Here is a 57,671-nt window from a genome sequence, read left to right on the forward strand (position 1 = left end):
TAACCTTAAAGAAATATAATTTATTGATTCAAAAAAGTAAAACCGCCATCACTTTCGTGATGACGATTCAATATTCTTAGTTTTTCAGTGGCCTCGAATTAAACTGATAAGTTTTTTATTGCATTATATATATTAGTATGATTTTTAAATCATATTTAAACTTAATGTTGAGAATAAATAAAATAATTATTGGTTAGATTAAAATTAAGAGTGTTAATATATTTTATTTATACAATATAGAAAAGTTATAATAAATTGTTTAAATTAATTCTGGAAAGGGGAGAAAGCTTTGTCACATAAAAATAATAAAAATAGTAAGGATAATAAGAAGGTAAAACAAAAAACAAAAAAAGAACTAGCAAATATGAAAGTTGAAACTGCTAATGAAATAGGATATTCAAAAGAATCTAGAAAATTAGGTAAAGACAAGGAAAGAAAAGAAGAATAAAACAATGCTATTGTTAAGAGTGGATTTTTTAGTTATTCATTTTTAATAAATAAAAAGACAGTAATATTTATGAACATTACTGTCTTTTTATTATTAGAGCATGCCTTTTTTATTAAGCAAGTCTTTATAATTATATTTTTTAATTAATAAATTCTAAATTATATTATAGCATGTATAGAAAAAAGTTTATTTATTGTATAATTATTAAAATAATATATGAAATTTTATATAATTTAAAAATAACATGTATTTTGTTAAAATACACTTGACTTTATACCGCAAACATTGTAGCATAATATAAAAGAAATAATAAGGAATAAATTTTTAAATAAATAATGGGGGGATTTTCTTGCAGATGATATATAAAAGTACAAGAGGAGAGAAAGGAATAACAGCTTCTCAAGCAATAGTAAAAGGAATTGCAGAGGATGGAGGATTATATGTGCCTATAAAATTTCCTCAAATTGATAAACCTTTTTCTGAACTTATTAATTATGATTATAAACGATTAGCCGTATATATATTAAAAAAATATTTTTCTGATTTTACGGAAGAGGAAATTAAATATTGTGTAGATAATGCATATGACAATAAATTTGATAGTAAATTTATATCTCCATTAGTGAAGGTAGGCGAAGAGTTTTTTTTAGAGCTTTATCATGGACCTACACTAGCATTTAAAGATATGGCACTATCAATACTACCCTATTTATCTAAAGTTGCTTGCAAAAAGTTAAATATTAAAGAAGAAATAATAATACTTACTGCGACTTCTGGAGATACTGGAAAAGCCGCTTTAGAGGGATTTGCTAATGTAGACGGTACAAAAATTATGGTATTTTTCCCAGAAGAAGGAGTAAGTGCAATTCAAAAGAGGCAAATGGTTACGCAAGAAGGAGAAAATACTTGTGTTATAGGTATAAATGGTAATTTTGATGATGCACAAAGAGCTGTTAAAGAAATTTTTAATGATAAAGCTTTTAATAAATTATTAAAAGATAAAGGTTATATTCTTTCTTCAGCTAATTCTATAAATATTGGAAGACTTGTTCCACAGATAGTTTATTATGTATATTCATATTTACTCTTATTAAAAAATGAGGAAATTAAAGAAGGGGAAACTATAAATATAACTGTACCTACAGGTAATTTTGGTAATATATTAGCTGCATTTTATGCAAAAAAAATGGGACTTCCTATAAATAAATTAATCTGTGCATCAAATGAAAATAATGTGTTGTATGACTTTTTTGAGGGAGGCATATATAACAAAAATAGAGAATTCAAAGTAACAAGTTCACCTTCTATGGATATTTTAGTATCTTCTAATTTAGAAAGACTTTTATATTATATAAGTAATGAAAACGAAGAGTTAATAAATTCTATTATGAAAAAGCTTAATAGTATAGGAGAATATAGTATAAATGATGATATGAAAAATACATTAAATGATTTTTACTCAGGCTTTGCTACAGATGAAGAAACTTATAAAACTATAAAAGATATTTTTAAAAAGGAATCTTATTTAATTGATACCCATACAGCTGTAGCATATAAAGTATATAAAGATTATAAAAATAGCACTAAAGATAATAGAAAAACAATAATAGCCTCTACAGCAAGTCCATTTAAGTTTACTAGAGATGTTTGTAAGGCATTAAATATATATGATAACAAAATGGATGATTTTAAATTAGTATATAAGCTTTCTTCTTTTGCGGACATAGATATTCCTAACTCTATTAAAGATATAGAAAATAGAGAGATAATTCATAATAATTTATGTAATAAGGAAGAAATAAAATCTGAAGTTAAAAAATTTCTTAAAGTATAGGTGATTAATATGTTAGAAATTATAGTACCAGCGACAAGTGCAAATTTTGGACCAGGCTTTGATGCATTAGGTATAGCTTTAAATTTATATAATAAGTTCTATATAGAAGAAATAGAACAAGGACTAATAATTGAAGGTTGCGAAGAAAAGTATAAGGGAAAAGATAATTTAGTATATAAAGCTATGGAGGAATGTTTTAAAATAACGGGATATAAAGTTAATGGTATAAAGATAAAAATAGAAGCGAATATTCCACCATCTAGAGGGCTTGGTAGTAGTGCTTCTTGTATAGTAGCAGGAGTAATGGCAGCTAATGAAATTAGTGGAAGTAAGTTGAATAAAGAAGAAATATTGAATTTAGCAACAAAAATAGAAGGACATCCAGATAATATAACTCCTGCATTGTTTGGTGGGATGACTGTATCAATATATGAAAATAAAAAAGTATTATATAATAATATATTTGTACCAGAAAATGTTGGATTTTCTGCCTTAATACCAGAGTTTAAATTATCAACAGAAAAAGCAAGAGAAGTTTTACCTAAAGAAATTTCTTATAAAGATGCAGTATTTAATATTAGTAGAGTATCTATGTTAATATCTGCATTATCTAATGGTAATTTGAAACTTTTAAAAGTTGCTTGTGAAGATAAACTTCATCAACAATATCGAGGTAAATTAATAGAAGAATTCAATAATATAATTGAAATTTGCAATAAACTAAATTGCTTAGGAGTATTTTTAAGCGGTGCAGGCCCAACTATTATGACATTAGTAGAAGAAAAGAATTTAGAATTCTATAATAATATACAAGCTGAATTATTCGCTTTAAATAATCACTGGGAAGTAAAAAATCTAAAAATGGATAGTTTAGGAGCTAGAATAAAAAAATTATAATATGAATCTATGTGAAATGAGGGGAAAACTATGAGAAATATAGTAGTAGCTAAATTTGGAGGAAGTTCGCTAGCAGATAGCAATCAATTTCATAAGGTTAGAGATATAGTAATGGATGATAAAAAGAGAAGATATATAATACCATCAGCACCTGGAAAGAGATATAAAGAAGATCAAAAGATAACAGACTTATTATATCTATGTAATGCTCATGCTGAGCAGAATATACCTTTTGGTGATGTGTTTTCAATTATAAGAAAAAGATATATGCAATTAGTAAAAGATTTAAATGTTGATATTTGTATAGAAGAAGAACTTAATGATATAGAGAAAAAAATAAAAAATGGAGCCTCGGCAGATTATACTGCAAGTCGTGGAGAATATTTAAATGGATTAATATTAGCAAACTTTCTAGATTTTGAATTTGTTGATCCTGCTGAAATAATATTTTTTAAAGAAAATGGATTGTTTGATGAAGAAAAAACACAACTTGCTATAGAACAGAGATTATCTAAAATAGAGAGAGCAGTTATACCAGGTTTTTATGGTTCAATAAAAAATGGAGAAATAAAAACTTTTTCTAGAGGAGGATCAGATATAACAGGAGCTATAATAGCTAGTGGTGTTAATGCTGATTTATATGAAAACTGGACTGATGTATCAGGATTTTTGATGACTGATCCTAGAATTGTAGATAATCCTAAAAATATAGAAAAAATTACTTATAGAGAATTAAGAGAGTTGTCTTATATGGGAGCTACTGTGCTCCATGAAGAAGCAATTTTTCCTGTAAGAAAAGCAGGAATACCAATAAATATTAAAAACACTAACAAACCAGAAGATAAAGGGACTTTTATAATAAATGATATTGGACCTGCAAGTTATGAAGGCACTATTACTGGGGTTGCAGGTAAAAAAGATTTTACAGTTATAACCATAGAAAAAAGTATGATGAATGTGGAACAGGGATATTGCAGAAGAGTTTTATCTGTACTTGAGGATAATGATGTTTCTTTTGAACATATGCCATCAGGTGTGGATACAGTATCTTTGGTTATTTCACAAGGGGAGCTGGATGGCAAATTAGAAACTATAATTAAAGAGATAGATATAAGATGCAATCCGGATGCCATAGAAGTACATCCAGATATGGCTTTAATAGCTATAGTTGGCAGAGGTATGATGAGAACTGTAGGTATATCAGCCAAGGTATTTAAAGCTCTAGCTTTGGAAGAAGTAAATGTTAGAATGATTAGCCAAGGGTCAAGTGAGATAACAATAATTGTTGGAGTAGAGAATAATCAATTTGAAAAGGCAATTAAGGCTATATATAGTGTATTTGAAAATTAAAAATATATTAAGTAAGAGGGATGAAAATGAAAAAGATAAAGATAGGTTTATTGGGCTTAGGAAATGTAGGAAAAGGTGTTTGGAAAATACTAAATATGAATAGAGAAGAGCTTCAAAAAAGATCAGGTTATGATATTGAAGTGAGTAAAATACTAGTAAAGGATATTAATAAAGATAGAAATATAGATGTACCAAAAGAAATGTTAACTACTAATTTTCAGGATATATTAAATGATGATAGTATAGAGATTATAGTAGAAGTAATAGGTGGAATAGAACCAGCTGTAGATTATATGATAAGTGCTATGAAAAGCAAGAAGCATATAGTTACAGCAAATAAAATGGCTATAGCTACAAATGGAAATGTTCTTTTAAAAACTGCTAAAGAAGAAGGAGTAATGTTTTATTATGAAGCCAGTGTAGGAGGAGGAATACCAATTATACATGGTTTAAAAGAAAGTCTTACAGCAAATAAAATTGAAGAAGTTATAGGAATAATAAATGGAACTACAAATTATATTTTAACAAAGATGACACTTGAGGGATTAAGTTTTCAAGATGCATTAAAGGAAGCACAGGAAAAAGGATACGCAGAAGCAGATCCAACGGCTGATGTAGAAGCTTTTGATGCTATGTATAAATTATGTATTTTATCATCTTTAGCATTTGATACTATGGTTAACATTAATTCAATTCATAGAGAAGGAATTACAAATATTAAATCTATAGATATAGAGTATGCAAAAGAATTTGGATATGTAATAAAACTGTTAGCTATAGTAAAAGAAAGAAATGGAGAATTAGAATTAAGGGTACATCCAACTATGATACCATCCACACATCCACTTGCCAATGTAAATGACTCTTTTAATGCTGTTTTCATAAAAGGAAATGCAGTAGGAGATTTAATGCTATACGGAAGAGGAGCAGGAGAACTACCTACAGGAAGTGCTGTTGTAGGTGATATAGTATCTATTTTAAGAAATAAAGAAAATCTAGGTATTAATTTTAATTCTAAAAGTATTGATGAAAATGACAATATAAAAGATATGAAGCTTGTACAATCAGAATATTATGTAAGGATAACTGTTAAAGATAAACCAGGAGTTTTAGGAGAAATATCAACTATATTTGGTAAAAATAATGTAAGTATACTTTCTGTTATACAGAAAGGTAAGAGAGAAGAGCAAGTTACTTTAGTATTTGTTACTCATAGTACTTTAGAAGGAAATATTAATAAATCAATAGATATGATAAAAGCTTTAGATGATGTAGAGAAAATAGAAAATATAATAAGAATAGAAAATTTATAATAATAGTATGGGGATGTCTCAAAATTTTACTTTGGAACAACCCCATATTTTTTATTATAAATAATTGCAAATAATTCACGACGTATATAATAAGGTAAATTATTGTTATTTTTCCAATAAGGAGGTATGCGAAAAAATGAATATATCATCAGTTTCATCTAACAGTTTTATAAAATTACCAATGAATAATTGTGATAAACAAACTAAATTACTTGCAAAGCAAAAAATGCATCTACAAAATGAAATAAAGAAAATAAATGAGAGCAATGAAGATGGACAGACTAAGAAAGTTAAAATTCAGGAAATACAAAAGCAAATGCAGGAACTTGATAAAGAAATACAAAAACAACGGATGGAAGAAATGAAAAAGCAAATGCAGGAGTCATCTTCAAATAATAAGGAAAGTAGTGTTGAAAAAGATGAAGATGGACAAAATAACAAAGGACTAGTTACATCAACTCATTTTTTATCTGCGGTATCAGATTATTCATCATTAAAAACAATGGGAAAAGTTAGAAATAATCTTTTAAATGAAGCTCGTACAGAAAAACGCCCTGAAGTTTTAGAAAAAATCATGGAAAAGATAGAAAAAGTAGAAGAAAAGATGTATGAAAAAGCAGGTAATATACGAGATAGCTTAAGAAAAACAGTTGAAGAATCTAATGAAGGATCTAATAATGAGGAGAAAAGTGAAGAGAATAATAAGTCTATTGAGGAAAAAATTCAAGGAAATACAAACTTAAATTCAGGTGTGGAAAATAGTGGTAGTATACATAGTGATAAGTCAAAAAATAAGAAGTCTACAAGATTAACACAAGGGAATAGAACTAAGGTAGAGCATAAAGAAGATATAAGAATAGATGTTAAGGTTTAAAGAGAAAAGCTCTACATAAAAAATTTCATCTTTTTAAAATATGGAAAAATGTAATACCTTAAAAGGACATAATTAAAAAAATAATCATACAATATATTGGGTGTTATAAAGATTAAATAATATATAAAGGGTGAGATTTTTGAAAATTGGAATAATATCTGATACGCATATAACAAAACATAGTGAAGATATAAATAAAATTATTGATAAATACTTTAAAGAAGTAGATATGATAATTCATGTAGGAGATTTTAATTCAATAGATGTTATAAATAATATAAAGAAAAAAAAGAAATTTGTGGGTGTATATGGAAATAATGATAGTAGTAGTGTGAAACAATACTTGAATGAAAAAGAAATAATAAGTGTAGAAGGCTATAAAATAGGATTATTCCATGGACATGGAGATAAGAAGAATGTAATAGATAGAGCATATGAGAAATTTAAGGATAACAAAGTAGATATAATAATATTTGGACATAGTCATCAACCTATAATAAAAACAAAAAATAAAATATTGATGTTAAATCCTGGTTCACCAAGAAGAAAATTTAAAGAGAGATGGTACTCTTATATGCAATTAGAATTAGGAAAAAAGAAAATTGAAGCGCGAATAATATTATTTAACTAATAAATAAAGTATTTATAAGTGAACAGGTAAGTTAATTTACATAGACTGTTCACTTATAAATTATATTTGTATTATAGAGGTTTTATGAACATTTGAGTCCAATAACAAATACCATTTTTATTTTTTGCTAAACCTACTCCTATTTGAGTAAAATTAGGACTTAGAATATTACTTCTGTGACCAGGAGAGTTCATCCATGCATTAACAACTTCTACAGGAGTTCTTTGACCCATTGCAATGTTTTCTCCAGCAGCGGAAAATCTAAGTCCAAAAGATTCCATCATATTAAAGGGAGAACCATAAGTCGGTGAAGTATGAGAAAAATAATTTTTATTTATCATATCTGTACATTTATATCTTGCAACTCTGGATAATTCCCAGTTTTCTTTTAAAGCAGGTAAGCCGTGCTTGCTTCTTTCTATATTAACCAATCTTACTACTTCACTTTCTAAGGCCTTTATATCCTGCATATTTGGAATAGATATTTTTTGTCCTGGATATATTAAATTAGGATTCTTTAATGAAGGATTTGCTCCTATCAACTCACTTAATCCAACTTGATTTTTAACGGCTATTTTCCATAAACTATCTCCAGATTGTACAGTGTAGGTTAGCGGAGCAGCATATACTGTACTTGTAATTAATAAAGCACTTAGTATAGATGCTAATGTTCTTTTAATCATAATAAAATCACCTCATATTTATTCTTAATAAATATTAATATTTTATGTTAAGAATCTTATAGTTTTTTATTATAAAATTTCATTTTTATATATAAATTACCATAATAAATTTAAAGAATTTTTGTATTATTTAGATAATTTATATAGTTTGATATTCTATTTAGCTGTTAATTCAAATAAGCATTACATTATATTGCGCTTAAATGAGTATTAATTACTAAATAATAAATTAAATAGAGTAGCACATTTGTATTTTGCATTTTAAATATGTATAATAATCATTTATCTAAACGTTGACAAAGGAAAAATAATCATATATAATACACTTAACCGGTTTACTAAACCGGTTAAGTAGAAAGAGGTGAAAAATATTAATGAATAATATTTGCGTATTAGGCAGCATTAATATGGATATAGTACTAAGAGTAGAAAGAATGGTAAAGACTGGAGAAACCGTACTTGCAAAAGATTTTAAAAAAATCCCGGGTGGAAAAGGAGCAAATCAAGCAGTTGCAGCCAGAAGACTGGGAGCAAATGTATATATGATAGGAAAAGTAGGTAAAGATGATAATGGAAGTGTACTGTTAAAAGCCCTTGAAAACGATGACATAAATGTAGATTATACTTTGATAGATAACAAAGAGCCAACAGGAATGGCAGTTATTACAGTTGATGATAAGGGGAATAATTCCATAATCGTAGTCTCAGGAGCAAATATGAATATTAAAGAAGAGGAAATAACTAAGGTAGAACATATTATAAAAAATTCTAAGGCAATAATAGCTCAATTTGAGACACCAGTAAATATTACTACAGAAGCTTTCAAGATAGCTAAGAATTATGGAGTTATAACCATACTTAATCCAGCACCAGCAAAGGAAATTGAAGAGGAACTTTTAAAATATACAGATATAATTGTACCAAATGAAACAGAAGCTTATGAACTTACAAAAATAAAGATAGAAAATGAAGAAGAAATAAAAAAAGCTGCAAGGATTTTTATAGAAAAAGGCGTAAAATTTGTGATAATTACTTTAGGCGAAAAGGGAGCGGCTTTAGTTTCAAAAAATGATTTTTGCATAATACCAGCTCATAAAGTTAAAGCAATAGATACTACTGCAGCTGGTGATAGTTTTATAGGAGCAATAGCAAATAGATTAGGTAGTTATGATAAAGTTGATTTTCAGACTTTAAAAAAAGCTATACAATTTGGAAATAAGGTATCTTCTATAACAGTACAGAGACAAGGAGCCCAACCTTCATTACCTTATCTTAAAGAAGTAATAGAAGTTTATAGGGAGGAATAGCATATGAAGAAAATGGGATTATTAAATAGTAATATAACTTCTGTAATATCAAGAATGGGACATACAGATTCTTTAGCTATAGGAGACTGTGGACTTCCTATTCCAGAAGAAACAGAAAGAATTGACTTAGCACTTATAAAGGATATTCCAACTTTTATAGATACATTAAAGTGTGTGTTGATGGAATTACAGGTGGAAGAGGTAGAAATAGCTAAGGAAACTTTAGAAGTAAGTCCAAAGCTTTATGAAGAAATAAAAAAGGAATTAGGAAATGTAAAAATTACTCTTATAAGTCATGAGGAATTAAAGGAAAAATTAAAAGATTGCAAGGCTGTTATAAGAACAGGAGAACAGACTCCTTATGCAAATATAATATTGAAATCTGGAGTAATTTTTTAAGGAGGAAAGAATATGGGAGAAAAAAAACCTCTTTTAGAAATGATAAATATATCTAAATCTTTTCCAGGAGTTAAGGCGCTTGAAAATGTAAATTTAAAAGCTTATGGTGGACAGGTTTTGGCACTTTTAGGGGAAAATGGAGCTGGAAAATCTACATTAATGAAAATATTAAGTGGAGTATATAAAAAAGATGAAGGTAAAGTTTTAATTGATGGTAGAGAAGTAGAAGTATATGGAATAAAAGATGCTGAAAAGTTAGGTGTTTCTATTATACATCAAGAATTAAGTTTACTACCTAATTTAAGCATATATGAGAATATATTTTTAGGTAATGAAAAATATAATGGGATTTTTAGAAAGTTGGATAAAAAATATATGAAAGAAAAGAGTCATGAACTTTTATCTAAAATTGGATTTAATGTTAAATCAGATACCTTAGTTAAAGATCTAACTGTAGGTGAAATGCAAATGATAGAAATAATAAAGGCAGTATCTAAGAATTCAAAAATAATAATAATGGATGAGCCTACTACTGCTTTGACAGACGTAGAAACTAATAAGCTGTTTGAAGTTATAGAAAAATTAAAATCCGATGGCATTGCAATTATATATATATCACATAGATTGGATGAAATATTTAAAATATGTGATAGCGTTACTGTGCTAAGAGATGGAAAATATGTAGGTGAAGCTTTGGTAAAAGATGTTACTAAAGATGAGCTAATAGCTATGATGGTAGGAAGAAAGTTAGAGGAACAATTTCCATATAGAGAGGAAGAAAAGGGAGAAGCTTTATTAAAAGTAGAAAATTTATGCTATAAAAATAAAGTTAAGAATGTATCCTTTCAAGTTAAAGCAGGAGAAATATTAGGAATAGCAGGACTTATGGGATCTGGAAGAACTGAAACAGTTAAAACTATATTTGGAGAATATAAAAAGTCGTTAGGTGACATTTATGTAGAAGGTAAAAAAGTTAATATAAAATCACCTAAGGATGCTATAAAATATGGTATTGCGTATTTATCTGAAGATAGAAAAAAAGAAGGTCTTATACTTAATATGTCTGTGAGAGAAAATATGAGTCTTTGTAGTTTAAAAAAATATGAAAGTTCATTGAAAAGTATAAATAAAAAAGCGGAATTAGAAGAAGTTAATGATTATATAAAGAAGCTTTCAGTAAAAACTCCATCAGCTTCTCAATTAATTAAAAATTTAAGTGGAGGAAATCAACAAAAAGCAATAATTGCAAAATGGATAATGATTTCTCCTAAAATTTTAATTATAGATGAACCTACTAGAGGTATTGATGTTGGAGCTAAGAAGGAAATATATGAAGTTTTAAATGAACTCAAAAAGATGGGTAAAGCTGTAATAATGATTTCATCAGATATGCCAGAAATTTTGGGGGTAAGTGATAGAATTTTAGTTATGAGTGAAGGCAGATTATCCGGAGAATTATCTAGAGAAGAAGCTACTCAAGAAAGCGTAATGAAATATGCTGTAAATGATAACAATTAAACTAATTGTTAATTAGTGAAAAGGAGAAAGGAAAATGAGCAAAGATATAAAGAATATACTTTTGAAATATAAATCCTTATTTGGATTGGTGCTATTATGTTTGATTATATCAATTATCACACCAAGATTTTTAAATGTTATAAATATAATGAATGTACTTACTCAAGTTTCAGTAAATGCAATACTTGCTATAGGGATGTCTTTTGTAATTCTTACAGGTGGAATTGATCTTTCTGTAGGATCAACTCTTGCTATATCAGGTGCAGTTGCTGCTACTTTAGTTAAATCAAATGGTAACATGTTACTATCATTGATAGTAGCATTAATAATTGGTGCATTAATAGGGCTTTTGAATGGAATAATAGTATCGAAAGGAAAAATCCAGGCTTTTATAGTTACATTAGCTACTATGACTATATTTAGAGGAGCTACATTAGTTTATACCAAAGGAACTCCTGTCTCAGGACTTTCAGATAATTTTATGCTTATTGGAAACAAGAAAATAGCGGGAATAATACCTATGCCGGCATTAATAACTTTAATTGTTCTTTTACTTGCTTGGTATGTATTAAATCAAACTAGATATGGTAGATATGTATATGCTCTTGGAGGAAATGAGGATTCTGCAAGACTTTCAGGAATAAGTACAGATAAGATTAAAACAATTGTGTATGTAATTTGTGGTGTTACAGCAGCTTTAAGTGGAGTTATTGTCACAAGCAGAGTAGGGTCAGCTTCACCAAATGCAGGTACTGGATTTGAATTAGATGCAATAGCAGCAGTAGTGCTTGGGGGAACAAGCCTCTCAGGAGGGGAAGGAACAGTAATTGGAACAATAATAGGTGCTATGATAATAGGAGTTTTAAATAATGGTTTAAATCTTATGAATGTATCACCTTATTATCAACTTATTGTTAAAGGATTAGTTATTTTACTTGCTATACTTCTTGATAAGAAAAATAAATAGTCACTAAATAATAAAACTTTATAATAAAGGGAGGAGAACTTTCATGAAAAGTAAAAAAATCAAAATGGTTTCTCTAGCTTTAACAGGAATGCTTTTAGTTGGAGGATTAACTGGATGTGGAAAGACAGAACAAAATAAAAAAATAGGTATGGTAATTTCTACATTAAACAATCCATTCTTTGTTTCAATGAAAGATGGAGCTACTAAAAAAGCTAAAGAATTAGGTTATGATTTAGTAGTTGTGGATTCACAAAATGATGCGGCAAAAGAAAGATCTAATGTAGAAGATTTAGTGCAACAAGGAGTAGGGACAATCATTGTTAATCCAACAGATAGCGATGCTGTAGCTAATGCAATAAAGGTTGCAAATGAAAATAAGATACCAGTACTTACTGTAGATAGAAAAGCAAATAAAGGAGATGTAATATCTCATATAGCTTCAGACAATGTTAAAGGCGGAAATATGGCAGCAGATTTTATTATTAAGAAATTAGGAGGTAAAGCAAATATTGTTGAACTTCAAGGTATACCAGGAGCGTCCGCTACAAGGGATAGAGGAAAGGGATTCCATGAAGGCGTGGATGGAAAAGCTGGAGTAAAGGTGGTAGCAAGTCAGCCAGCAGATTTTGATAGACAAAAGGGATTGAATGTAATGGAAAATATAATTCAGGCTACACCAAACTTTGATGCAGTATTTGCACATAATGATGAAATGGCTCTAGGAGCTGTAAAGGCATTAAAGGGTAAAAAAGCTATAATTGTTGGTTTTGATGGTAATGCAGATGCAATAAAATCAGTACAAAAAGGTGAAATGACAGCTACAGTTGCACAGCAACCTGACTTAATGGGAAGTTTAGCAGTAGAAAATGCTGTAAAGGTTATAAAAGGAGAAAAGGTAGAAAAAGAAATACCAGTTGATTTAAAACTTATAGAGAAATAAGATTTTTATAAAATCCAGGATTATAATCCTGGATTTTATAAAATGTTTAAATATGATATTATATAAATGTTTAATAACTATAATTTAAACTTAGAGGTATATTTATGAGAAAGTTTACGATGATGGATATTGCTAAAAAAGCTAATGTATCTAAAACTACAGTTTCAATGGTAATTAATAATAGAGATGGTAATATAAGTGATGAAACTAGACAAAAAATTTTAGCAATAGCTAAGGAATTAAATTATATTCCTAATTCAGTAGCTAGAAGCTTAAGTACTAAGAAGTCTGAAACTATAGGAATTATATTACCAGATATAACAAATCCTTTTTTTTCTGAAATGGCTAGAGCTATTGAAGATGGAGCAAATAATTTAGGATATAATGTAATATTTTGTAATACTGATAATGAAGAAACAAAAGAAGAGAAATATACGAGATTACTTATAAGTAAATTAGTAGATGGAGTTATTTTTATATCTGGAGGAGAAAGCACTAAGTCTATAAATATTTTAGTAAACAATAATGTTCCTTTTGTAGTTGTAGATAGACCAATAAATGATAACAAAGACTACTATGGCATATATTGTTTAAATAGAGAAGGAGTAAAAAAAGGAATAAAGTATTTGATAAATAAAAATAGAAAAAAAATTGCATTTGTAATAGGACCACAAGAATTAGAAAATGCAAAAGAAAGATTTCGTGGTTATAAAGAAGTTATGGAAGAATATGATCTTTATAATGAATCTTTAGTATTTGAAGGGAACTTTACAACAGAAGGTGGGATGAAAGCTACAGAAGAAATTGTAGAATCTATACCAGATGTGGAAGCTATATTTTATAGTAATGATATGATGGCCTATGGAGGAATAAAATTTCTTCTTAGAAATGGATATAAAATTCCACAGGATATAGGAGTGATTGGATTCGATAATATAGGAATATCCAAATTTTTTGAACCAGAACTTACTACTATATCTCAGCCTATTTATCATATGGGAAGTGAAGCTTGTAGGGTACTTATTGACTTAATAAATGGTAAAAAAATTAATCAAAATAGAATATATTTTGATACGGAACTTATTATAAGAAATACAGTATAAAATATTATATAAATGTTATGATAATAGTAAAAATAATTATTTTAATATAGTTGACATTGCATAAATATTATGATAGCATAATCTAAAAATATTAATTAAGTAAAGCTTTGAAGAGAACTAGTAGATTTGCCACTGTCTTTTACAGAGAACTCCTGTAAGCTGAGAGGGAGAAAAGAAGGGTATTTTGAATACATCTCTGAGCTTCGCACCAAACCCTTGTTAAAAAGGTAGTAGGCTGTTGACGGATTTCTGCACACGTTATAGTGCTAGAGTATAAGCAATTATTTGCCGTACTTGAAGAGGTTAATATGGTGACATATTAATGAACTAAGGTGGTAACACGAGATATACTCTCGTCCTTTATAATTTTATAAAGGACGGGAGTTTTTTATTTTATAAAATTGTTTAATTGATGCTAATAATTAAAAAAGTGTATCACACTTTAATTAATAGGAGGTATAAATAATGGTAGATATTAAAGAACAAATTAAAATTATAGCAAAGGGCGCAGATACAATAATTGAAATAAATGAACTTGAGAATAAGTTAATAAAAGCGCATAAAGAGGGAAAGCAACTTACGGTTAAATTAGGACTTGATCCAACTGCACCTGACATACATTTAGGGCATGCAGTTGTACTAAGAAAAATAAGACAAATTCAAGATTTAGGGCATAAGGCAGTTATCATAATTGGAGATTTTACAGGGAGAATTGGAGACCCAACAGGAAAATCTAAAACAAGGAAGCCTTTAACAGAAGAGCAGGTTTTAAGTAATGCAAAAACCTATCAAGATCAAATATTTAAAATTTTAGATAAAGATAAAACAGAACTAAAGTTTAATAGTGAATGGCTTTCAAAACTTAATTTTAGAGATGTAATAGAGTTATGTTCTAAATATACAGTAGCTAGAATGCTAGAAAGGGAAGATTTTAAAAATAGATTTAGTCTTCACCAAAGCATAGGAATTCATGAATTTTTTTATCCATTAATGCAAGCATATGATTCTATTGCTATTAATGCAGATATAGAATTTGGAGGAACTGACCAACGTTTCAATATATTGATGGGAAGAACACTACAAAAGGATTACGGATTAGAGAGTCAAATAGCTATATTTATGCCAATTCTTGAGGGAATTGATGGAGTAGATAAAATGAGTAAAAGTCTTGGAAATTATATTGGAATTTATGAAGAACCACAAGAGATGTTTGTTAAAGTTATGCAAATTCCAGATAATATGATAATTAAGTATTTCAACCTTTGTACAGATATACATCCAGATGAAATAAATAGAATAGAACAAGAATTAAACAGCAACAATACTAATCCTAGAGATATAAAGATAAGATTAGCTAGAGAGATAGTTACTTTATATCATGATGAGAATAAAGCACTTAAAGCAGAGGAATACTTTGTTCAGGTATATACAAATAGAAATACTCCAGACAATATTCCACAAGTAGTTATTGATGAAAGGTTTGAAGAAAATAATAGTGTAGATATGGTTTCTGTAATTTGGTCTTTAAATATGGTATCTTCAAAAAGTGAAATAAGAAGGCTAATTGAACAAGGAGGTGTTAAAATTAATGGTGACAAATTAATAGATTTTAAAAATAGTAATATTAAAAATGGAGATATATTACAGATTGGTAAGAATAAATTTGCTAAATTGATTAGAAATAAGTGATTTGAAAATTATATAAAAATGGTAGAGCTAATCTCTAAGCTCTACCCCTAATTTATTATAAAAATTCCAACTTATGGTATCCGATACGGTTAATTTATTATCTTTCTGAAATTTATGTACAGCAGATCTCATCCACTTACTATAAATTCCATCAGGATTACCTTTGTAATATCCTTTATCTTTTAATAATTTTTGAACTTCATATACATCTGAGCCATTCATACCAGGCTTTAATGGTCTTAAATATTCACCAAAATTACCGTACGGACCTCCATAAATTATTATAGGTGTACCATGTCTAGCAATCTTGTACAATTCAGCCACATCACTGTTTCTCATTCTTATACAACCATGAGATGACCTAGCACCTATTGAATTAGGGAATATAGTACCATGTATACCATATTTTCCCCAAGGTACATTAAGACCCATCCAATGGCCTCCAAACCCTTTTCCCCATGTGTCTTTACTTATTATTTTCCAATTGCCTATAGGAGAAGGGGTTTCTTGCTTTCCGCTGGCTATCGGATAGGTTTTTATTAGATTATTATTTTGTAACACAAATAGCTCATTTGATGTAATATCTACTACCAATGCAACAGGTTTTTTAGAATTATAATTTTTTATATAAACTGTATCTTCATTAGAATTTTTATATCCTATGTATATTAATAATATTTCAATTATAAGTATAAAAATTAAAGTAAATAATAGCTTTTTAAATTTTGACATTCAACCATCCCCCCATAATTCATTTTATGAGAGATGGACAAGGAACAGAATTACTTTCTTTTAATATTCTTTTATAAAAGTAATACTTAAAGGAGATTTAGAGACAAATACTCTTGCAGATAAAAAAAGAAATAGCTCTAAAATACTAAATGACTTGGAAGGTACTTAGAACTATTTCAATATTAGAATTTTATTTAAAAGCTATTAAATTTAGTGAGATTTAGTGTTAAGTTTAGAAAACATTTCAATATTTTCTTTAGCAAATTTAGCGTTTTGGTCTTCAATAACTTTTGAAATTTTTTCAGCTGTTTCTTGATAATACTTAAGTAAATCTTCTGGAGACCTATTTTTAAAATCAAAAGTTTCAAAAATATATTGCTTAGAAAGTTCAAAAACAATTTGCTTTTCAAAATCAGACATAAGTAACACTCCCCTTTCATTAAAATTTTACCATAAAAGAGGACAATAAGTAAAAATATGGGAGGTATGAAACGTGGAAGAATTGAGAGAAAAACTTCACAAATATATTGATTTGTATAATATACAATAGAAAATACCGTAAAATTCTTTTTTTGAATAATACGGTATCTCATTAATTTTTATTATGCAGCTTTAATATTTATTAATATAAGCATAAACTTATAGAAATTAAATTACATTTGACCTTCTGGAATAAATGTTGCACAATCTGTTTCTTGTGTATTACTTGCATTTTTAGGTTGAACCTCTATCTGTGATGCACTACAATGGTCACCAGACATATAATAGTGACAAGTATTAACAACGCATTTTATTCCTGGGTTAGGTCTATCCATTTTCTGTGCTTGCATATATATTTCCTCCTTAAATTAATTAATTTATTACTTGACAATAATATTGTTTGTAAAACTTATTTTTTTATACTGAAAGTATTTTAACAATATTCACTAATAGATTATAGTTTCATAACTATATTTTAAGATATCCTTCAATTTTATTAACTTATTCCTTTACAGTATTACAATTATACAAATATTTTGTATAATTATTGTATAATTGTAATTATAATAAATATGTATATAAAAGAAGGAATTTAGTCTAAAATGTAGAAATATATATTATACGAGGAGGTGAATACTATGGAAAACACAGCTTTAAATATAAACACAAATACAGTTTCGGAATCATATTTTGATGGTGGTTTATTAGAACTTATTGCATGGACTTTATTAGGTGCACTCATAACAATATTTACATTAGGCATATGTTATCATTGGGCCTTATGTATGGTTTTTGGATGGAAAATAAATCATACAGTTGTTAATGGAAGAAGGTTAAAATTTAATGGAACAGCATTAGGGTTATTTGGTAACTGGGTTAAGTGGTTCTTATTAACTCTAATTACTCTGGGCATATATGGTTTTTGGTTAGGAATAGCCCTAGAAAAATGGAAAGTTAAAAATACAACATTTGCAAACTAAATAGTTCTTAACAGATCTCAGGCTGTTGACAAATTATGTTTATCAACAGCCTGAGGGAAATCATGATTTCTCTAATTAGTTTTAAAGCAAATAATATTATTTTTTCTTAGACTTCTTTTTTACTGAATATCCAAAAGAACCAAGTGGCTTTGAAATCAATCCATAATACTCACCATGACTATAACATATAAGATTAGCTCTGTTAAAGTGTATTTTACCTTTTTCATCTATTAGATCGTCATTAACTTTTACATTAACAACTTTAAATAAAAATAAATCATGTGTACCCAAAGGGGTAATAGATTTTAATTTACATTCTAAAGCTATGGGTGAAATATCAATAGAAGGTGTTTTTATACTAACACCATTATTTAATTTAATATTTAAATGTTTAATTTTATCCTGTTTTTTACCAGAGACAACACCACAATAGTCTACAATTTTGACCATATCTCTTGTGGGAAGATTGATAACACATTCTTCACTTTCCTTAATATATTCATAAGACAATCTTTCTGGTCTAATTCCCATTGCTATAATAGGCTCTTTAGTGCATATAGTACTTATCCATCCTACTGTAAAGACATTTAATTTATTAGATTTGTTCTTAGAAGTAACAAGAACTACAGGAGTAGGATTTAACATTACACTGCCTTTAAAATTTAATTTATTCATGCATTTCCTCCAATTTATTACTGTATTTATATTTGGGTTGCAGTTTTAATCTATCCTACGGTGAATACATTATCTTTTTCTTCTTTATTTTTAGAAGTTGTTAGAGCCATGGGAACAGGAGTTAGCATAGCACTTCCTTTAAATGATACTTTAGACATAATTGTTATCCTCCATGTGTTTGTTGTTAGTATAAAAAGTTTTGAATTTGATTATACCTATTATTATATATAAAGTAAAGGAATTTTTAAACATTTGTAGAATAAAATAGGGTAGTGCGAATGGTTTTTATGACTATATGAAAGAGGTGAGTTTAATGTTACAGGTAGATAAATCTAAAATAATACTTATGGTACAAAGTGCTAATATTGTTTTTTGCTATTTTCATATTTCTCCTATAATTTTAAAAGAATTTCAAGATAAATATGGAGAAGATGCCATGATTAATTCCAAGCCAGCACTAAAAATTTATTGTATAAATAATAATATAGTCACTGAATTAGAAACTATCTTTATGCATCCATTGGCTAATAATTGGTATATACATTTAGATAAAGCTCCTATGAATTTATATGTAAAAATAGGAAGAGTGCTCCCAGATAATTCTTTTGTAACTTTTTGTATTTCTAATATAGTTACTACACCTAGAAAATCTCAATCAGAAGATAAGAGAGTTTATTATATAGATATTTTTGATGACAATAAATGAAAAAAAGGTTTATAAAAATATAAAATACCTTATTCTAAATGGAGGAATATATATGAAAAAAGGATATGTAGCTTTAGTATTACATAGCCATATGCCATTTATAAGGCATCCAGAAAAAGAAGATGCATTAGAAGAGAGATGGTTTTTTGAGGCTATGAGCGAGTGTTATATTCCATTGATAGAAGTATATGATAAACTTGTTAATGAGAATATAAATTTTAAAATAACTATGTCTATAACTCCAACTTTAATGTCAATGTTTCAAGATTCTTATTTAAATGATAAGTATATGATTTATTTAAAAAAATCTATTGAATTGTCAGAAAAAGAAATTATACGAACTAAATCAAATAAAAAATTAAATAAAATAGCTAAGTTTTATAATAAAAGACTAAACAACATTTACTCTATATATAAAAATTATGATTATAATTTAATCAATGCCTTTAAAAAATTTGATAAGTTAGGAAACTTAGAGATAATAACATGCTCTGCTACTCATGGATTACTACCACTTCTTCAAATTAATCCTGAAGCAGTAAAAGCTCAGATAGATACAGGAGTAAAATATTATTTAGAGTCTATAGGACATGAACCTAAAGGAATATGGTTACCGGAATGTGCCTATACTTATTCTTTAGATACCGTTTTAGAGAAAGCAGGAATAAAATATTTTATAAGTGAAAGTACAGGGGTAACAAATGCTTCACCTAAACCACAATATGGAACTTACGCACCTATAGCAACAGCTAATAGAATATGTTGTTTTGGAAGAGATGAGGAATCTTCCCATCAAGTTTGGAGTGGATTTAACGGTTATCCTGGAGATTATAATTATAGGGAATTCTACAGGGATATAGGTTATGAATTACCTATGGATTATATATATCCATATATAGATAAAAAGGGCATAAGAATAGATACTGGAATTAAATATTATAGAGTTACAGGTAAAACTGATAATAAAGATTATTATGACAGAAAAATAGCTATGGAACGAGTAATAGAACATAGTGAACACTTTGCAAATAGTAGACATAATCAGATAAATACCATAAGTAGAAATATGAATAAACCTCCTATTGTAGTGTGTCCTTATGATACAGAGCTTTTTGGACATTGGTGGTTTGAAGGACCTGATTTTATTTATCAATTTATAAAAAAGTCTTCTGAAAAGTGGATATGCTATGAGTTAACTACACCTTATAATTATTTAAAAGAGAATCCATTAGTTCAGTGCAGTAGGCCATGCCCTTCAAGTTGGGGAGAAAATGGGGATTATTCTGTTTGGTTAAATCAATCTAATGATTGGATTTATAGAGATATTCATAGTTGTGAGGAAAAAATGATAAGATTAGCTAATACTTATAAATCTACTAATGATTTAGAGAAGAGAATGTTACAACAAGCTGCCAGAGAGCTCATGCTAGCAGAGTCCTCTGATTGGCCTTTTATAATTAAAAATAATACTACAGTTCAATATGCAATAGGAAGAATAAATTCTCATATAGAAAGATTTAATAAATTATATGAACAATTAACAAAGAAAGTAGTAGATGAAAAATGGCTTAATGAAGTAGAAACATTAGATAATATATTTCCCAATGTAGACTATAGATTATATAAGGCTGATAATAATAAATAAATCATTATCTTAGAAAATTAGAAAACTAAGAAAACATCCTTTTAAAAGAAGGATGTTTTCTTATTATTCACATATTTAAAAGTTAATAATGTGGATAAGTTTATTTTTTATTGTTAGCAATTTCTACTTTAATTTTTCTTCCGTTAAACTTTTTACCATTTATATTATTTAAAATTTTACTAACTACATCTTCATCTACATTTATAAATGAGAATTTTTCAAGTATATCTATATTACCTATACTTGAAGAACTTACATTAGCGGTATCATCTAAAAATTCTAGTAACTTTTTAGGATTAATTTTATCCATTCTTCCAATAGTTAAAAATAATCTCACAGAACTACAAGAGGATATGGAGTTTTCAGTATATTCATAGCTTAATTTGTCTTCAAAATTCATTTTCATTAAAGCGGCAGCTACATCTACTAGATTGAATTCTTCATCTAATTCCATGGCTATAGGAATAAAGGTTTTAAAATCATCATTTTCTATAGTAACTCTAATATCTTTTACTAATGTTTTATATTTTGATTCTAGTATTTCATCTAATGTAGGTATATCTTTTCTTTTAATTTTACTTTTTGTAAACTTTTCAATTCCTTTTAAAACCATATACTCTTTTGGAGTTACCAATGAATAGGCTATACCTTCAGTATTCGCTCTACCAGTTCTACCTATTCTGTGGACATATGATTCTGTATCTTGAGGTAAATCATAATTTATTACATGCGATACTCCTTTTACATCTATTCCTCTTGCGGCCACATCTGTTGCTACAAGAAAATCTAAAGTTCCTTCTTTAAACTTTTTAAGAGTATTTATTCTATGGTTTTGAGCCATGTCTCCGTGCATGCCTTCTACATTATATCCTCTCATCTGCATTGATTCGACTAATTCATCAACACCTCTTTTAGTTTTACAGAATATAATTGCACTAGCAGGTTCATCTAAATCTAAAATTCTACAAAGAGTTTCAAATCTATCTTTATTTTTTATCTCAAAATAAAATTGCTTGATTTTATCAACAGTTACTGTACTTTTTATTATGGATATATGTTTTGGATTTTTCTTCATGTATTTTGAAGCAAGCTTTTTGATAGCATTAGGCATAGTAGCAGAAAATAGTAGAGTCTGTCTAGTATCATTAGTATTTTTTATTATAGTTTCAATGTCATCAATAAATCCCATATTTAACATTTCATCCGCTTCATCTAATACTAGATACTTTAAATTATTAAGTTTTATACTTCCTCTATTTATATGATCTAGAATCCTTCCAGGAGTACCTACTACTATATCTATTCCTTTTTTTAATGATTTAATTTGTCTGTCAATAGGCTGACCACCGTAGATAGGAAGTAGTCGAGTTTTTGTATATTTTGATAATCTTCCTAATTCATCTGTAATCTGAATAGCTAATTCTCTTGTAGGAGTTAAAATTAAAGCCTTTATTCCGCTAACATTATTGTCAATATTACTTATTATAGGTGCACCAAAGGCCAAAGTTTTTCCCGTACCTGTTTGAGCCTGACCTATCATATCTTCACCACTTAACACTACAGGAATAGCTTCAGCTTGTATTTGAGAAGGTTCTTCGAATCCCATGTCATCAATTGCTTTTAATACGTCTTTATTAAGTTCTAAATCTAAAAATGTTGTGTTTCTCATTATATTATCATTCCTCTTTCTTTTATATAAGTATATAAATTATTATTTGTAATTTATATTTTTTTATTGAGTTTTAAAATAATTATTTTAAGTAATAATTATTTTAAGTAATAATTATTTTAAGTAATAATTAAAATAAAGGCAGTATATCTGCTGCCTTTTTATTAACAAACTATAACCAAGGTTAATTATTTTATTTCAAAAAATTTCTTGCAGTTCCTTATTTTTTTCAATAACCAATAATAGAGGTAGGCCTAATCCATAACAGCTAAGTAATTCACCTAATCCAACCTGTAACATTGTAATAAACAATGGCCATTTTGCGGTATAATATAATAAAAATCCTATTACTATAGCGTTTATAATTACTGGTGGTAAAGGGGCTATATATTTTTTGAATCTTAAGTTACTTTTACCAATATAATACGTCATTAATGCTCCAATTAAAGTAGCAAGAGAGCCAAAAATAACATCTAATGGACCAACAGGACTTAATATATTTGCTATTATACAACCTACAAACAATCCATATATTCCAGTTGGAGTGAAAAAAGGTAGGATTGTAAGAGCTTCTGCAACTCTAAATTGAGATGCTTGATAACTCATAGAATAAGTTAAAAATATAGTTATCACTGCATACATTGAAGCAATAACTGCAGCCAATGTAAGATTTTTAGTTCTTTTTTTCATTTTATTACCTCCATAGTTTTGTTTTGAGACAGGATGGTTACGAACTGTCTTGGCTTTCATTGTTAGCCTTTTTATAGTTTAATACAACTTTATATATAAGTCAAACAAATTAAATATAAATATTCATTTCCATTTCACTTAAATATAAATTATAATAATCTAAGTACAATAATTTTATTTAAAGGAGAGATTTAATGTTCCAATCAAAACGTTATAAATTATCTAATGGAATAGAATTAATTTCTGTAAAAAAAGATACACAGATTTTTTCTATTCATTTAGGAGTTAAAGTAGGTTCCTTATATGAAAAAAGTACTGAAAGAGGAATCTCTCATTTTATAGAACATATGTTGTTTAAAGGTACTAATAAAAGAAGTAATGAAGAATTGAATAATGATTTAGAAACTTTAGCTGGAGAATACAATGCTTATACAGATCACAATTGTACAGTATATGGAATAACAGCTTTAAAGGAGGAAATCGAAAACTCTATTGAACTTTTAAGTGATATGGTAAGAGATTCAATATTTCCTCAAAAGGAATTGGAAAAAGAAAGAGGAGTAATATTAGCAGAAATAAGGACAAGCAAAGATGATGTAGAGGATTATAGTTTCAAGAGAATTAATGAATTAGCTTTTAAAAATAGTCCTTTAAAATATGATGCATTAGGAACAGAAAAACATTTAAATTCTTTTAATAGAGAAGCTTTGCTGAATTATTATCATAAATATTATATTCCGAATAATTGCTATATTTCCATAGTATCACCTTATGATCATTCTTATATAGAGCAACTTATAAATAAGTATTTTCAAGATTGGACACAAAGAAATTTTATTCCGAATACTGTAATTGAGGAAAATAATATTTCAGGAACATTCACTTCATATAAAAAGGATATAGAGCAGAGTACTATATTGTATCTATTTACATTCCATGGTTTGAATAAAAATGGGGAACTGGCATTAAAAATATTAAATCATAAATTAGGAGATAGTGCTAATTCTATTTTATTTAGAAAGTTAAGAGAAGAAAAAGGACTCGCCTATGATGTGTATACAAGTTTAGACTCTACTGATAAAGTTAAATGCTTATATTTATATACTGCAGTAGGAGAAGAAAATGTAAATGAAAGCATTAAAGTAATTAATAACTGTATAGAAGAAATAAAAAGGGGAAAAATTTTATTTGATGATAGTACTATAGATTTAATGAAAAAGGTATTGAAAACAGCAGTAGCATTTACTTTAGAAGATGGCACAGATTTAAGTAATTATATTCTTCATCAGATGATAGATGGAGAAAACATATATGCATTTATTGATGATATGAAAAAACTTGATAGCATAAAAAGAGAAGATATATATGAAGTAGGTAGAGTAGTATTAACTAATCCAACAGTTCATATTTTAAAAAGTGAGTAAAATTTCAATATTTTAGGAGGTACATTTTGAATCAAAACTTAAATAATATAGAAAATATAATAACTAAAATAGAGATGCAAAAAAGAAATAAGGATAGAGTTAATATATTTGTTGACGAAGAGTTTTTATTCGCATGTAGTGCTGAAATTGTTTATAGGTTTAATTTAAAGGCAGGATTTAAAATAGATATTTTGTATATAGAAAAAATAATAGAAGAAGATAATTATATAAAATGTAAAAATCAAGCTTTAAGAATTATAGAAAAAAATTATAAAACTGAAAAGCAAATTTATGATAAGTTATTAAATAAGGGATACGAAAATAAAACCATAGAAAAAGTTATGAATTTCCTTAGAGAATATACCTTTTTAGACGATTCTAAATATGTTGATATGTATATAAAAGAAAAATTAAGATGTGAGGGTAAAAATAAAATAAAGTATTCACTACTACAAAAAGGAATAGATGAGAATATAATTAATAGTAAATTAGAAAAAATAAATTCAAATATAGAAATGGAAAATCTTTACAAAATAGCAAAAAACAAATATAATCAATTAATAAGAAGAGAAAATGATAAAAAAAAGTTATATAAAAAATTAGGGGATTTTCTTATTAGAAAAGGATACAATTGGGAAGATGCAAAATCTGTATTAAATAAATTAATAAATAATGATTTTTAATATAGTACTCATAAAGGGGTGGTTTTAATGTCTAAGGTGAATCCTATAACTGTAGTTTTATTCTTAGTATTTATTTATCCTTTAATAAAAGGATTTTTATTAAAGTTTTCTTCAAATGATTTGAAAATTGATATAGAAGAACTTAATAAAACTATTTCTTTTATTGCTGCCCTTTTTTTAGGAATATATTGTGGAAAGAAATTGTTTTTTCAGCATGACAGTGGAATATATAAAATAATATATAATTATATTCCAAAGGATATACTTCAATATTTAGAAGACAAACCTTTTATAATATATTTAGTGTTAATTCCATTAATAATGCTTTTAATATACAAGATTATTTTTGTTATTTTTTATGTTATAAATAATATAACATTATATCCTGTATTAGACCATATAGAATCATATCTAAGGAAGAAAAGAAACATATTTAGAAGTTTTATAGGAGCTTTATTTCAACTGCCTAAAGCTTTAGGATATATTTTATTTGTTACTTTATTATTGAATATAGTATCTATGTTTTATAGTAATGAAGCTTTTAATGAATATTTAGAAAGCTCTAAAACCTATAATTATATATGTAAAAAAGTTGTTATACCTGTTACAAACTCTAGATTAGCTAGAAAGTTGCCAGATATAATCAATAATTCTTTTAAAATAGTGGTTAAGGAGAATAATTATTATAAAAATTCTTCTGATAAGAACAATAAAGGAAGAACTATAGTATATTACAATGGAGTTACTTTAGGAGAAGGAGTAAAATCAAATAAAGAAATAGATGAGTTTGCTAGAGACTTAGTTCAAAAAGATAGTATTGACAAAAGTAAAGCTAAGATAATATATAATTGGATAGGAAGTAACATAGTTTATGATCATGATAAAGCAAATAGAGTATTAAATAATGATTTTGAGGTAAAATCTGGTGCTATATGGACTTTTCAAAGCAAGAAGGGAATTTGTTTTGATTATGCTTGTCTTTATGTTGCTATGTGTAGAGCAAATAATTTAAAAGTACGATTAATTACGGGACAAGGTTTCAATGGAGTTAGTTGGGTAAGCCATGCTTGGAATCAAGTGTATATAGCAGAGGAAAATAAATGGATAAATGTAGATACGACTTTTTACAAAGGGGGAAATTATTTTAATAGTAAAAGGTTTGATTTAGATCACAAGGATTCTAGCATTGCTGGCGAATGGTGATATAATTTATTATTAAGTTAAATACATAATATAATAGCATATAGAATTTATCTTATAAAAAAAGTTTGTGAAGAAATTTTTCCTCACAAACTTTTAAATATTTTTTTTCTTGTAATTATTTACAATTAAATTAATAGCTTTTTCACAATCTTTATCATCATTATCTAAAGACCAAGCTGTATTAAAATATATTAAAGCTTTTCTATTGTCTTTTAACATAGCATAACAGTAGCCAAGATTAAAGAAGTATTTACTTTCTCTTTTTAAATAAATAGCTTCTTTTAATAGAGGAATAGCTTGATTATAGTCTTTTAATTTTATAAAGCAAACTGCTGAGTTATACAAGGAAGCAGCTTCATTTTCTTTTGCTTGGATAGATTTTTGATAAAGAGATATAGCTTTTTTATAATCTTTTAAGTTATAATAATCATTTGCTTTTTGAAAATAATTCATCTGTAATCCTCCTTTAGTATTTTAATAGAAGATTTAAGCTTTAATAAAATATATTTTTTTTATTAAAGAATATTCCATTTAAATGCTAACCAGATTATTGTTTATTATACATAAATTTCATAAAATTAAGGATTTACTTTAAACTTTTTTTCTATAATAGCTACCCCTTCATACATTAAATATGCTATAACAGAAAGCACTATTATACTCATCATAACCATATCTAATTGAGAAATTTGGCCTCCAAAAATTATTAAGAAACCCAGTCCTTCTTTTGCAACTAGAAATTCTCCCATTATGACTCCAACCCAGGATAAACCAACATTTATTTTAAGAGCAGATATTAAAGTTGGTATAGAAGCTGGAATTATAAGATGAATTAATATTTGCCATTTTGATGCACCAAAGGTTTTCAAAAGTTTTATTTTATCTTCATCAACTTCATTAAAACCATTTAAAACACTTATTATAGTTACTACAATTGAGATTAAAAGAGCAACAATTATAATAGCTTTCTTACCATTTCCTACCCAAAATATTATTATAGGAGCCAAGGCAACCTTGGGTAAGGCATTTAATACAACTAAATATGGATCTAATACTTTACATAAAAAGTCAGACCACCACAACAATATTGCAACTAAAGTACCTAGAATTGTGCCTAAAATAAATCCTAATATAGTTTCAAAACATGTAACCCATATATGTGTAAATAAGGTACCTTCATTATATACTTGCACAAGGCTTTTCCACATTCTTGATGGAGTACTAGTCAAAAAAGGGTCAATCCATTTTAAATTACCAGCAATTTCCCAAAGTAAGAAAAAGATTATAAGTATTAATATTCTTGTTATGATTATTTTATTTTTTTTTCTTTTTATATTTATAATATATTCTTGATGTTCTTTTTTAAAATCTATCATACTAAGAATTCAGCTCCTTCCACAATTCATTAAAATATCCCCTAAATTCAGGAGCTTCTCTACACTTTAATGGAGAATTACATTCAAGAGAAAAATTAATATTAAGCTCTTTTTTTATTTTTGCTGGTCTATTGGAAAGGACTAATATTCTATCAGACATTGAAATAGCTTCTGATAAATCATGGGTTACCATAATTATTGTTTTATTTTCTTTTTTTAAAATTTTATAAATTTCATCACTTACATTAAGTCTAGTTTGAAAATCTAAAGCAGAAAAGGGCTCATCTAGAAGTAACACTTCTGGGCTTAAAGCTAAAGTCCTAATAAGAGCAACTCTTTGTCGCATTCCTCCAGATAATTCACTGGGATGATGATTTTTAAAATCCCATAAATTATAATTTTTTAATAAATTATTAATTTTATCCTTAATTTCATTATTTAATTTATGCTGAATTTTTATTCCTATCAATATATTTTCCCAAACTGTTAGCCATTCAAATAATTGATCTTTTTGAAACATATATCCAACTTTAGGAGACACTTTATCTACTAATTCATTATCTATATATACTTCACCAGAGGATGGCTTTAGTAAACCAGCTATAATATTTAAAATTGTTGATTTACCACAACCTGATGGGCCTACTATACTTAAAAATTCACCATCTTTAACAGAGAAATTTATATTGTTTAACGCTATAGTTGAGCTTTTAAGCGAGTGATAATTCATATATATATGTTTTATTTCAACTTTATTCATAATAATTCACTCCCTATATAGGTAATTAACAATAAAATCATAATTTAGTATATGAGAGTTAATGAGATAGTGTTAAATAAGATTATTAATCTTTTGCAAGAAATATATCTAAAACCTGTTTGTAAAAAATGTTGATATATGGTATACTTAAAAAATAATAGAAATATATAAGTTAAGAGGTAATTAAGTATGTCCATTACAATTTTGTCAACCTTAATAGAAGAAATAAATAAGTTAAATGAACATCAACAAGAGCTATTACATAAATATTTGAAAGGTATATTAGGATTAGATAAAGGTATTAATATTGATATGAATAAAAAAGATAAAAATATTGATTCTAATATAAAAATTTGTCCTCATTGTAAGTCTAATAACACTGTTAGAAATGGAAAGTATAATGGAAAGCAGAGATATATATGTAAAGATTGTAGGAAAAGTTTTTCTGATTATACACACTCAACCATATCATATACAAAAAAATCTATTACGTTATGGTTACAATATATAAAATGCATGATATCAGGATATTCACTAAGAAAAAGCGCAGAGATAGTTGGAATAAATTTATCTACATCTTTTTTTTGGAGGCATAAAATATTAGATGCTGTAAGAAGAGTTATTGGAAGTGGTGTTTTAGAAAAAATAACAAAAGATATTAATAGTTTGTTTTCAATATTATGTAAACATAATAGTCTTAAGGCAAACAATAATTTAATAATGTCAAAAATATTAGATAAATTAAATACTATTCATAAAATAAAGATTAGAAAAAAACATATAAAAAACACTAATGTAGATAATAGTGAAAATATTAAGGTGTTAACAAAAGAGTTAGGTAGTTGGTTTAAGCGTTTTAATGGAATAGATAATAAATATTTTTCCAATTATTTATATTGGTTTAGGTGGTTAATATACATTTTAAAAAGAAGAAATTTATCAATGCTTTTTTCATATTAACAATTTTTAACGTTTTATCAACAATATTTACAAACAGAAAATATTTTAAACAAATTGTAAAAAGTAATATAATTGGATTTAGGGCACTTTTTTCAATAATATATATAATTATCCATATATATCTTTAATAATCTCTATAATTTGAATTTTGCAATTATTTTTATAAGATGTAAAATGGCTATATCATATATAGCAATATTAATATATAAAATTAAATTTTTAGAAATAGAGGTGATAAATTTGGAGACTACTATTAAAAAAATAATAGCAATAGACAAAGATGCAGAGAAATTTAGGCAAAATAAAAAAGAAGAAATAAAAAAGGAAAAGGAAGAACTGAATAGTAGGATAAAGACTATACATTTAAATAAGGAATTAGAGGTAAAAAAATTTCGAGAAGAAATTAATAAACAATTTTTAGAAGAAGCTTATAAAGAAGCAGAAGTTTTCAGAAATAAGAAAGAGGAGGAGATTGCTATATTGCGTGAGAAATTTGAAGATTCAAAAGAAAAGATAATAAAAGAAATAATGTTGGATATTTTAGATTCCTCTAAGGAGGAATGAAAGTATGGGTGGTATGGCAAAATATGCTGCAGTAAATACAAAAGTAAAAGCATTAGAAAGAAATCTTTTAGACGATGAGGAATTTGACAGAATTATAGAAAGTAAAAATTATCTTGATGCTGTTAGATATTTAAAAGATGACACAGCGTACAATAATGCTTTATCAGAATATAACATAGAAGATATTCATAGAGGTGAGCTGGAATATATCTTAAAAAAATATTATATCAAAAATTTTTATAAGTTAAGCCATTATTTTAGTGGAGATTATAAGAATTTATTTAATATATTATTTATCAGATTTGAAGTTGAAGATTTAAAAAATATATTTAGAGGAAAATTTATAGGAAAAGATAAAGAAGAAATAGAATCACTAATGGCCTATAAAAGTCCGTTAACTCAGATAGATTATGATAAACTCATGAATGCTAAAGACATACCAGAAGTAGTTGAAGCGTTGAAAGATACTAAATATTATAAGCACTTAAATCATGTTATAGATTCTATTACAGAGGAAGGGCTTTTTAGAATAGAAACAACTTTGGATTTTGTTTATTTTAGTTCTTTAAGAAAACTTATAAAAAAGCTTAATAAAGAAGATAGGGAAATAATGAGCAAATTTTTAGGCATATATAGTGATTTGTTAAATGTTCAATGGATATTTAGAGGGAAAAAATATTATAAAATAACTTCAGAAGAATTATTAAATTATACTATATATGATGGTTATAAATTAAATGTAAACACATTGAAGGAGTTATGCTATTCGAAAGATATGGATGAATTTTATAGAATTATAGGAACAACTAACTATAAAAATGTTTTTGCCTACGGCAAGAAAAATGAATATCTAGTAGAAAGGGATATTTTAACCTACTTAAAAAACTTATATCTTCAATATAGAAAAAAACATGAAAATAATATATCTGTAGTTATTGCTTATCTAGAATTATCATTACTTCAAATAAGGGATATAGTATCTGTAATAGAAAGTAAGAGATATAGTATAAGCAATGAGGAAGCTTTTAGGTATGTGACCATTACTAATTGAGAGGTGATTTTGTGTCAATTGAAAAAATGACTATGGTTAATTTAATAGGGCCGATGGACATTTTAGAAGAAGTAGCTGAATATGTGGTTTTATCTAAAGCTCTTCATCCTGTAAATGCTATGGATGAAATAAATAGTAATAATTTTACTATTTCTGTTACAGAGAATAATCTAGAGGCCCTAATTGATTTTAGCTATGTAAGACCTTATGTAAGTGAAGAAGACTATTCTAAAATTAACATTAAGATAAAAAAATTAGAACAAATTATAGAGAAAGAAGATGATAATGTTAAAGATAGTGAATTGATTTTAGATAGAAAACAATTAGAAAAAAGATTAGATTTAATTGTCGAAAAATTTGAAAATTTGCACGAACAATTAGATGCATATCAGAGAGAAAAGGAAAAACTAGAAGAATATAAGAAAAATATAGGGTATTTAAAAGAAGTAAATTTAACAGCAGACGAATTAATAAATGTAAGAAATTTTTATATGCAAGTTTATAGGATATCTAAAGATAATTTTACAAAACTGGAGTCAAACTATGAAAATATATCATCTATAGTTATGAGTCCATATAAGGACAAAGAACATGTAATAGTTGTAATATTTACACCAAAAATTCTAAGAAATGATAGTGATAGAATATTTAAATCATTAAATTGCAAAAATTTACAAATGCCTAAAAATTATTTAGGAACTCCATCTGAGATACTAAAAAAAATAGAAGATGATTTGAATAAAGTTAATAAAGAAATAATAAAAACAGAAAATACTTTAAAAGAAATATATGCAAAGAATAAAAAAGAAATAGCAATAATTAGAAGAAGCTTTCAATTGAAAAAAACTACACTAAAGTTAAAAGAAGATATAGCTCATACTAAAGATTTCTTTTATCTATGTGGATGGTCACCACAAAGTATGTTACCTAAAATTAGGCGAAAAATGGAGCATTTTGATCCCAAAATAATTATTATAGAAAAAAATGCAGATAGAATACAGACAGATATAATACCGCCGACTAAGTATAAAAATAATTTTATAGTACAACCTTTTGAAACTATGGTAAATATGTATGGAATACCTACTTATGGTGAATCTGATCCTACTGTATTTTTAGCAATAAGTTATATGGTAATGTTTGGAGCCATGTTTGGAGATATTGGACAGGGATTGGTATTTTTCTTTGCAGGATTATATTTGAAGTATAAAAAAGGAAAAAACAATTATGGCGGTATATTAGCTAGACTTGGTATAAGTTCTAGTATATTTGGATTATTGTATGGAAGTGTTTTTGGTTTTGAAGATGTTATAGAGCCATTATTAGTAAGACCAATGGAAAATATAAAAGAAGTATTACTGACTGCAATAGCTTTTGGTTCGTTGCTTTTAATAATAGGCTTCTTATACAGTTTGGTAAATAATATTAAAAAAGGAGATTTAGAAAATGGTGTTTTTGGAAAGGATGGATTAGTTGGTTTAGTATTCTATGTGTTATTAATAACCTTTGCTTTAAGTAAAATTAATCAATTTCATATTATGAATACAAATGCATGGGTTATTTTATTTATAGGGCTGCTTTTATTAATGGTGTTTAAACAACCTTTAGCTAATCTTATAATGAAGAAAAGACCTCTCTATAAGGAAAGTAAGAATGATTATTATATAGAAGGTTGCTTTGGAGTAGTTGAAACTTTATTAAGCATGTTTTCTAATACTGTATCATTCATAAGGGTAGGAGCTTTTGCATTGAATCATGTTGGATTATTTATTGCTTTCGCTTCTATGGCTCAAATGATAAATAATAGTTTTGGAAGTGTATTTATGTATGTTCTTGGAAATGTAGTAATAATAGGATTGGAAGGTTTAATTGTCTTCATACAAGGATTAAGACTTGAATATTATGAATTATTTAGTAAATATTATGAAGGATCAGGGTTGGAATTTAATCCTATAGGCCTTGATAAATAATAAATTGGAGGTAGTATTATGATTTATATGTTAATAATTACTTTTATAATAGCCATTGGAACAATAACTTATGGATTTGTAAAAAGGGCTAAAGAGGATATTGAAGGAAAAATGAAAATAAAGAAGGCGTTAAAAGTTAATTTATCAGTATTTATACCTGCAATTAGTGCTGCTTTAATATTTATGATACCTAATATTGTACATGCTGCAGGAGATGCATCTTTGGGTACAGCCACAGGACTTGGATATATAGCAGCAGCTTTGTGTACTGGATTTGCTACTATAGGAGCAGGTTATGCTGTTGGTGCTGTTGGTTCCTCTGCATTAGGAGCAGTATCTGAAGATCCTAAGATTTTAGGTAAAACTTTAATATATGTTGGACTTGCCGAAGGTATAGCAATTTATGGTTTAATCATTTCTATTATGATTTTATCAAAAATTTAATTTAGAGGCGGAGGTGTACAACTCTATGTAAGGAGTTGACTAAATATGAAAACTTATTTAATAAGTGATAATATAGATACTTTAGTTGGATTAAAAATAGCTGGTATACAAGGAAAAGTAGTGCATACAAGAGAAGAGGTTTTAATTATATTGGATCAATTATTGAAGGATAAGAATATAGGGATAATAGTGTTAACAGAAAGAATAGCCCTTCTTATAGAAGATAGAGTAAAAGAAATTAAGCTATCAAAATATTTACCACTTATTATAGAGATACCAGATAGACATGGCAGTATAAAAGAAGGAGATTGGATTCTTGGGTATATAAAAGATGCTATAGGGCTTAAGATTTGAGGTGATTATATGGTTACTATAGAAGATAAGTTAAAACTTTTTAGTAAAATAGTTTTTGATAAAATAGATGAAGAATTAAAATCTGAATTTGTAGCTTTTCAAAGTGAAAAAGAAGAAATTCTCAGAAATGAAGAAGATAAAGTAAATAAAGAAAGAGAACGTGAAATAAATGCTATAAAAAAGAAAGCTGAAGTAAAAAAAAGAGAAATAATTTCAAAGGCTAAGATAGAGAAACAGAAAGATATTTTAAAGCTAAAAGAAAATATGATAGATAGTTTGTTAGAAGAATTAATAATGAAATTAAAAGAATATACTCAATGTGAAGATTATAAAAAATATTTATATAAGGAGATAAATTTAGCTCTTACGCAATTTAAGAATGACCAGTTTATACTTTATTTAAATAAACAGGATTATGAAAAGTATAAAGAAGAAATTAAATGTAAAATTTTAAATAGCAATGTATCAATAGAAGAAACTAAAGAGGATGTAATAGGTGGATTTATTCTTCAAGATAAGGATATGAAATATAGAATAGATAATACTCTCTTAAATAAAGTTCATAATTATAAAGAAAAAGTAGGAATAAAAGTTACAGAAGCTCTTAGTTAAGGAGGGGTAATGTTGGAAAGTATAGGGATTATTGTAGGGATAAATGGACCGGTAGTCAAGGGAACAGGCATGGCAAATTTTAAGATGAGAGAAATGGTAATGGTTGGTGAGAAAAAGCTTATAGGTGAAATAATTATACTAGAAGGGGACATTGCTACAATACAGGTTTATGAGGAAACCTCTGGAATTAAAGTAGGAGAAAAAATATTTTCTACGGGAATGCCTCTTTCTGTAAAGTTAGGACCAGGGATTATAGGAAATATATTTGATGGTATAGAAAGACCTCTCCAAAAAATGAATGACATATATTATGGTTTTATTCAGGAAGGAATAGGCTTGATATCTATAGACAGCAATAAAAAATGGGATGTAGAACTTATTGTAAAAGAAGGGGATAAGCTAAGAAGCGGAGATGTATATGCAAAGATACAAGAAACATTACTTATTACTCATAAAATCATGGTGCCGCCTAACATCAATGGAGAAGTAATATGGGTTAATAAAAACGGTAAGTATAGCATAGAAGACACTGTGGTTAAATTAAAAAATTCAGAAGAAATTTATGAACTTAAATTATATCAAATGTGGCCAGTAAGAAATCCCAGACCTATTAAGGAAAGAAAAAGACTTAGCACACCACTTATAACAGGGCAAAGAATATTGGATAGTTTTTTCCCTATTGCTAAAGGAGGAACTGTTGCTATTCCAGGGGGATTTGGTACAGGAAAGACTATGACTCAACATCAATTAGCTAAGTGGTCAGATGCAGATATAATAATATATATAGGTTGCGGAGAAAGAGGAAATGAAATGACAGAGGTATTAGAAGACTTTCCTAAGCTAATTGATCCTAAAACCAATACTTCTCTTATGAATAGAACAGTTCTTATAGCTAATACATCTAATATGCCAGTTGCAGCAAGAGAGGCTAGCATATATACGGGTATAACTATAGCAGAATATTTTAGAGATATGGGCTATCATGTAGCTATAATGGCAGATTCTACTTCCAGATGGGCGGAGGCCTTAAGGGAAATATCTGGTAGACTTGAAGAAATGCCAGCAGAAGAAGGATATCCAGCATATTTACCATCAAGAATAGCTGAATTTTATGAAAGAGCAGGATATACTGAAAATCTAAATGGTACAGAAGGATCTGTAACAGTTATAGGAGCTGTATCACCAGCAGGAGGAGATTTTTCTGAGCCTGTAACTCAAAATACAAAAAGATTTGTAAGTGCTTTTTTAAGCTTAGATAGAAAGCTTGCATATTCAAGACATTATCCTGCAATAAATTGGTTGACAAGTTATAGTGGATATATACCTATGCTAACAGATTGGTATGAAGAAAATATTTCACCAGAGATGCTTCAATTAAGAGGAAAAATGCTTAGAATATTATTCGAGGAAAATAAACTTCAAGAAATAGTAAAGTTAGTTGGAGAAGATGTATTACCAGATAATCAAAGGCTTATTTTAGAAGTAGCGAAAATATTAAAAGTAGGATTTTTACAACAAAATGCATATCATAAAGATGATACTTATGTACCTATAGAAAAACAATATAAAATGCTTAAGGTTATAGAAGTATTATATAAAAAGGCTTATTCTTGTGTAAAAAATGGAGTACCTATTTCTCAAGTAAAAGATAAAGAAATATTTCAAAATTTATATAAAATGAAATATAATATTCCAAATGAGGATCTTTCGGGTATAGACAAATTAGAAGAAGAAATAATTAATTTTTATGAAAAACTTATGAGTAAATATAAAGAGAGGTAAGGGGGGAGTTAAAGTTGGAAAAACAATACTTGGTTTTAGATAAGGTGCAAGGACCTTTAATCATTTTATCTGATGTAGAGGGCGTATCTTATGATGAGATCGTAGAAATTGAAGTAAAGAATGGTGGAAGAAGAAAAGGTAAAGTAGTGCAATTATACGAAGACAAGGCAATAATCCAAGTTTTCGAACCTACAACGGGAATATCCCTTCATAACACCATTATATCTTTTACAGGAAAACCTCTCCAAATAAGCCTTTCAAAAGATATATTAGGTAGAGAATTTAATGGAATAGGTGAGGCCATAGATGGAAGTGGAGATATATATAGTGCAAAAAAATATAATATAAATGGAATGCCTATGAACCCAGTAGCACGTAAATATCCAAGAAATTTTATTCAAACAGGAATATCTTCTATTGATTGTTTAACTACATTAATAAGAGGGCAAAAATTGCCTATATTTTCAGGCAATGGAATACCTCATAATGAGCTAGCGGCTCAAATAGTAAAACAAGCTAAGATAAGTGACAATAGTGATGAAAAATTCGCAGTAGTGTTTGCTGCTATGGGAATAAAGCATGATGATGCAGATTTTTTTAGGAAAAGTTTTGAAGAAGCTGGTGTTTTAGAAAGAGTTGTTATGTATACTAATTTAGCAGATGATCCTATAGTTGAAAGAATAATAACTCCTAGGTGTGCTTTAACAGCAGCAGAATATTTAGCTTTTGAAGAAGGAATGCATATTCTAGTTATAATGACAGATATGACAAATTATTGTGAGGCATTAAGGGAACTTTCATCATCCAGGGAAGAAGTACCTAGTAGAAAAGGGTATCCAGGATATTTATATTCTGATTTAGCTTCTTTATATGAGAGAGCAGGAATGATGGATAAGAAAGAAGGATCTATAACTCAAATACCAATTTTAACAATGCCTAATGACGATATAACTCATCCTATACCAGATTTAACAGGGTATATAACAGAAGGACAGATAGTTCTAAGTAGAAGTATATATGGAAAAAATATATATCCACCTGTTAATATATTACCATCTCTTTCCAGGTTAATGAAGGATGGTATAGGTGAAGGATTTACTAGGGGGGATCATTCAGAAGTATCTAATCAGGTTTTTTCAAGCTACTCTTATGTTCAAGATGTAATAGCTCTGGCGCAAGTAATAGGAGAGGATGAATTAAGTAGTATAGATAAAATATATATGAAGTTTGGAAGAGAATTTGAAAATAGATTTTTAAATCAAGGTTTTGATGAAAATAGAGATATTAATGAAACTTTAAACCTTGCCTGGGAAATATTATCTATATTACCTAAATCAGAGTTAGATAGGGTAAATCCCGATATATTAGACAAGTATTATAGGGGTGATAGCTAATGGAGAATATAGCCCCAACCAAAGCAAATTTAATTAATGCTGAAAGCTCATTAGAGTTTTCGGAGAAAGGCTTTGAACTATTAGATAAAAAAAGGAACGTACTTATTAGAGAAATTATGTCTTATGTTGATTTATCGAAAAAACTACAAGAAAAAATCAATGTAACTTTTAAAGAAGCATATGATGCCTTAAGAAATGCAAATATTACCATGGGGATATATGACGTAGAACAAATAGCAATGACTATTGAAGAAGCAGAAGATTATAATGTTTTATTTAAATCTGTCATGGGAGTGGAAATACCTCATATTCAATTTGAAGAAAAAGATATAGAGCCGAAATATAGTTTTTATAAGACAAATTCTGCAATGGATATTGCTTACAAGAAGTTTAATGAAGTAAGATATCTTATATTTCAATTAGCAGAAGTTGAAAATGCAGTATATAGATTAGCGGTAGAAGTTAAAAAAACTCAGAAAAGAGCTAATGCTTTAGAAAATATACAAATACCTAGATTTAAAGAACTAATAAAAAATATCAGCGAAGTGTTAGAAGAAAAGGAAAGAGAAGATTTCTTTAGGCTTAAAGTTGTTAAGAAGAAAAAGCATAGATAACTGACCAAATTAAGAATAAATCAGACTTTAGTGTAAGTTGCTTTAAAGTAATGAAAAGTATATAATAGCCATATATTTTAAATATATGGTTATTTTTTTGTTGTACGGGAAGAATAAAAATATTACTACTTTAAAAAGGTGATAGTATATGAGAGAGATATTATATTTAGGATTAGACATAGGTTCAACTACAGTAAAAATTGTTTTATTAGATAAAAATAATAAGATAATTTATAGCAAATATGAAAGGCATTTTTCAGATATTAAGACTACTATTATTAATTTAATCAATGAAGCGTATAATGCTATAGATAATAGGAATATAAATGTCACAGTAACTGGGTCAGGAGGGTTAGCCATTTCACAATGGTTAGATATACCTTTTGTGCAAGAAGTTATAGCATGTACAAATACTATTGAAAAATTTATACCTAATACAGATGTTGCTATAGAACTTGGAGGAGAAGATGCCAAAATAACTTTTTTTAGAGGCGGCATAGACCAGAGAATGAATGGAACTTGTGCAGGAGGTACAGGAGCTTTTATTGATCAAATGGCTTCTCTTTTACAGACAGATGCATCTGGATTAAATGAACTTGCTAAAAATTACAAAGTTATACATCCTATTGCAGCTAGATGTGGAGTTTTTGCAAAGACAGATATTCAACCACTACTAAATGAGGGAGCAGCAAAGGAAGATATAGCTGCATCTATATTCCAAGCAGTTGTAAATCAAACAATAGGAGGCCTTGCTTGTGGAAAAATAATACAGGGAAATATTGCATTTTTGGGAGGGCCTCTATACTTCTTATCAGAACTAAGAAATAGATTTATAAAGACTTTAAAGCTAACAGATAAACAAATTATTTTTCCAGAGAATTCACAGCTTTTTGTAGCCATAGGGGCAGCTTTAGCTTCTAAGGAATATAAATCTTTAGAATTTAAAGAATTGAAAGAAAGATTAGAAAATATAAAAAATTATTCTGGTGAAGAAGTACAAAATTTAAAGTCTTTATTTTTAAATGAGGAAGAATTGTTAAATTTTAGACAAAAACATAGTATGCACTCAATAAATAGAAAAGAATTAAGTAAGTTTAAAGGTGAGTGTTTTTTGGGAATTGATGCAGGTTCTACTACTACTAAAGTAGCTTTAACAGATAAGGAGGGAAATTTATTATATTCTTATTATGGAAGTAATGAAGGGAATCCTTTAAAATCTGCTATAAATATTTTAAAACAATTGTATCATTTAATACCAAAAGAAGCTACTATAGTAAATTCAGCTGTAACAGGTTATGGAGAAGCACTTATAAAGGCAGCTATATCAGTTGATATAGGAGAAGTAGAAACTATAGCTCATTATAAAGCAGCAGAATTCTTTTTGCCGGGAGTGGATTTTATCTTAGACATAGGCGGACAGGATATGAAATGCTTGAAAATAAAAGATGGAGTTATAGATAGCATTATGTTAAATGAAGCCTGTTCATCTGGATGTGGTTCTTTTATAGAAACTTTTGCTAATTCACTAAATATGAAGGTGCAAGATTTTGCTGAAGGAGCTTTGTTGGCTGAGAATCCTGTAGATTTAGGATCAAGATGTACTGTATTTATGAATTCAAAAGTAAAGCAGGCACAGAAAGAAGGGGCGACTGTAGGAGACATATCTGCAGGTTTATCTTATTCTGTTATAAAAAATGCTTTATTTAAAGTAATAAAAATAAGAAATCCAGAAGAAATAGGAAAGAAAATAATTGTGCAAGGTGGTACTTTTTACAATGATGCAGTATTAAGGGCCTTTGAAATTGTGTCACAAAGGCAGGTTGTAAGACCAGATATTGCTGGACTTATGGGGGCTTTTGGTGCAGCATTAATTGCAAAAGAGAAATATGTTGAAGGGAAAGTTAGTAATCTAGCTAAATTGGAAGAACTAATAGAGTTTAATACTACCGTTACTATGAAAAGGTGCGGAAAATGTGTTAATAATTGCTTATTAACAGTAAATAGATTTGCTGATGGAAAAGAGTTTATTTCTGGAAATAGATGTGAAAGGGGAATAGGTAAAGAAAAAAATGATGACCAGGTTCCAAATCTATATGAATATAAATACAATAGATTGTTTAATTATATACCTCTAAGTAAAGATAAAGCTGAAAGAGGTGTAGTAGGAATCCCTAGAGTGCTAAATCTTTATGAAAATTATCCGTTTTGGTTTACATTCTTTACTAAATTAAAATTTAGAGTAGAATTATCACCAAGGTCATCTAAAAGAATATATGAGCTTGGAATTGAAACTATACCTTCAGAATCAGCCTGCTATCCTGCAAAAATTGTACATGGCCATATTAATAGTTTGGTAAATAAAGTAGTAGACTTTATATTTTATCCATGTATTCCATATGAACAAAAAGAAATAAAAGAAGCTAACAATAATTTTAATTGTCCTATGGTTACATCCTATCCAGAAGTAATAAAAAATAATATGGACATTTTAGGAGAAAGAAATATAAAGTTTATGAGTCCATTTTTACCAATTGATAATAAAAAAAGATTAATTAAAAGGCTATACGAAGAATTTGAAGAATTTAACATATCAAAACAAGAGATAATAGAGGCAATAGATGAAGCTTATAAAGAAGATAGTAAAATGAAAGAGGATATTAGAGAAAAAGGAAAAGAAGTAGTAGAGTATTTAAATAATACTGGAAAGAAGGGAATAGTTTTAGCTGGAAGACCATATCATATTGATCCTGAAATAAATCATGGTATACCAGAAGTAATAACTTCCTTTGGAATAGCTGTTCTTACTGAAGACTCTGTAGCTCATTTAGGAAAAGTGGAAAGACCTTTAAGGGTTGTAGATCAATGGGTTTATCATTCTAGACTTTATGCTGCAGCTAGTTTTATAGCAAAAGAAAAAAATTTAGAGCTTATTCAATTAAATTCTTTTGGATGTGGTTTAGATGCTGTTACTACAGATCAAGTTCAAGAAATACTAAATTCTTATGGAAAAATCTATACCGCATTAAAAATAGATGAAGGAAGTAATTTAGGTGCTGTAAAAATTAGAATAAGATCTTTAATGGCAGCTATGGATGAAAGAGAAAAAAGTGGATTTACACCACATAAGTTAATTGAAGAAGGGAAAAGGATAATATTTACAAAAAAGATGAAAAAAAATCATACTATATTATGTCCTCAAATGGCACCTATACATTTTGAATTAGTAGAAGAAGCTTTTAAGGCTTCAGGATATAATTTAGAAGTGTTGCCGTCTGTTGATAAAAGAGCTATAGATGAGGGATTAAAATATGTTAATAATGATGCATGTTATCCATCAATAATTGTTGTAGGACAGATGATAGAGGCATTAAAATCTGGTAAATATGATTTAAATAATACATCTGTTATAATTTCTCAAACTGGTGGAGGATGTAGAGCTACTAATTATATAGGATTTCTTAGAAAAGCATTAAAAGAAGCAGGATTTGCGAATATACCTGTAATATCTGCTAATGTTATAGGTATTGAGAAGAATCCAGGTTTTACCGTATCTTTAAGTCTAATAAATAAAGGGTTAATGGCATTAGTATATGGAGATTTACTAATGAGATTACTATATAGAGTAAGACCTTATGAAAAAATTTCGGGGTCAGCTAACTCGTTATTTGATAAATGGATGAAAGAGTGTAAATATAATGTTATAAATGGAAATAGAAAAGAATTTAGAGAAAATGTATTCAATATGGTAAAAGAGTTTGATAGCTTAGAATTAAAAGAAGTTATCAAGCCACGAGTGGGGGTAGTTGGAGAAATATTAGTAAAGTTTCATCCGACAGCTAATAACAATATAGTAGATATTTTAGAAAAAGAAGGGGCAGAAGCTGTAGTGCCAGATTTACTAGACTTTTTTATGTATTGTGCATATGATGCAAATTACAGATATGAAAAATTATCTGGAAGCAAAATATCTATGATTATAAGCAATGGAGCTATAAAGGCAATGGAATTCTATAGAAAAGAGATGAAAGAAGCCTTAAATAATAGTTCAAGATTTACTTCTCCAGAGAGAATTGAGAAAATGGCAGAAGCAGCAGCACCTATAGTTTCTATAGGAAATCAAACTGGTGAAGGCTGGTTTTTAACTGCAGAAATGATTGAGCTTATAGAAAATGGTGTGAAAAATATAATTTGTATGCAACCTTTTGCTTGCTTGCCTAATCATGTAACTGGAAAAGGTATGATAAAAGAATTAAAAAGGGTATATCCAGGTGCTAACATTGCAGCTATAGACTATGATCCAGGAGCAAGTGAAGTAAATCAATTAAATAGAATTAAGTTGATGTTATCAGTTGCTCATAAAAATTTACAATATGTAAATGAACATGAAGATGTTAGTAGAAGAGATAGTGAAGATATTATTAGTGAACTAAATAAGGGATATAATTATTAAAAATATGCTTTTCTGATTAGTTATCAGAAAAGCATATTTTTATATTAATCTTTTTATTTCATAAAATTAACAAATAGAGTTATAATCATAGCATTAGTGAAATCGATTAAGAATGCTCCAACTATGGGCAATACGAAATATGCTCTTGGAGCAGGTCCGTATTTTTCTTTAACTGCATCCATGTTTGCGATACCATTAGGAGTAGCTCCCATACCGAAACCACAGTGTCCAGCAGAAAGAACAGCAGCATCAAAATCTCTACCCATAACATTAAATGTAATAAAGTAAGCAAAAACAGCCATAAGTGTAGCTTGAGCTACAAGAATTATAAGCATTGGACCTGCAACAGCAGCAAGTTCCCAAAGCTTTAATCCAACAAGAGCCATGGATAAGAATGTATTTAAACCTATATTTCCAAGAATATCTGTGCATTTTTGATTAACGTGCCATTTGCCAGTGGATTCGCCAACATTTAGTATAATAGCAGCAATAATCATTGAATTAACATAGGAAGGTAAAGTAAGGCCTAAATTCTTAAAGAATTTTTCAAGTATAGCGCCTAAACCAATGGATATTAATATTAATGCTAGAGTTCTAAATATTTCATCATAATTAGCTTTTTCTTCAGTGGCAGTAGTTGCTGCTGCTTGATTATTAACAGCAGAAGTTGAAGGTTTTAAATTTTTTCCTTCTACTAAACGTTTTCCTATTGGACCACCTATTAAACTACCAGTAACTAGACCAAAAGTTGCAGCAGCCATAGCAGTTTCTAATGCACCATTTAATCCATAACTTTTTTGGAATAGTTCACCAAATGCTGCGCCGGTACCATGTCCACCTGTCATTGTTACAGAACCACATATTAAACCTAAGAAAGGATTTTGACCCATAAGTTTAGCTACTAAAACACCCACACCATCCTGTAATAAACATAGTGTAGAAGCTAATAGCCAGAAAAGAACAACTTGTAAACCGCCTTTTTTGATCAAATCGATACTAGCACCCATACCAATGGATGTAAAGAATACCATCATAAATGGTTTTTGTAAGGTTGTGTCTAAATCAAACTGTATAATTCCATTAACCTTTAATATTGTATGAAGTATTGCAAAGATAAGACCGCCTACTACTGGTGAAGGTATACAAAATTTTTCAAGAATTGTTATTTTGGATTTTATCCAAGAACCAAAATAATAAATAACTACTGCTAATGCTGTAGTTTGCATCATGTCCAATTTTAAAGTCATTCCTAAAACTCCTCCCATTTGTATATTATTTTATAGATGTGGACTAGTTAATTAGTCCAATGGCTATTTTGGATTAATTGATTAATCCACGACGTTTTATATATTATCATAAGTTTTTGTTAAATTCAATATATTTTTTAAAAAGTATGTCGAAAGAAATTTCTATGCATACATAAAATGCCAAAAAGTATTAAAAAGTTTGAAATAAATAAAAATAAATAAGAAATTGGAGAAATAAAAAAATAAGACCTTATATCGTTGAGATATAAGGTCTTATATATTCATACTATTACTATTTTTTATTTAAAGAAATTAACAAAAGTAGTTATAATAATAGCATTAGTAAAGTCTATGAGGAAAGCACCTACTATAGGTAGTACAAAGAATGCTCTAGGTGCAGCTCCGAATCTTTCTGTAACAGCTGTCATGTTAGCAATTCCGTTAGGAGTAGCTCCCATACCGAAACCACAGTGTCCAGCAGCCATAACAGCCGCATCAAAGTCTCTTCCAACTAAGTTAAATGTAACAAATGTTGCAAATAATGCTACTAATATAGTTTGTCCTATAAGTATTATAAGAAGTGGACCTGCAACAGCAGCAAGTTCCCATAATTTTAATCCAACTAGAGCCATGGAAAGGAATACATTTAAGCCTATATTTCCAAGTATATCAGTACATTTTTGATTAATGTGCCATTTACCAGTAGATTCACCAACATTTAATATAATAGCAGCTATAATCATTGAGTTAACGTATGATGGTAATGTTATCTTTAAGCTTTTAAAGAATCCTTCAAGTACAGCACCAACACCTATGGAAATTAATACTATTGTTAAAGTTCTAAAAATTTCTGAATAATTTACAACTTCGTCTTTTGCTTCATCTTTTATTTCAGCAGACTCATAAGCTGCAGCATTTGACTTTAAGCCTTTTCTTTCGATAAGTTTTTTACCAACAGGTCCACCTATTAAAGAACCCATAACAAGACCGAATGTTGCAGAAGCCATTGCGGATGTAGTAGCACCTACAACTCCGTATTCCTTTTCAAATAAAGGACCAAAGGCACCACCTGTACCATGACCACCTGTCATAGTTACAGATCCACAAAGTAAACCTAATAATGGACTTGCACCAACAATTTTAGCTAAGAATATACCGAGAGCATCTTGGAATATACATAATACAGAAGCTAATAGCCAGAAAATAACAACTTGTAATCCGCCTTTTTTAATAAGTTCAATACTAGCTCCCATACCTATTGTTGTAAAGAACACCATCATAAATGGTTTTTGTAATGTAGTATCAAGAGTAAGATTTAATAGACCGCCTTGTTTTAAAAAAAGATTTAAAATTGCAAAAATAAGTCCTCCAACAACTGGCGCAGGTATACAAAATCTGTCAAGAACCTGTACCTTTGTTTTTACCCAAGCGCCGAAGTAGTAAATAACAACAGCAAGGGCAGTAGTTTGCATCATGTCCAATTTAATCTCCATAATAAGTCCACCTTTCTATACTTTTATTGTATTGAAAATGATACTCTCAATACAAGTTTATTATATAAAATACTTATTAAAAAAGCAATAAAAAAATTGCAAAAAATGAATGTAAAATAAAAGAAACTTTTATTTTATAGATAAAATTGAATAATACTTAAAAAAATGTAATAATTTTTCTTAACCTTTCCAATTAAAGAAAAGAATAGGTGATTTTTTAAATAAAATAGTGTAATATTTTAATATACATTTGAAAATAAATAAAAAAATAGTATAGTTTAAATTAAATTATATCAGTTGATTAGAATAATTATAGTTTTTGTTTTTGTTTATTAATTTATGCAATTTGAAATAAAATATACATGAGAATAGAAAGATGGGATTAGAAATAAAAAATGTAATAAAATACATAAAATTGGAAATAAACGGATTTTCGTTATTTTAAAAAGTTAAATTTATTTTAATTTTTTAAAATAAAAATGAATATGTGTAAGTCGGAACTTGCATATATAAGGCAATGGTAAAAAAAGTATGTAATTATTTGTATAGAGAACAGACATAGTCACTTTTTCTATAAGGTGACTATGTCTAAGAAATTTATTTACTATTTTCTACTGCTTTTTTGCTAAATTCATTATTAACAATTTTATTGAATTCTGGTCTATTTGGAATTAAATCAGGTTTATAGGATTGAATTATGTCCATTAATCTGTTTAAATTTTTTTCTTCTAAAATTGGATTCTCTGCATATGCTTGTATATCCTTATAGTTTTTTATTACCGAGGCAATAACTTTTTCATCTGTACCTGGGAAAAAGGGCATTATTTCTTTAGCAACTGCTTCATCACTATTATTTAATACCCACTGTTGTCCTTTATAAATAGCCTTAGTGAAATTTTCTATTATATACTTTTTATTTTCCATGTAAGATTTTGTAGAGAAAAAGCAGGTATAGGGTATAACTCCAGCTGATTTTCCAATAGAGGCTACTATTTTTCCGCCACCGTCTTTTTCTAACATAGTAGCTGTGGGTTCGAATAATGCTACATAACTTCCAGTGCCAGCTTTAAAAGCACCGGCCGTAGCTGTGAAAGCTAAATTAGTAATTATTTTAATATCTTTATTAGGTGTTAGCCCATTATTTTTTAAAACATATTCTAAAGCCATTTCAGGCATACCCCCAGGTCTTCCACCTATTATAGTTTTTCCTTTTAAGTTTTCCCATTTAAAGTTTTTTTCTTCACTTCGTCCTACTAAAAAAGAACCATCTTTTTGAGTTAATTGAGCAAAGAGTACAGGATAATCATCTCTCTTTTGATTATAAATATAGATAATTTGTTCAGGACCACAAAAACCTATGTCTGCACTTCCACTTAATACTTGTTGCATGGTTTTATCAGCACCTTGACCGGTAGAAAGCTCTATATCTAGGCCATATTCTTTAAAGAAACCTTTGCTTATAGATACATACATTGGGGCATAAAATACAGAACGAACAACTTCATTTAATCTAACTTTTTCAAGTTCCTTTTTTTCAGTCTTATTGCAGGCACTAAATGTAGTTAAAATAATAGCTAATACGAGAAATAGGGAACTAAATTTAAAAGTTTTTTTTCTCATATAATCCTCCCATAAATTTTTCTAATTTATAATATGAGTGAAAATTTATAATGTGAATGATACTACTGTTACATTAATAATATGAATATATTATTTGTTAGAAAATCTATTTGGTTGATTAAGTGGGTATTCATAATTCTATGATGTAATTAAGTCATAAATGAAATAAATACTTTCTATAATGCTAAAATTTAATATTTATAGAAAGTATTTATTTTAATTAATTGATGTATTTATTTCTTTATTATTTACATTTTTCTTCTTTTTAGTTGCTTTATTTGTATTACATATTTTACATGATATATAGTTTTAATCTATTTTATTTAGCTTACATTTATCTTTTTTTCTCTTAAATATTTTATGTTTATTATTCTTGTCGTCTCCAAAACATATAGAATAAGTAAAAAATATATTTGCAATTATAATAATTGTATAAAGCCAGGTAGGAGTTTTTACATTTAAATAATTAAAGTTAGCAAATTCCTTTCGCTCAAAATTTTCTTCAACCATTTTTCCTATATCATCTATTACTTTGGTAAAATCATTATTTAAACTGATTTTAAGCATATATTCTCTTATATCTATTTTTAATTTTTCAGATTTCTCACTATCTGCCCAAGAAAATGGATATACCCAATTTATTTTATTACCGCTACTGCTAAAACAAACTACAAAGTCATTTTTATTGCCGCCTTCCCAGTAATCTTGTAGCGCAAAACCATAATTTTCAGGTTTGTCTTTTAGATTTACAAATATTAAATTTACTTGTTTATTTTTTTCTTTTGTATTTAGATTGGAATTAACTTCATTGAGTTTTTGGATTACTTTATCTTTATTATTTATGTCACCTAAAAATCTATCTATTTGTATATAGTTTTTTATTGATTTAGGGTATTTGGGCAAATCTTTATATTCCTTCAGGTTAATATTTTTATGCTTATATATAGAATATGAAGATTTTACTTTATTTTGATAAGTGTGTATAGAAGCTGTAGGAGTGTTAATAGGATAAAATTTTTCTAGCTCTGCATTAGTGTTAGGAAATTTATCATTAAAACGAGTTTTTCCATCCAAACTATGATAAACTTTTATTTTACCTCCATCCGTTGTTTCAATGTAGTTTTCAGCAGAATGATGTACGGTATGAGATGTAGTATATTTCTTTCCTTTACTATCTGTATGGGTTGTAGTTACTCGTTTATCATACTCCTCTATATGATGAATTGATATAATTTTTCCAGACCATATCTCCTTAGTATTTACTTTGGTATCCATGAATATTGCATAAAGCGATAATGTAACAATAAGGCTTATTAATACATATACGAATATAGATAAAAATAAGTCGTCTGTTTCATTTTTTGACACTAACACTATTGTTAATATAATAACTGCTATTATTGTAGGTAAGAATATCATAGTATTTCACCTACTTTAGTTTAATCTCATCATCTAGTTTTGTATCAAAGGCTTTTTCAGTTCGTTCGCTTGTTACTGTAAAGTCTTTTGGATCTTTAGTTTTAAATCCAAATATAGCTGCTGTTATAAATTTTTGTTTAACATATGTGTTGTATTCTCGTATTACGTCATTTATTTGTTTTTGATTATTATTAAAGGCATTTCTACTGGCAGCAATTTCACTTTGTAAATTTGTAAAAACTTTTTGGTCTAATTGAGGATTGTTTTCTAACACCATTTTCGATAATAACTTGGGATCATTATATCTTCCGATGATAATGTCTTTATATACATCTTTCATATTTTTAGCTTGTATATCAGTAACTTGCGTCATTTCTTTGAATTTTTTCCACATATTATCATAAGAACTTTTATTAGCTATATATTGAGTATTTATTCTTTCTTCTAGTGAAATTATTGTAGTTCTATTAGATAATAAAGTATATCCAAATAATAGAAGTATAGCTAATATTCCTATAAATATAATATTAGATTTTTTTAAGTTTTTCATTGTTGTCCCCCTTTTGGTAGTTATTTATTTTGGACTTTATACCTCATTTTGTATATTATGTATAATATTACACTTAAATTATAATTGCTATTGTACTTATTGTAAAGAAAATGATATTTTTAATTGAATTAATATAAATTTATGATGTGAATGTGTATGTTGTTACATTACACATACAATGATATTATTTATATTGAATGAAAAAGTAAATTGGATAAGGGGTGGAAAAGTGAAAAAAAATATAAGGAAATTATGTTTCTGGACATGTATTATAGTAATTTTTGTAATAGCTATATTTTATCTAAATAATTATAGAAAGTATTCAAATGGTAAAGAAGAATATACAGTGTTAAAAGTGGCAGGCGACAATAATTTTCCACCTTTTGAGTATATGGATGAAAATGGTATTTATACAGGGTTTAATGTCGATATAATGAGAGCCATAGCTTTAAGAACAGGTTTTGAAGTACAGTTTTATCCGATGAAATGGGAAGAAGCTTGTGAAAAGCTAAAAAGAGGAGAAATAGATATTATACAAGGAATGAAATACACTAATGAAAGGGAAAAATATTATGACTTTTCTGAAGGATATTTACAAAATACTCAATCAATTTTTGTATTAAATTATAATGATGAAATAAATTCTTATGAAAAGTTAAGTGAACATAAGGTGGCTATACAAAGGGGAGATGTGGCCATTAATAATTTGAAAGCTCTATGGAATGTAGATATAGTTTTTACAAGAGATCAGGAGGAAGCTTTTAATAAATTATTAAGCGGAGAAGTAGATGCTTATATAGGGAACACATTAACAGGAGTAAATTATATAAATAAACTAAATGTTAGAGAGAAAATTAAGCTAGTAGATACTCCATTGAATTCCTCTGATTATTCTATTGCAGTTAGAAAAGGAGATACTAAAACTTTAAAATTAATAAATGAAGGACTTAAAGAAATAAAAGATAATGGAACTTTTGAAATAATATTTAGAAAATGGTTTGGATATAGTATCAGTTACCCTAAAGGGTATGTCCAAAAAGTATTAAAAATTTCTTCATTAATTATAGTTATGTTTGCTATAGCCATATTAATTTTTTATAGATGGAATGATTTGTTAAAAGAAGAAGTAGCAAAACAAACTGCAGAACTTGAAGAAGCTAATTTAAATCTTTTAAATAAAAATAAACAAATATATGAAGAAAAGCAATTTAGAGAAGAAATATTGAATAAAATGTTTAATGGAATTATTACAATAAATAAGGAGGATAAAATTTCTTTCATCAATGATTCGGCTTTAAGTATATTGAACTTAAATATAGCTTATATAATAGGAAAGGATTTTAAAGATACTATAATAGGAGAGATTTTTTCTTTTAATAGAATGGGAAATGAGGGTATAGAAAAAGAGATAGAAGTTGGCAAAAAAAAGATATTTATAAATTATAAAATAAACTTATTAAATAGAAATGATGAGTATTCTAGTGAAGTTATTATTAATTTTAGGGATATAACTGAAGAAAAGCTTATGCAAGAAACTATAAGAACTAAGGATAGAATAGAGTCTTTAGGAACATTAGTTTCAGGTATAGCACATGAAATAAGAAATCCTTTGACTTCTATAAAAACTTATACTGAGCTTATTCCTAAGAAATACGATAATCCAAAGTTTAGAGAAATGATATCTATGGATATCCCTAGAGAAATAGAACGATTAAATAATTTAATAAATGATTTATTAGAATATTCAAAACCAAGAAAACCTTTTAAGGAACATGTAAATCTATTGTCTGAATTTCAAAGTATATTAGCATTAGTTAAGGATAAATTATCAAAGAATAATATAAATGTTAAAATTGATATTCATGAAGATGCATATGTGTTTATGGATAAGAATCATCTTAAACAAGTTTTAATAAATCTTATATTAAATGCTATTGAAAGTATGGATAAAGAATTTAAAACAATAAACATATATATGAATAAAGAGAATGAAAAAAATGTATTATATATAGAAGATAATGGATGTGGTATAGATGAAGAATATTTAGACAAAATATTTAATCCTTTTTATACTACAAAAGCTAATGGTACTGGCTTAGGACTTTTCGTAAGTTATCAATTGCTTTTAGAAAATAAGGTTAATATATTTTTGCATAGTGTGAAGGGGAAAGGAACAAAATTTGCATTAGAGTTTGGAGAAGTAAGGAGTGAACATATTGTATAATATGCTTATTGTAGATGATGAAACTTCCATATGTACATCTTTAAGCTTTGCATTGGAAGATAATTATAATATTTTCATTGCTAATAATGAAAAGATGGCTATGGAAGTAGTGAATAATAATGATATAAACATAGTTTTATTAGATTTAAGACTTGGAGATGATGATGGAATAGATGTACTAAAAAAGATTAAAGAAATAAAACCGGAAATTGTAATAATAATTATGACGGCATTTGGAAGTATTGAGTCTTCTGTAAAAGCCATGAAATTAGGAGCGTTTTATTATATAACAAAGCCAATAAATATTGAAGAATTGAATTTACTATTAATGAAAGGGGAAGAATATATAAATCTAAATACTAAAATTAAATATTTAAGTAATCAGATAAATAAAGACAATAAATATAATATTATAGGAAATTCAAAGAAAATGAAAGAAGTATTTGATTTGATAAGCAGAGTTAAAGATGTAGATATAAATGTGTTAATAACAGGAGAAAGTGGTACAGGGAAAGAGCTGGTAGCTAGGGCTATACATTTTCAAGGAAAGAGAAAAGATAAACCGTTCTATGTAATAAATTGTTCTGCTATTCCAAATAATTTATTAGAAAGTGAATTATTTGGATATAAAAAAGGAGCTTTTACAGGAGCTATAGAAGATAAAAAAGGAATTATTGAACTTTCGCATGGTGGAACTCTTTTTTTGGATGAGATAGGAGATATGGATATTAATCTTCAAACTAAATTATTAAGAGTTATACAGGATAAAGAAATAAGACCTATAGGGTCGACAAAAAGTATAAGTGTAGACGTTAGATTTGTTTCTGCTACCAATAAGGATTTAAAAGAAGAGATAAAAAATAATAGATTTAGACAAGATTTATTTTATAGGTTAAATGTAATAAATATAAATATACCACCATTAAGAGAACGTAAGGAAGATATATCAAAGTTAGTAGAATATTTTATAAAAAAGTATAGTGTGAAATTGGATAAAAATATAAAGGGCATAACAGCTAAAGCATTAGGGGATTTAGAAAGATATAATTTCAATGGAAATGTAAGAGAACTTCAGAATATTATAGAAAGAGCTATTGTTCTTGCTGAAAGCGATTATATAATGGAAGAAGATTTATCAGAGGAAATATTTAATAAAGAAAATACTATAAAGGAAGAAACAGATTTAATTCCTATATTCGTTGGAGAAGACATGAAAAGTATTGAAAAAAAAGTTTTGCAATATAATCTAAAAAAGTTTAATGGAAACAGAAAAAAAACTGCTGAGGTATTGAATATAGGGGAGAGGACATTAAGATATAAGATTAAAGAGTATGAACTCTAAAAAAGTGCATTGCACTTTTTTAGGGTACAGATTACAGAGCATAGAGTATAGATTAAGAATAAATTTTTTCCATTAACATTGGAGAAAATTTTAAATTAAAGTTTTTCTGTAGTGTTAATGGAAGAAAAGCTTCCCATTTGTACTCTGTAATCTTTAATGTGAAAAGTTACGTCGCACTTTTTTAGTTAGCGTCTATAAAATGAAGCGTCAAAAAAATTTATATATTAATCAAAAATTTCAGAATATAAAAAAAACATAGACGCTTTAAAGACGAAGTAGGTATATAATAGAATTGTAAGATAAATAAAGCACAAGTAAAAGTAAATTAATAATTAACATAAATAGGGAGGAAGAAATCATGATAAAAAATTTTGATATTTCAGAAGCAATGACAGTTAAACTTGATGATTATTTACCAGAAATGCCTAAGTTTGAAAAAGGTATAAGAAGAGCACCTGATAGAGGATTCCATTTAACAAAGGAACAAACAGAAGTAGCATTAAAAAATGCTTTACGCTATATACCGGAAAAATATCATGAACAGTTAATTCCAGAATTTTTAGAAGAGTTAACAACTAGGGGAAGAATCTATGGATATAGATTTAGACCAGAAGGAAGACTTTATGGAAAGCCAATTGATGAATATAAAGGAAATTGTATTGAAGGTAAAGCTTTTCAAGTAATGATTGATAATAACTTAGATTTTGATGTAGCATTATACCCATATGAACTTGTTACTTACGGAGAAACAGGAAGCGTATGTCAAAACTGGATGCAATATAGATTGATAAAAAAATATTTAGAAGTAATGACTCAAGACCAGACGTTAGTAATTGAATCCGGACATCCACTTGGATTATTCAAATCTAAACCAGATGCTCCAAGAGTAATAATTACAAATGCTTTAATGATTGGTATGTTTGATAACTTAAAGGATTGGGAAATAGCTGAAGAAATGGGAGTTGCAAACTATGGACAAATGACAGCTGGTGGTTGGATGTATATAGGACCACAGGGTATAGTTCATGGAACATTCAACACTGTATTGAATGCAGGAAGATTAAAGCTTGGTATTTCTAATGATGGTGATTTAAGAGGAAGAATATTTGTAACTTCAGGCCTTGGTGGAATGAGTGGAGCTCAGGGTAAAGCTTGTGAAATAGCAAATGGTGTTGCTATTGTTGCAGAAGTAGATAAATCAAGAGTTGATACAAGACTTGAACAGGGATGGATAAAGAAATGGTCAGATAAAGTAGAAGAAGTAGTTAAGATGGCTTTAGAATCAGCAGAAAAGAAAGAAGCTATGTCTATTGCTTACCACGGAAACGTTGTAGACTTACTTAAATATATGGTAGACAATAATATTCATATAGATCTTCTTTCAGACCAGACTTCTTGTCATAATGTTTATGAAGGTGGATATTGTCCAGAAGGTATTACATTTGAAGAAAGAACTAGACTTCTTGCAGAAGATCCAGATAAATTTAGAGAATTGGTTGATAAAACTTTAAGACATCATTTTGAATTAATTAAAACATTAACTGAAAGAGGAGTTTACTTCTTTGATTATGGTAACTCATTCATGAAAGCTATTTATGATGCTGGAGTTAAAGAAATATCAAAGAATGGTATAGATGAAAAAGATGGATTCATTTGGCCATCATATGTTGAAGATATAATGGGACCACAGTTATTTGATTATGGATATGGACCATTTAGATGGGTATGCTTAAGTGGAAAGCATGAAGATTTAGTTAAGACTGACCATGCTGCTATGGAAGTTATAGATCCAGATAGAAGATATCAAGATAGAGATAATTACAATTGGATAAAAGATGCTGAAAAGAATCAGTTAGTTGTAGGAACAGAAGCTAGAATTCTTTATCAGGATGCTATGGGAAGAGTTAATATAGCACTTAAGTTTAATGACATGGTTAGAAAAGGTGAAGTTGGACCAATAATGCTTGGAAGAGATCACCATGACGTATCAGGTACAGATTCACCATTTAGAGAAACTTCAAATATTAAAGATGGAAGTAATGTAATGGCTGATATGGCAGTTCAGTGTTACGCTGGTAATGCAGCTAGAGGAATGAGTTTAATAGCATTACACAATGGCGGTGGAGTTGGTATTGGTAAATCTGTAAATGGTGGATTTGGTCTAGTACTTGATGGAAGCCATAGAGTAGATGAAATAATTAAGTCATCAATGGCTTGGGACGTTATGGGCGGTGTTGCTAGACGTTCATGGGCTAGAAACGAACATTCAATTGAAACTGTAATTGAATATAACAAAAATAATGTTGGAACAGATCATATAACAATTCCATATTTAGCAGATGAAGATAAAGTAAGAAAAGCTGTAGAAAGTGTATTCGAAAAAATTAACAGATAATAATAAAATAATTTAAAAGTTTTGCAGTATACAATATCTGTATACTGCAAAACTATATATAAGGGAAAATTACCTACCAAAATTGCTTGAAAGGTGGGACTTTTGTGGTAAGTAAAGAGAAAGTAGTACAATGTTTACCTAACTTTAGTGAAGGTAGAGATTTAGATAAAATCGAAAAAATAGTAAATGCCTTCAGAAGAAAAGAAGGGGTAAAGCTTATAGATTATAATAACGATGTAAATCTTAATAGAACAATTGTAATATTAATGGGAGAGCCACAAAAGATAAAAAATGCTGTGTTGGAAGCTATGGGTATTGCAATAGAGATTATAGATATGAGAGAACATAAAGGGCAGCACCCTAGAATAGGAGCAGTAGATGTAATTCCTTTTATTCCCTTAAAAAATATGTCTATGTTAGAGGCTGTAAATTTATCAAAAGAATTGGCAAAGGAAGCGGGCGAAAGATTTAAAATACCTATTTATCTATATGAAAAATCAGCTACAAGACCTGAAAGGGAAAGTTTGGTTAATATAAGAAGAGGACAGTATGAGGGAATGGCAAAGAAAATGAATAGACCAGAATGGAAACCGGATTTTGGGCCAGATGAATTAAATATAACTGCTGGTGCAACTGTTGTTGGTGCGAGAATGCCTTATATATTTTTTAATATAAATTTAGATACAAAGAATATAGCTGTAGCAGATAAAATTGCTAAAAATATTAGATTTTCTAATGGGGGATTAAGATTTTGTAAAGCTATAGGAGTAAAGATCTATGATAATGAGTTAGTACAGGTTTCAATAGATATAACAGATTATAATACAATGTCTTTGTACACAGTGTTTGAGATGGTAAAAATGGAAAGTAGAAGGTTTGGAGTTAATGTAATAAGTAGTGAAATAGTTGGGCTTGTTCCAATGAGTGCCTTATTACATAGTGCATTATATTATCTTCAAGTAGATAAATTTTCATCAGAACAGATATTAGAAAATACTTTTATGGAGTAGGTGATATTAATGGAAAAAGGAAATATGCTAATAAAGAATGCTTCTGAGTTAGTAACTTGTAGTGGTAATAAAGCTAAATTTGGTAAAGAGATGTCAGAAATAAATGTAATTTTAGATGGTGCAGTAGTAATTGAAAATGGCATAATTAAAGATTTAGGAAAAACAGATGAAATATTAAAAAAATATGATGAAGCTAATTATGAAGTAATTGATGCTAATGAAAAATGTGTTTTGCCGGGTTTTGTTGATTCGCACACTCATTTTATATTTGGCGGATATAGAGCAGAAGAATTTTCATGGAGATTGCGTGGAGACAGTTACATGGAGATTATGAATAGAGGTGGAGGAATAGTAAACTCTGTTAGAGATACTAGAAACGCTTCAAAAGAGGAACTAATAAATTTGGGAAGAAGAAGACTTGATTCAATGCTTAGTTTCGGAGTAACTAGTGTAGAAGGAAAGAGTGGATATGGATTAGATTATGAAACAGAAATGAAGCAACTAGAAGCTATGATAGAATTGGATAAAGAACATCCAGTAGACATTTGTAAAACATTTTTAGGGGCTCATGCTGTTCCTAATGAATATAAAGGAAGAACAGAAGAATATATAGACTTTATGTTAGAAAAAGTATTACCAGAGGTAGCCAAAAATAAATCAATAGATTTTTGTGATGTTTTCTGTGAAAAAGGAGTATTTTCAGTAGAAGAATCAAGAAAAATTCTTTTAAAAGCTAAAGAGCTAGGAATGAAGTTAAAAATACATGCAGATGAAATAGTTCAGCTTGGAGGAGCTGAGTTAGCAGCAGAATTAGGAGCTGTATCAGCAGATCATTTGCTTCATGCTTCAGATAAAGGTATAAAAGATATGGCAGAGAAAGGCGTGGTAAGCACTCTTTTACCAACTACTGCATTTTGTTTAAAAGAGCCTTTTGCAAGAGGAAGAGAAATGATAGATAGCGGTTGTGCTGTAGCTTTAGCCACAGACTTTAATCCAGGAAGTGGATTTACTAACTCAATACCATTGATGTTTGCTTTGGCTACTATATATATGAATATGAGTATAGAAGAATCAATTACAGCTATGACTATAAATGGTGCAGCTGCTATAGGAAGAGCAGCTTCTGTTGGAAGTATTGATATAGGTAAGAAGGGAGATATAGTAATATTAGAATATCCATCATATAAATTTTTACCTTAT

General features: G+C 28.0%; 51 protein-coding genes and 1 other annotated feature (1 of these 52 running past the window's edge). Of the genes, 36 read left to right on the plus strand and 15 right to left on the minus strand.

The features are described from left to right. Positions 1-289: 289 nt before the first annotated feature. The 7 genes from J2Z24_RS15795 to J2Z24_RS15825 all read left to right on the plus strand — a co-directional run bounded on the left by J2Z24_RS15795 (position 290) and on the right by J2Z24_RS15825 (position 7,347). Positions 290-448, plus strand: a complete 159-nt coding sequence (locus J2Z24_RS15795) for a small, acid-soluble spore protein, alpha/beta type (protein WP_085059147.1) — start codon at positions 290-292, stop codon at positions 446-448. Positions 449-803: 355 nt separating this feature from the next. Continuing rightward, positions 804-2,282 carry a threonine synthase gene (gene thrC / locus J2Z24_RS15800; protein ID WP_035150740.1) on the plus strand — a complete coding sequence of 493 codons (1,479 nt, stop codon included), beginning with the start codon at positions 804-806 and terminating at the stop codon, positions 2,280-2,282. Between the two features lie 9 nt (positions 2,283-2,291). Continuing rightward, positions 2,292-3,179, plus strand: coding sequence for a homoserine kinase (gene thrB / locus J2Z24_RS15805; RefSeq protein WP_035150737.1), 888 nt, complete (start codon positions 2,292-2,294; stop codon positions 3,177-3,179). A gap of 30 nt (positions 3,180-3,209) precedes the next feature. Next, entirely contained in the window at positions 3,210-4,529 is a 1,320-nt protein-coding gene (locus J2Z24_RS15810; RefSeq protein WP_035150735.1) for an aspartate kinase, read from the plus strand. A gap of 26 nt (positions 4,530-4,555) precedes the next feature. Then, positions 4,556-5,842 carry a homoserine dehydrogenase gene (locus J2Z24_RS15815; RefSeq protein WP_035150732.1) on the plus strand — a complete coding sequence of 429 codons (1,287 nt, stop codon included), beginning with the start codon at positions 4,556-4,558 and terminating at the stop codon, positions 5,840-5,842. Positions 5,843-5,978: 136 nt separating this feature from the next. Next, positions 5,979-6,716 (plus strand): FlxA-like family protein, encoded by a 738-nt coding sequence (locus J2Z24_RS15820; protein WP_035150730.1) that lies wholly within the window; start codon positions 5,979-5,981, stop codon positions 6,714-6,716. Positions 6,717-6,855: 139 nt separating this feature from the next. Further along, positions 6,856-7,347, plus strand: a complete 492-nt coding sequence (locus tag J2Z24_RS15825) for a metallophosphoesterase family protein (RefSeq protein WP_035150728.1) — start codon at positions 6,856-6,858, stop codon at positions 7,345-7,347. Positions 7,348-7,418: 71 nt separating this feature from the next. Here J2Z24_RS15825 and safA read toward each other — a convergent pair whose 3' ends face one another. Continuing rightward, positions 7,419-8,030, minus strand: coding sequence for a SafA/ExsA family spore coat assembly protein (safA, locus tag J2Z24_RS15830; RefSeq protein WP_035150725.1), 612 nt, complete (start codon positions 8,028-8,030; stop codon positions 7,419-7,421). 374 nt (positions 8,031-8,404) lie between these two features. Between safA and rbsK the strand changes: the two genes are divergently transcribed. The 7 genes from rbsK to tyrS all read left to right on the plus strand — a co-directional run bounded on the left by rbsK (position 8,405) and on the right by tyrS (position 15,953). Beyond that, a complete protein-coding gene (rbsK, locus tag J2Z24_RS15835; protein ID WP_035150722.1) occupies positions 8,405-9,337 on the plus strand; it encodes a ribokinase in 933 nt (310 codons plus the stop codon). 3 nt (positions 9,338-9,340) lie between these two features. Then, positions 9,341-9,736 carry a D-ribose pyranase gene (gene rbsD, locus J2Z24_RS15840; RefSeq protein WP_035150720.1) on the plus strand — a complete coding sequence of 132 codons (396 nt, stop codon included), beginning with the start codon at positions 9,341-9,343 and terminating at the stop codon, positions 9,734-9,736. Positions 9,737-9,748: 12 nt separating this feature from the next. Then, complete coding sequence (locus J2Z24_RS15845) at positions 9,749-11,254, plus strand: sugar ABC transporter ATP-binding protein (protein WP_035150718.1); 1,506 nt, start codon at positions 9,749-9,751, stop codon at positions 11,252-11,254. A 34-nt stretch (positions 11,255-11,288) separates the two neighbouring features. Beyond that, positions 11,289-12,221: an ABC transporter permease subunit gene (locus J2Z24_RS15850; protein WP_035150716.1), complete on the plus strand. Its 933-nt coding sequence runs from the start codon at positions 11,289-11,291 to the stop codon at positions 12,219-12,221. Positions 12,222-12,264: 43 nt separating this feature from the next. Further along, the gene (rbsB, locus tag J2Z24_RS15855; protein WP_035150714.1) at positions 12,265-13,161 is read left to right on the plus strand and encodes a ribose ABC transporter substrate-binding protein RbsB; all 897 of its coding nucleotides are present in this window, start codon (positions 12,265-12,267) and stop codon (positions 13,159-13,161) included. Between the two features lie 104 nt (positions 13,162-13,265). Next, the gene (locus J2Z24_RS15860) at positions 13,266-14,264 is read left to right on the plus strand and encodes a LacI family DNA-binding transcriptional regulator (RefSeq protein ID WP_035150713.1); all 999 of its coding nucleotides are present in this window, start codon (positions 13,266-13,268) and stop codon (positions 14,262-14,264) included. 98 nt (positions 14,265-14,362) lie between these two features. Then, positions 14,363-14,628 (plus strand) — a binding site (T-box leader). 101 nt (positions 14,629-14,729) lie between these two features. Next, a complete protein-coding gene (tyrS, locus tag J2Z24_RS15865) occupies positions 14,730-15,953 on the plus strand; it encodes a tyrosine--tRNA ligase (protein WP_035150711.1) in 1,224 nt (407 codons plus the stop codon). Between the two features lie 27 nt (positions 15,954-15,980). Here tyrS and J2Z24_RS15870 read toward each other — a convergent pair whose 3' ends face one another. The 3 genes from J2Z24_RS15870 to J2Z24_RS15880 form a co-directional block, all read right to left on the minus strand. Beyond that, positions 15,981-16,685, minus strand: coding sequence for a L,D-transpeptidase family protein (locus J2Z24_RS15870; protein ID WP_035150709.1), 705 nt, complete (start codon positions 16,683-16,685; stop codon positions 15,981-15,983). Positions 16,686-16,895: 210 nt separating this feature from the next. After that, complete coding sequence (locus tag J2Z24_RS15875) at positions 16,896-17,105, minus strand: hypothetical protein (protein ID WP_035150707.1); 210 nt, start codon at positions 17,103-17,105, stop codon at positions 16,896-16,898. Positions 17,106-17,338: 233 nt separating this feature from the next. After that, complete coding sequence (locus J2Z24_RS15880) at positions 17,339-17,515, minus strand: DUF1540 domain-containing protein (RefSeq protein WP_085059146.1); 177 nt, start codon at positions 17,513-17,515, stop codon at positions 17,339-17,341. Between the two features lie 288 nt (positions 17,516-17,803). Here J2Z24_RS15880 and J2Z24_RS15885 point away from each other — a divergent pair, with 288 nt between their 5' ends. Then, a complete protein-coding gene (locus J2Z24_RS15885; protein WP_051593398.1) occupies positions 17,804-18,145 on the plus strand; it encodes a YjgN family protein in 342 nt (113 codons plus the stop codon). A 96-nt stretch (positions 18,146-18,241) separates the two neighbouring features. On the opposite strand, the gene J2Z24_RS15890 is transcribed toward J2Z24_RS15885, so the two are convergent. Beyond that, the gene (locus J2Z24_RS15890; RefSeq protein WP_035150705.1) at positions 18,242-18,820 is read right to left on the minus strand and encodes a flavin reductase family protein; all 579 of its coding nucleotides are present in this window, start codon (positions 18,818-18,820) and stop codon (positions 18,242-18,244) included. Positions 18,821-19,133: 313 nt separating this feature from the next. Between J2Z24_RS15890 and J2Z24_RS15900 the strand changes: the two genes are divergently transcribed. Further along, on the plus strand, positions 19,134-19,526 hold the full coding sequence (locus J2Z24_RS15900) for a DUF4912 domain-containing protein (protein WP_085059145.1): 393 nt from the start codon (positions 19,134-19,136) through the stop codon (positions 19,524-19,526). Positions 19,527-19,578: 52 nt separating this feature from the next. Continuing rightward, positions 19,579-21,171 (plus strand): glycoside hydrolase family 57 protein, encoded by a 1,593-nt coding sequence (locus tag J2Z24_RS15905; RefSeq protein ID WP_035150753.1) that lies wholly within the window; start codon positions 19,579-19,581, stop codon positions 21,169-21,171. A gap of 100 nt (positions 21,172-21,271) precedes the next feature. On the opposite strand, the gene J2Z24_RS15910 is transcribed toward J2Z24_RS15905, so the two are convergent. Both J2Z24_RS15910 and J2Z24_RS15915 read right to left on the minus strand, forming a co-directional pair. After that, a complete protein-coding gene (locus J2Z24_RS15910) occupies positions 21,272-22,840 on the minus strand; it encodes a DEAD/DEAH box helicase (protein WP_035150704.1) in 1,569 nt (522 codons plus the stop codon). A 198-nt stretch (positions 22,841-23,038) separates the two neighbouring features. Continuing rightward, positions 23,039-23,530, minus strand: coding sequence for a QueT transporter family protein (locus J2Z24_RS15915; protein WP_035150702.1), 492 nt, complete (start codon positions 23,528-23,530; stop codon positions 23,039-23,041). Between the two features lie 194 nt (positions 23,531-23,724). Between J2Z24_RS15915 and J2Z24_RS15920 the strand changes: the two genes are divergently transcribed. Genes J2Z24_RS15920 through J2Z24_RS15930 form a run of 3 tightly spaced genes read left to right on the plus strand, consistent with a single transcriptional unit; the run spans position 23,725 to position 26,840 of the window. Beyond that, complete coding sequence (locus J2Z24_RS15920; protein WP_035150700.1) at positions 23,725-24,954, plus strand: M16 family metallopeptidase; 1,230 nt, start codon at positions 23,725-23,727, stop codon at positions 24,952-24,954. A 26-nt stretch (positions 24,955-24,980) separates the two neighbouring features. Beyond that, the gene (gene recX / locus J2Z24_RS15925) at positions 24,981-25,637 is read left to right on the plus strand and encodes a recombination regulator RecX (RefSeq protein ID WP_241392983.1); all 657 of its coding nucleotides are present in this window, start codon (positions 24,981-24,983) and stop codon (positions 25,635-25,637) included. A 27-nt stretch (positions 25,638-25,664) separates the two neighbouring features. Further along, the gene (locus J2Z24_RS15930; RefSeq protein WP_035150698.1) at positions 25,665-26,840 is read left to right on the plus strand and encodes a transglutaminase-like domain-containing protein; all 1,176 of its coding nucleotides are present in this window, start codon (positions 25,665-25,667) and stop codon (positions 26,838-26,840) included. A gap of 93 nt (positions 26,841-26,933) precedes the next feature. Here J2Z24_RS15930 and J2Z24_RS15935 read toward each other — a convergent pair whose 3' ends face one another. The 3 genes from J2Z24_RS15935 to J2Z24_RS15945 all read right to left on the minus strand — a co-directional run bounded on the left by J2Z24_RS15935 (position 26,934) and on the right by J2Z24_RS15945 (position 28,976). Continuing rightward, positions 26,934-27,293 carry a tetratricopeptide repeat protein gene (locus J2Z24_RS15935; RefSeq protein ID WP_035150696.1) on the minus strand — a complete coding sequence of 120 codons (360 nt, stop codon included), beginning with the start codon at positions 27,291-27,293 and terminating at the stop codon, positions 26,934-26,936. A gap of 125 nt (positions 27,294-27,418) precedes the next feature. Further along, positions 27,419-28,216 carry an ABC transporter permease gene (locus tag J2Z24_RS15940; protein ID WP_035150694.1) on the minus strand — a complete coding sequence of 266 codons (798 nt, stop codon included), beginning with the start codon at positions 28,214-28,216 and terminating at the stop codon, positions 27,419-27,421. Position 28,217: 1 nt separating this feature from the next. Beyond that, complete coding sequence (locus J2Z24_RS15945) at positions 28,218-28,976, minus strand: ABC transporter ATP-binding protein (protein WP_035150692.1); 759 nt, start codon at positions 28,974-28,976, stop codon at positions 28,218-28,220. A 189-nt stretch (positions 28,977-29,165) separates the two neighbouring features. On the opposite strand from J2Z24_RS15945, the gene J2Z24_RS15950 reads away from it, so the two are divergent. The 11 genes from J2Z24_RS15950 (at position 29,166) to J2Z24_RS16000 (ending at position 43,171) form a co-directional block, all read left to right on the plus strand. Then, a complete protein-coding gene (locus J2Z24_RS15950; RefSeq protein ID WP_051593397.1) occupies positions 29,166-29,936 on the plus strand; it encodes an IS1/IS1595 family N-terminal zinc-binding domain-containing protein in 771 nt (256 codons plus the stop codon). A 240-nt stretch (positions 29,937-30,176) separates the two neighbouring features. Next, positions 30,177-30,500 carry a hypothetical protein gene (locus J2Z24_RS15955; protein WP_156950264.1) on the plus strand — a complete coding sequence of 108 codons (324 nt, stop codon included), beginning with the start codon at positions 30,177-30,179 and terminating at the stop codon, positions 30,498-30,500. A gap of 4 nt (positions 30,501-30,504) precedes the next feature. Continuing rightward, positions 30,505-31,551 (plus strand): V-type ATPase subunit, encoded by a 1,047-nt coding sequence (locus tag J2Z24_RS15960; protein ID WP_035150687.1) that lies wholly within the window; start codon positions 30,505-30,507, stop codon positions 31,549-31,551. An 11-nt stretch (positions 31,552-31,562) separates the two neighbouring features. Next, positions 31,563-33,521, plus strand: coding sequence for a V-type ATP synthase subunit I (locus tag J2Z24_RS15965; protein ID WP_035150685.1), 1,959 nt, complete (start codon positions 31,563-31,565; stop codon positions 33,519-33,521). Between the two features lie 18 nt (positions 33,522-33,539). Continuing rightward, positions 33,540-33,965, plus strand: coding sequence for an ATP synthase subunit C (locus J2Z24_RS15970; RefSeq protein WP_035150683.1), 426 nt, complete (start codon positions 33,540-33,542; stop codon positions 33,963-33,965). A gap of 45 nt (positions 33,966-34,010) precedes the next feature. Then, positions 34,011-34,319 carry a V-type ATP synthase subunit F gene (locus tag J2Z24_RS15975; protein ID WP_035150680.1) on the plus strand — a complete coding sequence of 103 codons (309 nt, stop codon included), beginning with the start codon at positions 34,011-34,013 and terminating at the stop codon, positions 34,317-34,319. Positions 34,320-34,328: 9 nt separating this feature from the next. After that, entirely contained in the window at positions 34,329-34,931 is a 603-nt protein-coding gene (locus J2Z24_RS15980; protein WP_035150678.1) for a V-type ATP synthase subunit E, read from the plus strand. Positions 34,932-34,940: 9 nt separating this feature from the next. Continuing rightward, a complete protein-coding gene (locus tag J2Z24_RS15985) occupies positions 34,941-36,713 on the plus strand; it encodes a V-type ATP synthase subunit A (protein WP_035150676.1) in 1,773 nt (590 codons plus the stop codon). A gap of 14 nt (positions 36,714-36,727) precedes the next feature. Continuing rightward, positions 36,728-38,107: a V-type ATP synthase subunit B gene (locus J2Z24_RS15990; RefSeq protein WP_035150674.1), complete on the plus strand. Its 1,380-nt coding sequence runs from the start codon at positions 36,728-36,730 to the stop codon at positions 38,105-38,107. Beyond that, positions 38,107-38,721: a V-type ATP synthase subunit D gene (locus J2Z24_RS15995; RefSeq protein ID WP_035150672.1), complete on the plus strand. Its 615-nt coding sequence runs from the start codon at positions 38,107-38,109 to the stop codon at positions 38,719-38,721. Before J2Z24_RS15990 ends, J2Z24_RS15995 begins: the two co-directional genes overlap by 1 nt. 148 nt (positions 38,722-38,869) lie before the next feature. Next, a complete protein-coding gene (locus J2Z24_RS16000; RefSeq protein WP_035150670.1) occupies positions 38,870-43,171 on the plus strand; it encodes a 2-hydroxyacyl-CoA dehydratase in 4,302 nt (1,433 codons plus the stop codon). 53 nt (positions 43,172-43,224) lie between these two features. Here J2Z24_RS16000 and gltS (J2Z24_RS16005) read toward each other — a convergent pair whose 3' ends face one another. The 5 genes from gltS (J2Z24_RS16005) to J2Z24_RS16025 form a co-directional block, all read right to left on the minus strand. Further along, entirely contained in the window at positions 43,225-44,418 is a 1,194-nt protein-coding gene (gene gltS / locus J2Z24_RS16005) for a sodium/glutamate symporter (protein WP_035150668.1), read from the minus strand. A gap of 299 nt (positions 44,419-44,717) precedes the next feature. Then, positions 44,718-45,911 carry a sodium/glutamate symporter gene (gene gltS, locus J2Z24_RS16010; RefSeq protein WP_035150665.1) on the minus strand — a complete coding sequence of 398 codons (1,194 nt, stop codon included), beginning with the start codon at positions 45,909-45,911 and terminating at the stop codon, positions 44,718-44,720. Between the two features lie 597 nt (positions 45,912-46,508). Beyond that, positions 46,509-47,531 (minus strand): ABC transporter substrate-binding protein, encoded by a 1,023-nt coding sequence (locus tag J2Z24_RS16015; RefSeq protein ID WP_035150663.1) that lies wholly within the window; start codon positions 47,529-47,531, stop codon positions 46,509-46,511. Between the two features lie 309 nt (positions 47,532-47,840). Next, positions 47,841-48,950, minus strand: coding sequence for a hypothetical protein (locus J2Z24_RS16020; RefSeq protein ID WP_051593396.1), 1,110 nt, complete (start codon positions 48,948-48,950; stop codon positions 47,841-47,843). 10 nt (positions 48,951-48,960) lie between these two features. Further along, entirely contained in the window at positions 48,961-49,500 is a 540-nt protein-coding gene (locus tag J2Z24_RS16025; protein ID WP_035150661.1) for a LemA family protein, read from the minus strand. A gap of 229 nt (positions 49,501-49,729) precedes the next feature. Between J2Z24_RS16025 and J2Z24_RS16030 the strand changes: the two genes are divergently transcribed. From J2Z24_RS16030 to hutI, 5 genes are all read left to right on the plus strand, one after another. Further along, the gene (locus tag J2Z24_RS16030) at positions 49,730-51,724 is read left to right on the plus strand and encodes a transporter substrate-binding domain-containing protein (RefSeq protein ID WP_035150659.1); all 1,995 of its coding nucleotides are present in this window, start codon (positions 49,730-49,732) and stop codon (positions 51,722-51,724) included. Then, positions 51,708-53,066: a sigma-54-dependent transcriptional regulator gene (locus J2Z24_RS16035; protein ID WP_242990615.1), complete on the plus strand. Its 1,359-nt coding sequence runs from the start codon at positions 51,708-51,710 to the stop codon at positions 53,064-53,066. The genes J2Z24_RS16030 and J2Z24_RS16035 overlap by 17 nt, the downstream gene beginning before the upstream one ends. 358 nt (positions 53,067-53,424) lie before the next feature. After that, positions 53,425-55,461, plus strand: coding sequence for a urocanate hydratase (gene hutU, locus J2Z24_RS16040; RefSeq protein WP_035150657.1), 2,037 nt, complete (start codon positions 53,425-53,427; stop codon positions 55,459-55,461). 104 nt (positions 55,462-55,565) lie between these two features. Further along, positions 55,566-56,471 (plus strand): glutamate formimidoyltransferase, encoded by a 906-nt coding sequence (ftcD, locus tag J2Z24_RS16045; RefSeq protein WP_035150655.1) that lies wholly within the window; start codon positions 55,566-55,568, stop codon positions 56,469-56,471. A 9-nt stretch (positions 56,472-56,480) separates the two neighbouring features. Further along, positions 56,481-57,671, plus strand: partial view of an imidazolonepropionase gene (gene hutI, locus J2Z24_RS16050; protein WP_035150654.1) — the 5' portion only. It continues 63 nt past the right edge of the window; only the first 1,191 of its 1,254 coding nucleotides appear in the window; its start codon is at positions 56,481-56,483; the stop codon falls past the right edge of the window.

The organism is Clostridium tetanomorphum (assembly GCF_017873215.1).
Taxonomy (GTDB): domain Bacteria; phylum Bacillota; class Clostridia; order Clostridiales; family Clostridiaceae; genus Clostridium_AO; species Clostridium_AO tetanomorphum.

What these genes read in the sequence shown, in the direction of transcription:
- thrC (WP_035150740.1), top strand. Translation starts at nt 804, where the DNA reads ATGATATATAAAAGTACAAGAGGAGAGAAAGGAATAACAGCTTCTCAA.
- thrB (WP_035150737.1), top strand. Translation starts at nt 2,292, where the DNA reads ATGTTAGAAATTATAGTACCAGCGACAAGTGCAAATTTTGGACCAGGC.
- J2Z24_RS15810 (WP_035150735.1), top strand. Translation starts at nt 3,210, where the DNA reads ATGAGAAATATAGTAGTAGCTAAATTTGGAGGAAGTTCGCTAGCAGAT.
- J2Z24_RS15815 (WP_035150732.1), top strand. Translation starts at nt 4,556, where the DNA reads ATGAAAAAGATAAAGATAGGTTTATTGGGCTTAGGAAATGTAGGAAAA.
- J2Z24_RS15820 (WP_035150730.1), top strand. Translation starts at nt 5,979, where the DNA reads ATGAATATATCATCAGTTTCATCTAACAGTTTTATAAAATTACCAATG.
- safA (WP_035150725.1), bottom strand. Translation starts at nt 8,030, where the DNA reads ATGATTAAAAGAACATTAGCATCTATACTAAGTGCTTTATTAATTACA.
- rbsK (WP_035150722.1), top strand. Translation starts at nt 8,405, where the DNA reads ATGAATAATATTTGCGTATTAGGCAGCATTAATATGGATATAGTACTA.
- rbsD (WP_035150720.1), top strand. Translation starts at nt 9,341, where the DNA reads ATGAAGAAAATGGGATTATTAAATAGTAATATAACTTCTGTAATATCA.
- J2Z24_RS15845 (WP_035150718.1), top strand. Translation starts at nt 9,749, where the DNA reads ATGGGAGAAAAAAAACCTCTTTTAGAAATGATAAATATATCTAAATCT.
- J2Z24_RS15850 (WP_035150716.1), top strand. Translation starts at nt 11,289, where the DNA reads ATGAGCAAAGATATAAAGAATATACTTTTGAAATATAAATCCTTATTT.
- rbsB (WP_035150714.1), top strand. Translation starts at nt 12,265, where the DNA reads ATGAAAAGTAAAAAAATCAAAATGGTTTCTCTAGCTTTAACAGGAATG.
- J2Z24_RS15860 (WP_035150713.1), top strand. Translation starts at nt 13,266, where the DNA reads ATGAGAAAGTTTACGATGATGGATATTGCTAAAAAAGCTAATGTATCT.
- tyrS (WP_035150711.1), top strand. Translation starts at nt 14,730, where the DNA reads ATGGTAGATATTAAAGAACAAATTAAAATTATAGCAAAGGGCGCAGAT.
- J2Z24_RS15870 (WP_035150709.1), bottom strand. Translation starts at nt 16,685, where the DNA reads ATGTCAAAATTTAAAAAGCTATTATTTACTTTAATTTTTATACTTATA.
- J2Z24_RS15875 (WP_035150707.1), bottom strand. Translation starts at nt 17,105, where the DNA reads ATGTCTGATTTTGAAAAGCAAATTGTTTTTGAACTTTCTAAGCAATAT.
- J2Z24_RS15880 (WP_085059146.1), bottom strand. Translation starts at nt 17,515, where the DNA reads ATGCAAGCACAGAAAATGGATAGACCTAACCCAGGAATAAAATGCGTT.
- J2Z24_RS15885 (WP_051593398.1), top strand. Translation starts at nt 17,804, where the DNA reads ATGGAAAACACAGCTTTAAATATAAACACAAATACAGTTTCGGAATCA.
- J2Z24_RS15890 (WP_035150705.1), bottom strand. Translation starts at nt 18,820, where the DNA reads ATGAATAAATTAAATTTTAAAGGCAGTGTAATGTTAAATCCTACTCCT.
- J2Z24_RS15900 (WP_085059145.1), top strand. Translation starts at nt 19,134, where the DNA reads ATGTTACAGGTAGATAAATCTAAAATAATACTTATGGTACAAAGTGCT.
- J2Z24_RS15905 (WP_035150753.1), top strand. Translation starts at nt 19,579, where the DNA reads ATGAAAAAAGGATATGTAGCTTTAGTATTACATAGCCATATGCCATTT.
- J2Z24_RS15910 (WP_035150704.1), bottom strand. Translation starts at nt 22,840, where the DNA reads ATGAGAAACACAACATTTTTAGATTTAGAACTTAATAAAGACGTATTA.
- J2Z24_RS15915 (WP_035150702.1), bottom strand. Translation starts at nt 23,530, where the DNA reads ATGAAAAAAAGAACTAAAAATCTTACATTGGCTGCAGTTATTGCTTCA.
- J2Z24_RS15920 (WP_035150700.1), top strand. Translation starts at nt 23,725, where the DNA reads ATGTTCCAATCAAAACGTTATAAATTATCTAATGGAATAGAATTAATT.
- J2Z24_RS15930 (WP_035150698.1), top strand. Translation starts at nt 25,665, where the DNA reads ATGTCTAAGGTGAATCCTATAACTGTAGTTTTATTCTTAGTATTTATT.
- J2Z24_RS15935 (WP_035150696.1), bottom strand. Translation starts at nt 27,293, where the DNA reads ATGAATTATTTTCAAAAAGCAAATGATTATTATAACTTAAAAGATTAT.
- J2Z24_RS15940 (WP_035150694.1), bottom strand. Translation starts at nt 28,216, where the DNA reads ATGATAGATTTTAAAAAAGAACATCAAGAATATATTATAAATATAAAA.
- J2Z24_RS15945 (WP_035150692.1), bottom strand. Translation starts at nt 28,976, where the DNA reads ATGAATAAAGTTGAAATAAAACATATATATATGAATTATCACTCGCTT.
- J2Z24_RS15950 (WP_051593397.1), top strand. Translation starts at nt 29,166, where the DNA reads ATGTCCATTACAATTTTGTCAACCTTAATAGAAGAAATAAATAAGTTA.
- J2Z24_RS15960 (WP_035150687.1), top strand. Translation starts at nt 30,505, where the DNA reads ATGGGTGGTATGGCAAAATATGCTGCAGTAAATACAAAAGTAAAAGCA.
- J2Z24_RS15970 (WP_035150683.1), top strand. Translation starts at nt 33,540, where the DNA reads ATGATTTATATGTTAATAATTACTTTTATAATAGCCATTGGAACAATA.
- J2Z24_RS15975 (WP_035150680.1), top strand. Translation starts at nt 34,011, where the DNA reads ATGAAAACTTATTTAATAAGTGATAATATAGATACTTTAGTTGGATTA.
- J2Z24_RS15980 (WP_035150678.1), top strand. Translation starts at nt 34,329, where the DNA reads ATGGTTACTATAGAAGATAAGTTAAAACTTTTTAGTAAAATAGTTTTT.
- J2Z24_RS15985 (WP_035150676.1), top strand. Translation starts at nt 34,941, where the DNA reads ATGTTGGAAAGTATAGGGATTATTGTAGGGATAAATGGACCGGTAGTC.
- J2Z24_RS15995 (WP_035150672.1), top strand. Translation starts at nt 38,107, where the DNA reads ATGGAGAATATAGCCCCAACCAAAGCAAATTTAATTAATGCTGAAAGC.
- J2Z24_RS16000 (WP_035150670.1), top strand. Translation starts at nt 38,870, where the DNA reads ATGAGAGAGATATTATATTTAGGATTAGACATAGGTTCAACTACAGTA.
- gltS (WP_035150668.1), bottom strand. Translation starts at nt 44,418, where the DNA reads ATGACTTTAAAATTGGACATGATGCAAACTACAGCATTAGCAGTAGTT.
- gltS (WP_035150665.1), bottom strand. Translation starts at nt 45,911, where the DNA reads ATGGAGATTAAATTGGACATGATGCAAACTACTGCCCTTGCTGTTGTT.
- J2Z24_RS16015 (WP_035150663.1), bottom strand. Translation starts at nt 47,531, where the DNA reads ATGAGAAAAAAAACTTTTAAATTTAGTTCCCTATTTCTCGTATTAGCT.
- J2Z24_RS16020 (WP_051593396.1), bottom strand. Translation starts at nt 48,950, where the DNA reads ATGATATTCTTACCTACAATAATAGCAGTTATTATATTAACAATAGTG.
- J2Z24_RS16025 (WP_035150661.1), bottom strand. Translation starts at nt 49,500, where the DNA reads ATGAAAAACTTAAAAAAATCTAATATTATATTTATAGGAATATTAGCT.
- hutU (WP_035150657.1), top strand. Translation starts at nt 53,425, where the DNA reads ATGATAAAAAATTTTGATATTTCAGAAGCAATGACAGTTAAACTTGAT.